The following is a 54,017-nucleotide window of genomic DNA, read 5'->3' as shown; positions in this document are numbered from 1 at the left end:
GGCTAACCACCTGCTACAATACTCTATGCCCTACGGGCAAGGGGAGGGAATTCGGTCAACTACCGCGTAGCGGTTGTAGTATTGTAGGAAATATGTATCGCAAAAAAATGTTATTCCCCGTAGGGGATTAACTTGGTTGATAATTCCTTATAGCCGTATCACCACGACATTTTCCTTCATTCCCAGCTTCGCCGTAAATTGATCCTTGTCAATGACCGCCCCACCCGGGCGATATCTGTTTTCTTCAACCGTAAACTGAATTGGTTCGCCATTGATTGAAATAGCTTTCGGACTATAATTGCCCTCTTGGATGGAATAATTGAACCTGATCCTTCGATCCAGAAAATCGATGGAAGCAGATAATCCATCCATCGAAGTCGGCAAGACGGGATCAATGATCACATTCCCGGATTTTGTCCGCAAACCAAACAATCGCCTGACAATCAAGCTAATATAAATACCTGGTCCACTGGAATACACGCGCCAGCCGCCTCTGAGCGTCAGCTTACCCATCCTGATTTCATCATAGCGTTCATCGGCTTCATAACGATTCCGGAAGGCGACATCGGAACTGCTGTAATAACAATTGGCCTGGCGAATGTCGCCGCAGGGAACAATGTCGCGGTATCCAACAGGAATGGCCTGGCGAAGCGCTTTCACAAATGCTTCCGCCCTCCCAAGCCTAGCCAGGGCCTCTGCGTATCGGATATGTTCGTGGATGTACATCAGCCCGATCTCTCGTCCGAAGTGTGTGGCACTTTCGGCCCGCTGAAATAGTTTCTGGATGCCGCCTATGTAGCGCAGCGGCCGGTCCATCAAACGCGCGCCATCCGGTCCTTTGAGGTGCTCTTCGATCAGGTCCATATGGTGATGGGCCTGCCCAAGGGTAAAAATCTCACTGAGTATGCCACGTTCCAAAGGCAATAGGCTGTAATGAATTCCCGTTTTATCGTCACCGGGATGAAACAGTACACGGATGTGGCCATCAGCATCCACCAGACCGTAGCCGGCAACAATACCGTCCTTCACAAGATGTTTGTTGAAGCCGTCCTTGATCTTTTCACAGATGTCACCCATTTCCCTGGCTTTTGCAGTATTGCCGGTCAGCTCGTACACCTGCTGATATTCTTTAAAAGCCTGGTAATTCATCTCAACCGTCCAGCTTGAGATCATGCTCTGGGCCAGCTCTTTGCTCACCGGCTGTAGTGAATCGTTCCAGTCGCCTCCATCAAAGGGAACAAGCGCAGTGCCCGGAATGAACGATTGGATGATCATCCGGATGAGCCGGTCAAGATGTTCGCTCAGTGGTGTCTTTTCAACAGCATCTGTTCCTGGTTCATTATAATATGGCAAGATCTCCTTCAGAATATCCACATCACCGGTGATCTTGATATAATTCGCCAGGGCAATGATGCACCAGTAAAAAATGTCGCCGTGAGAGCTGTCAGCCCTGATCGTTTGGTAGCTGTCGAACATCCACCACTGTGGCCAGCCTCCGTCGGGGTTCTGATTGGAAAAGATGACCATCAGCACCTGCTTTGCTTCCTGATATTTTCCCACGGTCAGCAGCAGATCAACCGGGCCCTGGGCGACATCCCGCGTCCCCCACGCCGCCCCGCTGAATTGCTCCAGCCCGTAGGGCGTTAAATAATGGGTCAACGCATTCAAACCATACCAGGGCAGGATTTCCCGGATGGCAGCAATGTCTGGCTGCTCACCATCCATTTTCAGGTTCATACCAAGTTCCTGCCAGGCTGATTGCGCCTCCCGGCAATCCTTCACGAACTGCTCTTCTGCATTCTCCATCGTTCCGGCATCGGCGGAAGAACATACTTCACCGATGAAGCTCATATAAAAATCAGAGACTTGATCCACCCTTAAAACGAACAAAGAGCTTCCCCGATGATTCCGGTCCGGATTCAACACTTCATCTCCATATGGCTGAACATCGGAAGGGGCACTATTGATCACTATCCTGAACCGAGCATTTGGAAATTTCTCCATGATCATGCTACCGTACTTTGGTTTTACCACATAATCGCCAGGTGAATGACCAGGTGCAACTTTCCAAGCATTCAACGTATCGAAATCATTTGTAATCAATAGCTTTACTTTATTCCCACGGATCACCCGAAAGTCCGTATGAACCATCGGAAATTGTCCGGATGTCCACGTACGTATCTGAAAACAATGATCACCATGTTTGTAAATCCAGCGGCAATGATTCAGTCCCATCTCAAAAGCAGAAGGAACGCCAAGCAAAAAATACTGTCCTCTGATCTCAACAAAGATCCTCTGCCCTGCTTCCAGTTCGGTATTGAACTGGCTTGTGCAAATGGAAAGCAGCACATTGAAATTGGTGTTCCCCTGCGACAGATGCGAATTGAAGACACCTGAAGCAAAAGAAGTGGTGGAAAGAACGTTTTCATCCGGAAGAAATCCTTTCCTGGCCTGGATAATATGCGCGTGGGGCCGATCGGTACGGATTTCTTTGGCCCGAAGCACCACATGATCATTTTGCCGGCAAAAAAACGACAATAACCGGCCATCTTCTCTTTCGCAATGACGACGCTCCTTGCCAAAAAACTGGATCAACTCCTCTTCATTCAGGTCGTCAACGGGTAAAAAAACGGAGGTATTGAATAAATTCCTGGCAGGGGTCTTCCATTGACCAGTCAGGGGAGCGGTCAGCTCATCTGTAAACTCAGCCAGGATCTCCGGTATCCGGTCCAGATCATCGCAGGAGGTTGCCAGCGGATGATCGGGTAAATAGACGTAAAGAAATATGCTGCTGTAGTGTTCTCCTGGATCCAGCCGAAATGGTCTTTCCTGCAAAGCAACGAAGGAAGATTCTCCGGCATACTCTCCCCCCAGTCTGTCTGCGGTCAGTCCTTCCGGAATGCCTGTGGCACGGCAGGTTTTTCCAAAGAACTGCATGCCATCCGTGCCGGCGGACAGTGCACCGTTCGTGCACGCCACCATCAGCCAGGGATTGCCTGTGGGCTCCCGCATGTTCTGGCGGCAGCAAACGACGGCTCCGAACCGTTGATCCTCAAGGATTCGCCGCTCAAGGTACTGGCTGACATAATATTCATTGATCAACCCGTCCGTCGCCTGCTTCAAACCGACATCCTGCATACTGACCAGATCGAGCTCGACAGGATCAGCGGAACGATTGACAATTTCAGTAAAAAAACGCCAGCTGAGGCTTGCCGGTGAGGGTTGAAGAACAACCCTATAATCAATACCTCCCCAGTTTCCCTGTGCTGCATAAACATTATCCCGAACGATGAACCGGCTGTTGCCGTCCGGACCCAAAAGTGCTTTATATTCAATGTTTTTTGATCGTTTTCTCAGATACAGATTCGCACCGGATCTGGAAAACATTGCCGACGGCTTAAGGCTAATCCGGATGGAATTGGCTTCAATGCTTTTTATGGTGCCATTTTCCAGGAAATTGATGGAAAGGCCTTGGGAATTCTTTATGATCATTTTGATGTTAATGCTAAAATACCTGTAAAATACTACTGATCTAATTAATTTGAACCCTTAGTGATCAAACGTATATAGAACGATGATCCAGCAAATGATACCGAAGCCGAAGGCATCGTACTATTCATTCCATTCAAATAAAAACCGCTCCTCAAGGTGTTTTGTCCGACTCCTTTGGAATCGGTAGTAAAGTATTGATTCATTTATTCTATAAGTGTTCGATGCCTTCGGCATCATTCAAAGAATGCAAAATAAAATTTCATAATACGCTAATTACAAAGGAATTACATCATAATATACATCAGCTTTTTAGCAAGATTCAATTCAATTTAATATTCAAGACAATTACTCTCCTGTGTTTATGGTCATATCTGAATACAATACGTTTACCGACGTGAATCATCTCTACAGCTGTATCACATATTCTCGCAGATTTGATCTTCGTCACGTTTGTACCTTCAAACACGATCTCCCCTGCCAGGTCCCGGTCTCCAAAGAGCGTGATCCTTATCTGACCGTCAGCCATTTCAATTCCAAGGATATCAGAGGTGCTGTGCAGAATGGTGATCCCGTCAGCGACAGTCATACAAAGCGGTGTGAGCACTCCATACAGAGCCGGCCATACGATCTCTCTCCCGTGGTAAGGTATGAAAATACGCTCACCATTTCGGGGATGGGTGTACGTAACGCTGCCTGCTTGTTCCTCATTATAGTAGTTCCCGATGAAAAGGATGCCCGAACCCGAATCGGTAAAGCGCTCTCTGACAGTAATAGAATCGTTGCTGGCCTCAGCCTGCCTTAACTTTGCGCCGGAGCGCCTTAAAATGGCTTCATAGACCGGTTTGTGCCCTTCTGTATCAAATCCCAGCCAGGTACCAAGATGGGTCAGCGATCCGTTGCCAAGCTCTTTGGTGAATCCGCAGCAGGAACCCCGGATGGTCCGGGCAATGATTTCCGCACCGGTGAGGGCGCTATCGGAATAAATGATCTGCGGATTGGCACACTTGACATCTTTGAGGTCAAAAACATCGATCAACGGAGAATCAATGGTCTCCTGTCCGGATGGTTCTATTGAAATGGCGTTTCGAAGGATGGTGCAGGGTTTCTGCGTCATCCCGCGGTCGGGCAAACAGGGAAAAATGACCAGGTTGCCTCCTGCACGGGAATAATCAACCAGGGTCTGCTGATCCACTGCATTCATCTCATCCGTGCTGAATGCCCACACCTGGCGGTAGGGGCTCAGTAATTCAGCTGAAGCTTTGCTCAGGTCGACCATATCATAATCAATGTTCAGTACCTGCAGTGCCTTCAGCAAACCGTCAAAATAAGCGGGCCGTCGAATGGCGGAAGCCACGAAACGAAGCCCGGAAGCTCCCTCTTCGGGTCGTTCAAGCTCCGTTGCATAATAAGGCGGATAAAAGAGGACGCATACCTCCGCTTTGCGTTTGGCTTCAACGATAAGTTCTTGGGCGATCCTGATGATTTCGCTCATACGTTTGACCAGTGGAAAGGCGCTCGTTGGTTCTCCTTCCGGTGTGAGCGGTGTGAACCAGTAGAATGTGGCACCGGAATAGCCTCTGCGTGCCGGATTCCTGCCCTGTGAAAACATGTAATAGTTCCAGCCGGTCAGTCCGTTGGCGATGCTGGCTTTGTAAAAAAGCTCCATTTCGCGGGGATTCGTCACGACGTGATATTCCCGTGAGCCACTTTGGAACTCGGCAGCAAAGAGGGGTTTGTCTCCCTGCATTACGCCGGTAATGTCGTTGATGATCCGGTCATCGTGCATGTTGCGGTGCGATACGAACTCAGGGATATGGTCCACACCGAAAATGATCTCGCTTTTATCCCCGAACAGCTCGTCGTACATGGTGATGTTGACCGGAAATTCATAGCCGCTGCCGTAGATCCAGCCCGGAAGGTTGTGGTAGAAGGGAACCGTAACACCCCTGTCGCGAGCCATTTGGCTCAACATCCGGAGATAATCGCCATAATAGCTTCTCCAGAAGAGGTGCCATTCATGATCGCGTCCCCGGTCGCCCCTGGATGTGTAGGGACGTCTGCCATCAGGAGGAAGCTCAATTTGATCAAAATCTCTGTAACCGGTCCCCCATAATGAATTCACTTCCTGAATGCCTGAAAATTTACCGGCCAGGTAAGCGATAAAACGATCCCTGACAGCGCCGCCGTAATCTGCCTGATGCGCCAGCCAGGAGAAGACGCCGATCTCGTTGCAGATCTGCATCATGATGACAGGCCCGCCGGAGGACATTTCGCGGTCGTGTATCAACGGCATGATGGCATCATACCAGTGAGCGACCATTTCAAGGTAAACGGGGTGAAACAGGCTGACTCCGTCACTTGCGACTATCTCTCCCTTGCTGTTGCGCATCCTGACCTGGTCAGCGTACTTCCGGAGAAACCAGTCGGGCAATCCGGCCCCGCGGGTTTCAGCAAGAATGAAAGGACCTGGCTTTACGATGCAATGCAGTCCATGGGAATGGCAACGATCCAGCCATCCCTTCAAATCGCGCTCAGGACAGCTTGTTCCATCAAAATCAACCACACCTTCCTCTGGTTCATGCCAGGCCCAGGGGATGTAGGTACTGACGGCGGTCAGGCCGGCCTCCCGGGCGGCATCCAGGTGCTTGTGCCATAACGCGCGGCTGATCCTGAAATAATGGATCTCTCCCGAGTTAAGGAATACTTTCCTGCCGTTGAGATAGAAATTATGGTCTTTGATTAGAAATGCCATCCTGATAGATTATTGTCAATGATAAGTATGCCCTCAATGCAAGCCCGGGACATTAATTCCGGGGCACATATTGGGGAATTTGGCCCTGTACCCCACCACCGTCCTCTCCCCTGCTGGCAGGGGTAGGGTACATTAAACAGCTGCTCCATTTTCTTCCTTCAACCGCTCCGAACTTCTTTTATCCAACAGATCCTTGATCTCACGGGATCGATTTTCGGTTAGTGAATAACGAAGAAGGAATATAATGGACAGGATGCTCAGCAGCAGCGGTAACCCGATCTCGACCACCCGCATCATTAAAAGCGTATACGGCGTTTGAATGGTGAGTTGCCTGGTTTCCTCCCGTGCAACATTAAGTTCATTATCCAGGTAATCGAGCGAGACAACCAGGTTCAGGTTTGCAATGCGGTTATTGATCCGGGTCATTTCCTGCATGATTTTGTTATAATGCTCTTTACTGTTTTTGGTTTTGAGGGATTTTGCCTGCAGGTGTGACATCAGATCAAAGGAGATCTTTTGGGCCTTTACCATTTTGGTTTGAAGGGTCAGCGGCATTGTCGTTTTGATGACGGAATGGATCAGGGTATCCGGATCCCCGGGTCGTAATGTTTCAAGCTGCACTTTTACCTTTTCCAGTCCGGCGATGGAAGTTTTTGCCGAATTCAGTGCTTTCGTCAGCATAGCGTTCCGCTGGCGCCGGTATGCCGTGATGCCATCATAGGTCTCGTCAGGTTCCTTGAGGGACTCCTTTTCGAGGTATTTAACAAAATTCCTTGATTCCTCCAGGGCTTCTGCACACTGAACCTTTGCGTTTTCAATCCATTCAGCGTTGGCACCCGGTTTTCCCGGGTATTCTTTCCAAAATTGCACCCTTGTTTGCAGTTCCCGTATGCCTCCCTGCAAACCATCCACTTTGGTGACCTGGATCTCATCGAACATCGTGAGAACGATCAGGGCACCTCCCACAAAGCTTGCCAGTGCGGTGCCCATCTTTATGAACCACCAGAATATGGAATAAAAACTTCCCTCGGACCGGTAACCCCTGTGTAATTCATCTTCGTCGCAGATATCACCCACCATGGAAGATCCCAGCGTGAAGAAAAACAGCATACCTGCCGAGAGCAGGACCGTGGGAATGATGATCAGGTAGGGGTAGTGCGGATTGTAACAGACAATTTTGGAGAGCTGCGCAAGGCACATAAGGATGATCGAAATGGAGAGGGTATTCCGCTTGCCCAGTTTCGGGCTTATGATGTTCAAAGGGAAAACAGCCAGTACGCCTGTAATGGCCCAGACGGTGCCGTTGATCCCCAGCATCGTGGCACCGGCATCCTTATCCCCGCCAAAAACATAAAATATGGGAATGTAGGATCCCAGGAGCTGGACAAAATTAAAGCCCATTGCCAGGGTGAAGATCGTCAGGGTGAGCATTACAAAGTTCCTGTTGGTGACAACGATCTTCATATCGTTCCAGAAGGGAGTCTTTTCGTGTTTGGCTGCCTTTACAAATCCCGGTTCGCGCAATTTAAAGAACCACCAGAAGGACAGCGGGATGAGGAAGGCAGCGATCATCAGGGACACATAGCGCATGCCGTCGGCTTCATTGCCTCCCGGGCCCCTGAAGATCTCCAGCCGGGCGAGTTTGATGAGCCACGGCGTGCTCATGGCAAACAGATTGCCGACGAAACTCTTGGCACTGAAAAGGCGGGTGCGTGCATGGTAATCTGTGGTCAACTCCATGCCAAGGGCTCCGTGAGGGATTTCGAAGATATTGACAGCAGTAAAGAACAGCAGCAGTGCAATGAGAATATAGCCCAGCTGAAACGCCTGGTAGCTGGATTCGGTCGAGAACCAGGTCTGCACCATCTCCCCCTTCGGTATCCACCACATCACAACGAAGAAAACAGCCACCAGGAGCCCGCCGATCAGCAGGTAAGGCCTCCGCCTCCCCCAGCGGGTACGCGTATTGTCGGAGAGATGCCCGATGATCGGATCGGAGATGGCATCCCACAAACGGGGGATGATCAGGATGAGCCCCAGCCAGAAAGCACTGAGGCCCAGGCTTATGTTGCCCATCAGTCCCACCATGATCCCGGCAATGTTGAAAAGAGCGATCGGGATGATGCCTCCGGCGCCATAAGCGGCCAGCTGGGAGAACTTGATCTTATCCGCCGGCCTTGTTGTCTGCGCTGCACTAGTTTCCGTTTCTTTCATCAAAATCAATATTGATATTTTTTCTTATTCTTGGCAATACTCACCAAAAACAGCAAACCCAAAAAATTACCTGATGATTCATAGTCACCTCCTGAAGGAGGTGAGGTCAGTAAATTTTTAAACTCGTAATATCCCTCCATCGTATTTTGAAAATCCATTGAATAGACCAGGTTTGATTTCAAAAGTACGTTATGGAAAGCAAAACTTAATCCTGCACCTGTAACAAAACTCCCCTGAAATGAATTATCCGGGCTAGCTGCATACAAGTAAAATTCCTCCCGTGATTCAGTGTCATCTCTATTATGAAATACAACGGAAAGTTCTTGCTCACCCGGTGGAAAATATCTCACTTTCAAACCAGAAATGAAGTTTGCAAATAGTCTTTTATTTACCTGGATATTTAAACGAATAAGTAATGGAGCAGACATTGACGGCATTGCATATGCTCTGTATTTGTCAGCAAAGTCTACCTCAAACTGATCGTAAATATCCTCTGCCCGAAACGTACACTGAATGTTATATACAGGTTCAAGGGCAACAATAATCCCTGTGATAACGGACCATTTCCTGTCAGGATAGAAATCATATTCAATTCCTGCATTGTAACTCCAGATTGGAAAGTTCTCAAAGGAATAATCACCATACTGGGGATAAATTTTGCCCTTGTTATAGAGAACAGGGCCGGCTATAATCCCCCACTTTCTGAATTTGGAGAGGGCAATGTATTCTTTATTCTTCTGGGCAAAGAGTTCCGTACCAAGAAACAGGATCAGGAAAAGCACTGGCATTAATCCGATTTCAGGCTTTATTCCCCTTTTCATTCTTGATTATTTTCCGTATTTCTTCGTAATTCACCGGAATTTCAACAGTCGAAATATACCAGAGAATTTCATAATCAAGACCAAAATATTCATGGCTAATCTTATTCCTCATTCGGTACATCTCTTCCCAAGGTAATTGGGGATTTTTTTCTTTGAACTCAGCGGGCAGATTTTTAGTGGCTTCACCGATTATTTCGAAATTCCTAATAATTGCATCGATGGTTTTAAAGTCTTTCTTAAAACTGATAAAGTCCATCCCTTCGAGATACTCCTGTATCCTCAGCATTGATAGCTCAATGTCTTCTAAAAAATGAAGATATGTACGGCTCGTTTTCAAATGAATATTACCTGCTTCAAGATGGAATCTTTGAGATGCTTTTTAATTGCAGATGTGGTGACAAGGTCTACCTCCTTACCTAACTGGTCTTCAAGCATTTTTTCCAATTTAAAAAACTTCCATCCACAGGGTTGTGAGAATTCAACAAGGATATCGATATCACTTTGCTCATCCTGCATACCGATTGAATAAGAGCCAAAATAGCCAATTCGACTTACGTTGAATTCGTTCCTGAGGAAAGGAAGAAGTTTCTTAAGTTTTAATTCAATATCAGTTTGCGATAGACTCATGACGCTAAATTAAAAAGAATATTTTTTCATTCAATAATAAATTATGACCTCGGCAGGTACCTCTTTTACTGTAATTTCTTTTTCATTGAAGTCCTTCATCTCCACACCGTTGGCCACCACTTTTACCGGCATTTTTGATCCGTTAAAGTTCCTGATTTTAATTCCATTTTCAGGAAGTTTTACATCACCGAAAATGGAAAATAAATACTTATTATTGTCTTTTATGATAAAATAGGAGACCTCACCGTAATAGGTTGGCAGGTTCTCCACCGACATTCCCTCCGGGGCGTCGATCCAGTCCTGGTACAGGGCCGAAGCCAGGACCAGCGACTGGTCATACTCATTTTCGTAAACAAACATGGCCCGTACGGCATTGAGAAAATCGCTTCCGCACCAGGTATGGGGCATATCACCGATAAAGCCCGGATGCCGGTCATCGTTCCATACCACTTCGGCCCAGTGGTGCCATCCCTGCGGACGCTGGTCATCCAGAAAAAAGTCGATCAGTTCGTGCGCCCGGTCCGGTTGATCCAAAAGGATAAAGGAACCGATCAGGCGATTCTCGTACGGAGTGTAATTGATCCAGTCGATTTTCCCATCCCTCCGGCTCTTGAAATATTCATAGTACCGGTCAAACGTGTTATACACCTGCGGCCTGGGAAGGTTATTCAACTCGTTGCAGGGCGTCAGGGCAATGGTGGTGGAAGTGGCATCAAAATCACCCAGCTCGACACATCCTGGAATGTAATCGATGTTCTTATATTTTATCGCAAGATCCAACGAATTGTACAGGTTTTCACTGAATATGTCGCGGACTTTTTCCAAACGTTCCTGGTTTTCTTTTTCCCCGAGGATTTTCTTAATCTCCACGGCATCTTTTAGTCCTTTCAATGTAAAAAAATTATCCCAGTATGAATGCATTGGCTTAGCGGAATAGCCTTCATGACTGATGGATTCCGGCACCAGTCCGTAAAGGGCACGTACGCTGTCCTTTCCGTATTTATAATGATCCGTCGACCGCTCAGCAACCAGGGACTCGATGTATTCCACCGCCTTCAGGATATTCTTGTTCTTTGAACGGAGAAAAGCAGTATCCTGCGTGAAGTTGAAATACTCACGGATCAGGTAGATGAATTGACCATGGCTGTCGTTTTCGGGAACAGGATCCGGTCCCCTTGTATCAACCACACAGGGAACTTTACCGTTTTCGTACTGGTGATCCGCGTACCAGTCAATGAAATCTTTTACTTCCGGAACGATACCGGATTTGAGAAGTGCTGATGAAGTCAGGGCCCCATCGCGTATCCAGCTGCGCTCATAGGAACGGGAGCCAGGCTGTATCCCCACCCGGTCACGGTTCACTAAAATGTAGGCCAGGTTAGATTTGTATGTATTGACGATCCTGTCGGCAGATGCGGGTAAATTGAACCGGATGTGCCCTGTCTTCTCTTTCCAGAATTCGGTCATCTTTGTGAATTCACCGGCGAAATGGTCTGCATTCCTTTCACCTCCGACAGGTTGCTGGGTATAAAACGGGACGGTGACGAAGAACCGGGTTTGCGCGCCCGCTTCCAGGTGAAGGGAATACCTGATGACTCCATTGGCCAGCCCTTGCTGATCAACAGCAGCATGGCCCTGCGGTAAGACTCCTTTCCGCAGCAGATCAACCACGTTCCCTTCATCAAAACCGGCTGCCCCGAAGTAATCGTATTTCTTCCGGGATGTGATCACTTTATCATCAACAGCAATGCTACCACCGGTCAACTCACGAATGGATCTTATTTTTCCGGCACCCCCGGCAAGATTCAGGAACTGGTAATAAGGATTGACCTGGAACGGCCTGATCAACAGATAGAACTCAAAATCCTTGGGCTGGTCCGATAGATTCTCAAAAGCATACTGGATCAACAGAACGGAATTCCGATTGGCTTCTCCGCTTGCAGCCACACCGGTTGTAAATTTCAGATCCCTGCAGTTCCAGGTGACAGAAGGGACGAAACTGAATTCACCGTTATCATCCGAAAAGCCCATTGCCTGTGTCGTCTGAACATTGCTCCAGTTGTAAAGCGAATCGCCCACCCTGATCATGGGTTCGATGGAAAACAGAGCCTTATCCACCTCAACCATACCATCTTCGTTGATCATCGCTTCTTTCACGTCATTGTTCACCCCGGTGATCGTCCAGTAGGAGGCCTGCTCCAGAAAGTACCGGGGATAATTGCCTGCCGTTGAATTTTTGGCCGCATAGATCAAAAGATCATTCAGCGTCAGTGAGCTTTTGACATCCAGGAATTTTACTTCGCGAATGGCATACCCTTTTTCCGAATTGCCCTTTTTAAGATTAATCTTCAGAAATTTTGCCTCTGCTTCCGGTAGCCGGATAAAGCTGACATCCGTGTGATTGGAAGAGACGGAATAGACCTGATCCCATTTCAGACCGTCCTCTGACAGCAGGATCTCAAAAGCCTCAGCCGAATGGTCCTTCAGCCAGGCGATCTGCAGTCCGCCAAACTCCCGCTTCATTGTGAAATCAATAACAATACTCTGATCATTCCCTCTCTTGCTTTGCCAGAAAGTCTCACCGGAATGATCCAGCATGGAGCAGGATGCATGACGTTTCAGAGAGGAAGAAGCAGTTAGGGATGGCTGGGGATATACCTTTGTCTCGGGCAGAAGGGGCTCAAACTTCAGGTCATCCAGCCAGATGGTGCCTTTGCCACCGACAAACGAGGCGATTGTAAACTCGATCCGGTCGATGCGTCTGAGGTTTTGATCGGCGGCAGGTCCCCAGGCGAACTGGATATGCCTTTTTTTGATCCGGATCTTTTTCCATTCTTCCGGGAAATCATAATTGCGGTTATTCACCCACCAGACATTGTTTCCTGTGCTGTCGATAAATTTGATCTCAAAATTATTGGCAGGCGAATCGGCTCTGAAATAAAAAGAAAATTCATAATTATCGGGAAGGTCTACAGGAAAAAGCTTCTGTATCCCCCCATAACCGGTTCCTTTAGTAAAATCATAATCGAACCGGATCGCATTGCCGTTCATCCCCTCTTCATTAGTGAGGCTGACGGTGACACCGTCGGATTTATTGAAGTTCCAGCCTTCCTTGTTCTCAAAATCATCCAGGGTAGTGACCTGGGCTGTGAGCATGGCAGTTGAAGTGATCAGCAGAACGAAAAAGACAGTTTTCCTGATTATCATAAGCTTCATAATTGCTTTTAATGTTAAAAATCAATGAAATCGAAAAAATGTACCCATTTACCCCTCCCTCTCACTGCAAATATTCGTATCCGAGCCTTGCCAGCCCTTTCTGAATGACCGGATCCTGCATCACATAGTTCCACACCAGACCGGTACGAAAGTTTTCAATCATCATCAGCATCGGTCCCTGGTCAATACCGATAAAGTCATCATCAATCCAGTTGGCCGTCATATTGAATGAGTCATAAAAACCATACCTGCCCCAAAGTCTCCCATCATAAGCCGAGAGCATCCACTCAGCGGTCGGCAGCACGATCTCCGGAGCAAAGGGCAGTGAAGAAAGCGGCCCGTAAGGGGCAATCGTACCATCGTCAAAATAGTTATGATCGGGACCGCTGGTCCCGCGTCCGGCATAACCCAGGAACTTCTTATCATCGAAATCATATTTCTCGGTGGGGCCGTCGGATGCAGTGATTCCCCAGCAAAGTGAATCATAGCCAACCCAGCCTTTGGGATTGTCGATGGCGTACTGCCGCTGAACGTAGGTTGCACGGCGGGAGTTCTCATAGTATTCGATGCCTTTGTCTTTCATGTACAAGTCAACCAGGCCGCGATAATCAATGAAGGCCTGGGAGAACTGGTGGCCGAACAACGGAGGGAAAGCCACATGGGAAAGACCTTCGTAAGGCGTTTGCCATTCATAGGTTGATAACCATGACTGATAGCTTCTTTCCACATTTTCCATCCCTGTGCCGGCAGCCAATACGTATAGGAACAGGCCTTCGTTGTAACCGCTCCAGCCAAAATCGAGCAAACCCTTTTCCGGTGACCAGGCCATGGAGATCGCATGCGGATGTTTCGCGGTTTCAGGCAATTCAAGGAAGTTCCATTCCATCCGGCCAAGCAAATGTGTTGCCAGGGTGCGGATCTTGTTTTCCACATCGTTGTCCAGGCTGTAATAGTTCCGTGCAAAAAGGATCCCCATCATCAGCAGGCCGGTATCGATTGAAGAAAGCTCGCAGTTCCATTCCCGTGTACCGGTTTTCATATCCAGGAAGTGGTAGTAAAATCCCTTGTACCCCGTGACAGCCGTGTCAGCGCTCTGGACAGAGTTGTTAAAGAAATTGAGCATCTTCAGGGTGATTTCTGCTGCATGTTCCCGTGTGATCCAGTTTCGTTCGGCGCCGATGGCAAAACAGGGAATGCCAAATCCGGTGGAGGCGATGCTGGCCGGTGCCCAGGCTGCTGCACGGTCCTTCACAATACCCCAGTCGGGATGATGCTCATTCAAAAAGAAAAGAAACGTCTTTTGCTGGATCGAATCGAGCATGGTTTCCTGATCGGGTGACAGGGGATAATTTACCTTTCCCTGGGATTTGAAGGCCAGCTGCTCCGTCGGGGGAGCACACATTGAAAAGGCAAAAGCAATGAACAGCAATAGAATGCTGACTTTATTCTGATCGTTCATGGGTATCCTTGTTTTTGGGATGCTGGATTGTAAAAATAAAAAAAAATTGCATTGTTGAAGAATAACAGGAACCTCAATGATGATACGAATAAACGTGAATAATCCGGGCAAATCCTTCCGATAAGGACATATTTTTTAACATTTTTTTTCGTCTTGATTTTTTTGATTTCTATGTATATTTACCACCTAAAACAAAAAGGGATATTCTTTCTGATCGTTGACAAATTAACCAAAGCACCAGCAGGCATTTCAAAATCACGATATATTTTTTTCATAATTCATTGATTGCATAACTTGGATTGATTGCAGATGATTAATTCATTACAAACAAAAAACCATGAAAACGAAATTATTCTTTGCACTTCTGTGCCCTGTTCTGATGCTCTCCAGCTGTCAGAAAGATGATGAGCCAACTACGGCTAACCGTGAATGGACAGTCATTGGGTATTTCAACGGCAACAATAACCTCGACCACACCCAGGCAGGCACCAGCTACATCATTGGTGATGTACAGGAGATGGAACATGCAGGTTGTTCGGATCAGGTAACGTCCATTGTCATGCTCAGTTCCCTTAAAACCGGCGGGAATGCCAATTATTACAAAATTGAAATAGGGGAAAACCAGTTGCCCGACCAGGTTAAATCGCCGATGCTGGAGGATCTGGGCTCCAAGGACATGTCGGACCCTCAAACCCTGATTAATTTTATCAAATATGCAGTTGACAACTATCCGGCTAAAAAGTATATGTTGATATTGAACAGTCACGGAGGCGGATGGTATGGGATAAGTCCTGATGAGGCCAATGGCAGTGGCGATATGATGAGCCTTCAAAACCTGCGGACGGCCCTGGCCTCAGGTCCGCATTTTGATGTGATCGTTTTCCATGCCTGTCTGATGAGCATGACAGAGGTGGCATTCGAAATTAAGGATCTTGCGGATTATATGGTATCCAGTGAGATATCCATGCCGGCCCTCAGCGTACTTGGCGGGGATATATGGCTCAAGGAACTGATCGACAATCCCACCATGACTTCATTAGACCTATCCAAGCGAATTGTGCAATGCGTTTATGACAATGGTGCGCTTGCACAGAAAACAACCCATATGGCGGTCACTGATTTGAAGAAGATGGATCTGTTAGGCGCCAAGATCGCTAACCTGGGTAACAAACTCACCACGGAAGTAACCCAGGAAACCTGGGCCGAAGTATTTGAAGCATGGAGTGAAACCCATTACATCAATGAATCATTCCCTTCGTTTACGGACCTGCGGGAGTTCATCAAGAAACTACAGCAAAAACCCGGGCTCAGCCAGGTTAATTTAATCACCCAGGCCTGTTCTGAGGCCTTATCCGCCTTTAATGAAACCGTACCCTTTACCAAGAACTACCTTCAGAACTCCAGCCAGCCCTATGGAGGGTTAACCATTCATTTTCCCAATAAAGTGGAACAATTCGATGAAGCCAAATATACCGATCTTAAATTCAAGGATACCAACTGGTACAATTTCCTGAAAATTTTTATTGAAAACACGCAGGGAGGCGGTGGCCAGGTCGGGGATACGGAAGTGGGTATTTCAGGAGCGGTGACCTTTCCCGGCCACACCCTATCGGGTCACACCTATGTCTACGTGTACACGGTGAGCGGAACGGAGGTCACATTGCTGGGATATATCAACACCCAGGCCGATGGGACTTATGAGGCTCTGATCCAAGGCATAACGCAGGCAACTGATTTTGCTTTTGAAGCGTTCGATGATGCCAACAACGACCAATCTCTTTCTTACGGAGAAGGATATGGTTTTTGGGATCTGAATGGCAACAGTGTCTGGGATGATATTTTAAACGCACAACCGGGCAATGCGTATAATAACATCAACGTTGTCCTGGCTCCTTTCAATGGGAAGGCTGCGCAAAAAGACGGGCCGCTGCTGTCAACCGATGGGAATTACCTGAACAGTGTGCCCACACAACGACAAATCCCGAATATTTCGAACTGATTGCAGATCGATTGTTCACTTGGGGCAATCTCCTGGCTGGATTTTCCGTGTGATTTTGACCGTAAAAATGTGACGGATTTACAACATCATTATTGGTTTGTTTGCCATGGTATGAAGATTTCCCCCCTAATCCGAGCCCAGGTTGCCTTTGAAACAGGTGGCCGGGTTTGGAAGGAGATATTCCTGGTCACCCAACACCACTTACTCAACATACAGCTAATTGTAAGTTATTTTGTTAGTAAATAAAAACGGTTACAGAATTATAAATTCATGTAACCGTTGATAGTTCAGTGAACCCGGAGGGACTCGAACCCCCAACCTTCTGATCCGTAGTCAGATGCTCTATCCAATTAAGCCACGGGTCCCCAAACCAGCTGCAAAGGTAATACAATTCCCCCATCCTGCATTCTTCATACTTCATTTTTCATCATTCATTATCTAAGCTGCAAGCAAAATAACCACCCATGACGCGAGGCGCTCCCGACTTTCGTTGGGACAAACTCCGCGCCGAGCAAATAACCACGAATGACCACGACCGACTTTATCGTACCTTTGTACCAATTTACTCCATGAAGGACCATTCTCGTTATATCACCGACGACTTCGGAAGATCATTCTTTTTATATGAATGGCTCCCGGAGGATCCTCCATCCATTAGGGGTGTTGTGCAGATCGTTCACGGGATGATGGAACACGCAGGCCGGTACGCCCCGCTGGCGGAATATATGACCACCAGGGGATTTGTGGTCGTTGCCGAAGACCATTTCGGGCACGGCAGGACCGCTCCCGATCCGAAAGCGCTGGGTCACCTCGACGGAAAGAAAGGATGGCAGGGAATCCTCAGACAGTTAAAATCCGTGATGCTGGACTTCAAGGAACACTATTCCGGCTTACCCTTCACCCTTATGGGGCACAGCATGGGATCCATACTGGCACGGCACTTTGCAATCCTGCACGGAGAAATGCTGGATGCGCTGATCCTTTCAGGCCCGGATCATACGACACTGCCGCTGATCGGTGCAGGGAGAGTGCTTGCTGGAGGCTCAGGCTTCCTCTATGGCCATCACTACCGGAACAGGATGCTCAACTACCTAACGTATAAAACCTTTAATCATCATTTTAAACCCAATCGTACCGCTTTCGACTGGCTCACGACAGACCAGGAGACCGTTGACAACTACCTGAATGATCCTCTATGCGGCTATCCATCCACCTCCGGATTTTATCGGGGAATGTTTCACGGGCTGCTATCCATCAACCGCTCCCGAAACTTAAGGCACATTCCTGACAACCTGCCTGTGTTGCTTTATTCAGGAAGCGAGGATGCGGTGGGAAAGTTTTCAAGTGGGCCCCGGAGGATTGCGCGTCAGTTGAAAGAAGCGGGGATCAGGGATATCACGATGCGCACCTACCCCGGTGGCCGGCACGAGATGCATAACGAATCAAACCGCCAGGAGGTCTTCGCTGACATTGCAGATTGGATCGTTATGAAAACACACGTCATTGAACGAAGTTCCATTTAACAAGGCCACAATGGCACCTGAAGATCTCATTCGCAAATACTACCCTGAAGGATCCCTCTCCTTTGATTATCTGTTCATTCACAGTCAAAAAGTGACGGAAGCCGCGCTCAGCATTGCTGCGCACAATCCGTCGCTGCACCCCGACACCGAACGCGTCCGATGGTCAGCCATGCTGCACGACATCGGCATCTTCATGACCCAGGCGCCTGAGATCGGATGCACCGGCCCTTTTCCCTACATCGCCCACGGCTACCTGGGCCGGGAGCTGCTGGAAAAAGAAGGGTTGTACGAGATCGCACCGGTATGTGAGCGGCACATCGGGGTTGGTATCTCCCTGAACGACATCGTGGTCAACAATATGCCGCTTCCCCACCGCGAAATGGTCCCGGTGACGATCGAAGAAAAAATTGTATGCTACGCGGATAAATTCTATTCCAAAAGCGATAGGTACCTGACCACGCCAAGACCGATCGAGCACATTCGGAAAAAGATCAAAAAGTACGGAGAGGATAAGATCGGGATCTTTGAGGAATTTGTCGGGTTATTCGGGGTCATCTATCTTTATGAATGACATCAACGGTTTTAATCCGCTCACAAGGATCATATAAACCGCTTGCCGGCTTCGGTGTCAACTGTGAATGCTTTGTAAGGGCTCTTTGCTTAAGTGTTTGAATCCCGGAAAGGATCCGTGGCATTGAAATCCGGCCTGAACGAATGCGTGCTGGAAAGCTCCTGGATCCACCCCCTGTGCATCCCCAGCGATTCCATTCGCTGAACGACCTGCGCATATTCCTTTAAACTCACCGTGCGGCCAAGCTGGGAATGATCCCAAACCCTCGGAGTAGGGTAATACTGCGACATAAGCGAGATGTGGACATTGGGCGAGAGATGCTCTGCGATCTGCTCCAGAACCTCCAGGCTGTTCTGAACGTGGCCGGGCAACACCAGATGACGGATGATCATGCCACGCTCCGCCACACCGGCAATTCCGGGGATCAGCGTGGATCCCACCTGCCGGTACATTTCAACCAGACTTTGCAGTGCAACGGAAGGATAATCTTTCGCACCCGAGTAGGCTTCGGCCAGTTTTGCATCGGCATACTTAAAATCCGGAAGGTATACATCAATGAGTCCTTCCAGCTTACGGAGCTCTTCCACCTTGTCGTAGGAATTGGTGTTGTAAACGAATATGGGATGGTGGTCCCGCGCTTTTAGTTCTGCAATGATGGCTTTGGTATGCGGCAGAAAATGGCTGGGTGAAACAAATCCCACATTGACGATCCCCCGGTCGAGGATCCGGGTAATGTCCCTGATCACCGGCTCGATGTCGTCACCATAACCCGGAATAAAAGCGTGCCTGTCGCTGATCTGGTAGTTCTGGCAGTAGACGCACCGCAGGTTGCAGTGCCCGAAAAAAATGTTACAGATCCCCCTGTCCCCCGAAATCGCCGGTTCTTCGCCCCTGTGAATGCAGATGGAGCTGATCGCGTACGACGCATCTGCGTTGCAGTAACCCAGCTTCAATGAGTAGCGGTCAGCACCGCAGTTGCGCGGGCATATGCGGCATTGTTTCAGTTCGGGGAAAGGTTCCAACGGTTCAGGATTGAACGAATGCCACGAATTTAAACGAATTAACCGAATCACGAAAAACTAATTTAAAAAAGTCTTGGGAGGTTATAAAATAGACATTAATTTTGGCTCCTCTGAAAGATCGTTCTTCAGGAAAGAGGTAGTACTGAATTTGACAGAGGATGATTGTTCGAAAAAAACTCAAATACCTAAAAATAAACATCATAGGATTAACGCTCCTGGTCCTCTCCGGTTGCACCACCCTGCGCCTGGTGGAGATCGAAGAACTGGTGCCGGCTGATATCACGCTGCCATCCTCTGTAAAGGTACTTGGGCTCATTAATCCGAACTTTCCGGATGATGTGGATACTGCCCTGAGCTCCCACGTGGCAGAATACCTCCGGGAATCGAATCTGACCTCCACGGAGATCACAGAATCTGTGCTGAAAGGATTCAGGGATGTGATGGCTTATTCACCCCGCTTCCGCTATGTGGACATCCACAGTGATCTGGAGATACCGTCCGACACCACAGATTATATGGGTTTATCCTTATGGGAGCAGATCAGAAAGGTAAGCCACGACAGCGTGGTGGATGCCCTGGTGACGATCAGGGTGATGGATTTTGTCGACAACGTCTATGTAGCCATCCATGAGGATATTGATCTTGAGCTGGAGGGAACCATTGAAGTGACCAACACGTGCAAAGTGCTGGATCCGGTTGAAATGAAAGTTATTGATAACCATACATATACACTCACAGGCTATGGTTACTCGGAAAGTGATTACCTGGATATATTGTTCAACATGCGCTCCAGCAGAAGGCGGGCAGCCCTGGATGCCTGTTTCTGGAGCGGGCAGGAATATGCTTTCCGGATCACCCCCGTCTGGGAAACCACCACACGGAGATATTATACCTGGCCAGGGGATGTTTCCAAACGCGCGAAGGAATTTGTCAGTAAGGACGATTGGCTCTCCGCCGCACGGATATGGAAATCAGAGACTACCAGTTCCAAACGGTCGGCAGCTGCCATGGCCTGTTTTAACATGGCACTGGCCTGCGAGATAGAGGATAACCTTGAAATGTCGCTCTATTGGGTAAAGCAGTCCGACTCGCTTCAGCCGTACCGGATTGCCACACAGGATTATATCCAGCTGTTGGAGGACAGGTTAAAAGAGAGAGCCACACTTGATCAGCAAATAACGATCGAATGAGGATAGTTCCTGCACTGGTATTTCTTTGCTGCATGCCTTTTGTGCAACTGGCCCAGGATGATCCCATCAGGGGATCTGTCCTGACGGTCATGACCTACAACATCCGCCTCAACACCCCCGATGATGGCACCAATGCCTGGAAATTCCGCAGACCCGCGGTCGTAGCACTCATCAACGACCATCAGCCAGACATCTTTGGCGTACAGGAAGCCTTGCACGATCAGATGAAGGATATGCGAAAAAGCCTGCGGGATTATTCCTGGTTCGGAGTGGCACGGGATGATGGCAAAACCAAAGGGGAATATTCTGCAGTTTTTTATAAGCAAAAAAGATTCAAACGATTGGATGGCAGCACCTTCTGGCTGAGCGAAACGCCTGACAGTCAGGGCTCCAGGAGCTGGGACGCCGCCTGTGTGCGCATTGTCACGTGGGTAACGTTAATGGACCGGTGCACCGGCAAAACCCTGTTCTTTTTCAACACCCATTTTGATCATATGGGGGCAGTTGCCCGGTTGGAAAGTTCAAAGCTGTTATTATCCAGGATCCGGGAAATTGCCGGCGACAGTCAGGTGATTTTAACGGGTGACTTTAACCTGAAAGAGTCTGAAGAACCTTACAGGATCCTGACCGACGAATTCAGGGAGTATCATCTGACCGATACGCGACACAGAACCGCAACTGCGGAAGGTCCGGATCACACGTATATGGGATTTGACTTCGTGGGCGAGCCCGGCGATATCATTGACTATATTTTTATCCGAAATTTCAATGAGGTCCTTTCCCACCGGATCATCATCGACAACACCAGCGGCATCTACCCATCCGATCATTTGCCGGTAATGGCAAAAATACTATTCTATTGAATGCCTGCCGATATGAAATCCCTGCGGGATTCTACCTAATCCCAAATTATTATGCTTCATGCCTCTGTGCCTTTGTGCCTCTGTGCCTCTGTGCCTCTGTGCCTTCCATCCACGTCCCCTCCGGAACCCGATAATCCGGATAAAGTGTCACAAAGATAAAATTGAGGCAAACGCGACCACCTCCGCGGGTCCTGAACTGAAGATGGCAGGAATACCCATCCCCGTTGGAATCGTGGTAATCCTCAATTTCCGGCTTGCCGAAAAGTTTGGTGATGGTGTTGTCGTGACTGAGCGCTGAGTAAACGAATGCCGACACCGGCACATAATCCAGCGTCAGTTCGATCCCTTCCCGCAACCTCCACTTCGACGTCTGGTCCTCCTCCGTGGCCGGCCGTGAGAAACCGTACATCGTGAAGGAAAAGAACAGAATGATGATGAACTTCAGCAGTTTTTTGTACATGAATGGTTCAACTTAGCCTCTTCAAATATACGTGATTTTAGTAACTTAGCCAAAAATACTTCTGAAATGAAAGGAATGAATCCCGGCCTGTACCTGCTGCTTCTTTTTCTTGCCTTCCTGGCCGCCTGTCAACAGCCTCCTCTGCCCGCCGGCGATTACCTACGCATCCAGGCTGAGGCGGATGATCCGCTGTATGCAACCTACACGGCAGCCATGGAACGGTCAAGACTATACGGGGATAAAGGATACAAAATGGATTATTATTCTAACTGTTACCCTTTGAATTACTCATCCGACCAGGCAGGCCGGATGTTTGCACTGTTCAAGGTTGATCAGGTGGTGGTCAGGAACATCGGTGAGTACCACCGGAAACCTGTGGTCCACTATTCCTTTCCGGATATGGTTATCCTTGAATATCAACCCTTTGAAGGCATACAGGTGACGGAAACGTTCATGGTTCACAGTTCACGCTGCGCACTGGCCGACATGCAGATCACGAACCTGTCGGCGGTTCCCCACCAGGTGGCGATCTACCCCATCATCGAACTGGCGAACGACTCGCTGCAAATACTGGAATTCGATGAAGCAGCCAACGGTTATCAACTCTATCACTATGAGAGCCCGAAACGACTGATCAGCAACCTTCGCGTGAGCTATGGTTATCCCACCCACTTGCGCGACCTTTTTGTGGTAAATGATCCCGTTTATTCCTATGGCGGATATTCAGGTTCCGTGGATGATTTTTACAACTCCATTAAAACGGATTTCTATTCAGACGACCGGCCCGATACGCTGAACCGGCTAAGGAATGGTTATACCGATTTTGTTGCCCTGCATGCAAAATTACAGCTTGAACCTGGTGTTACAAGGCAAATTAGGTATGTCAGGGGAATACAGGGCCAGCAGGAAAATACGGCTGACCTGAGAGCGGAGGTGGATTCGCTGAAGCAAATGGATCTTGATCCGTTTTTTCAGAAGAACACTGAACTTTTCGCCCTGATCCCGGGGATCGGTTTTAAGGATGAGGCGGATAAGCTGGTTTATCTCAGTGCATTCAATCTTGCACGGGGATGCATGTACCCGCCGGCCGGGGAAACATCGTACAACTCCTACGCATTTTCACGCGAGCCGCTCTGGGGTTGGGGCCACGGGCACCAGGTGCTGCACGAATCCCTGAGCATGCTGGCCTACGTCTACCTGGATCCGGCCTCGGCGGAAGGATCGCAACGTGTCTATATGGAACAGCAGCGCGAGGACGGCCTCATCGCCTATCGGCACGGTCCGCGCGGTCGGCAGGATTATCCGCATTACAGCACCATCTGGCAGGATACGATGTCAACCACCTCTGCCCCGTTCTTTTCCTGGATCAACTGGGAGGTGTACCAGGTCAGCAAAAACAGGCAATTCCTGGAAGACGCATACGAAAGCGGCGTAAAGTACGTCAACTGGCTGATCCAGAACCGTGATTTCGACCACGACAGCCTTTTTGAATGGGGACCCTACGGGATCATCGAGAACGTGCGCGACTGGTACAACGCCGTATTCCAGGTGTCGGCCGAACGGTACCTGGATGTGGATAAAGAAGATATTTCGGATGAGCTGGAATGCCTGGACCTGAGCTTGATGGTGGTGAAGGAGATGCGGTGTTTGGGCGAGATGGCCTCGGAACTTAATGAGAGGAGAGAGGAGAGAGGAGAATGGAGAGAGGAGAGAGAGGGGAAGGGTGAGGGGGAGGGGAAGGGTGAGGGGGATGAGCAAGGATACACTATCAAAGAGCAAAAAGCAAAGAGCAAAGAGCAAAATGAAGCGGATTGGAGTCTGGAGTCGGAGTTATGGAAATTATATGCAGATAGAATAAGTGCTAAGATAAATGATGTGATGTGGGATGAAGAAAGTCAGTTTTTTTACAGCGTGAATCGCGTGGATCATTCGTTCTTTTTTATGGACCGGAATCTGAGGCGGCAGGAGATCATCGGATTCCTGCCGTTGTGGGCAGAGGCAGTCTCAGAGGAAAGAGCCGCTTTGCTTGTGAAGACCCTGACCGATACCACAAGATTCTGGCGTAAATACGGTGTCCCCACCCTGTCGGCAGCGGATGAATGGTATAGTCCGTACGTGGATTACTGCTGCAAATGGAACGGGCCCGTGTGGCTGTTGTGGGACTATATGGTCTGCGACGGGCTGAAGAATTACGGGTATGACGATCTGGCAAGTGAACTGGCGGAGAAGATGCTCCTGGCGGTCAAGACACAGTTATCCAAAAACCACAACTTCTGGGAATCGTACAGCCCCGATAATGACGTGCTGAACTGCCCGTCGAATTACATCTGGGATGCAATAATAGCGAAGGTGCTCGTTGATGCTTTTCTTGAATAACGATAGCTGATTAGCCAGATAGAAGTAGAGGTGGAAATCGAAGCAGATATTTGAAAGGAAATCTGATAGGATGATATCGCACATATTTCACATTTCGTATTTCCTTTTGCAAATCTATCTCTCCTTCCACCTCTGCTTCTATCTGGGTAATCAGCAATGGTAATTCATTCAGGGTGAATCAACAACACACCGGAAGCCTATTGTAGCGCACCGGTCCAGCGACGGCGCCACCATCAGCAGCACCTCCGGGTGATCCACCGGCAGCGGACCACCGGTGACGTACCAGATGCTGGAAGTGGGATAATAGTGGCTGCCGCCGCGGATCAGGCCGAAATAGTACGCACCGTTGTCGTACACCTGATCGATCAGCTGCCAGACATTCCCGACCATGTCTTCCACGCCGAATGGACTTGCGCCTTGCGGAAACGCGCTGACAGGGGTGGTGTGGTTGGACCTGTAATTGCATAACGTTGAATCCATCTCGTTCCCCCAGGGATATTTGCGCATATCACCCCCCTGGGCTGCATATTGCCACTCCATTTCCGTGGGTAATCGTTTGCCGGCCCAATCAGCATACGCCCATGCGTCTTCCAGGGAAACATAGACCACCGGGTGATCCAGCATGCCGGGTGCAGGCTTCCCATGGTCCCAGTGACGAAGGTAATTACTGGTATCGGCAGGCACATAGCCTGATTGCTGAATGAACTGATAAAACTGTCCGTTGGTGACTGGATACCGGTCCATGCAGAATGGATTCATCCGGATCGTTATCGTATCACTGTAATCCGGATAGACCATGAAAGGTTCGAGCGTCGAGGGATCACGCATGGTGTAGAACCGGAAATCGCCAGCCGGGATTGTGACCATTGCTTCCAGGCAGGCCGTAAAAGGCACTGTTTTCTGAGGATTCGATATCAGCCGCGGGTATCCGAGCTTTGTCGTGACCGATCGTTCATCGATCAGGTGGTCATCTTCGAATAACTTGACGACATAGACCTGCTCGTGCCTCCGAAAAAGCGAATAAAGAGGAATATGATGCTCTCCCACGGGAAGTACGCGGTACTCCGATTCATAAGAAGGATATCCGGCGAAGATGGAAATCTTGTTTCCCCGGTTGGCTGCCACATACAACGTATCGCGGACAACGGATACGCGAAGCAGCTCCGGCAGGACCGCAATGCATTCCACGTTGCCTTCGAGGCGGGAGTTGAGGCTGGAGCGATCGAAGGAGGCGAGGTCAACGGATAGCCATTCATGGTCATTCATCGTCATTTGTTGTGATTCAGTGTGGTTCCAGAGGCTGAAGGCATGATAGCCCTCCGGCACATTATACGGGATCAACGGTCCGGAGTAGCCCTCGGGGATGAGGCTGTAGACCGTGAAGATCGTCTTATCGCCATCCTGCCATCGGTTCACCCAGATACTGTCCTTCAGCGAAGGGATGAGCGGGGTCCAGTTCATATCCAGGAACGCATTGGTGTTTTCCCGGAGGATCTTTGTTGTTTTTCCGAGGTAGCGCATTTCCTCTTCGATCCATTCGGGCCGGCCCGGTCGCATCGTATTGATCTCCACGCCGTATCCGTTGAAGAAGGCAACGGCCGTTTCGCGGTGCAGCGGCCCTTCCGCAAGCTGAAGCACCCGGAAGATGGCGAAATCGGGTTTGATGAACTTGTTCATGTTCAGCGGCGGAGGCATATAGAGGGCGTCGTGGACGCGGCCGGAAACGATCCCCGGCATATCCGCGGGCACTGCCATACCCTCGCTGTACATCACAATGCCGGGTTTCACCTTATCGGCCGTGGCCTGCAGCTCATAGCTGGATGCGCCCCGTGTGTCGAGGCAAACGCCGTCCGCATCGATTTCACCAAGCAGTTCTTCCATTCCCTTGAAATGATCTTCCTTGCGGGTGCTTTCATCCCAGGGATTATATGAAATAAAAAATTTCCTGCCCTTTTCATGGAAAAAGCCTGCCTGTTCTCTCAGCGCTGCAACACCTCCGGGCAGGTCGCGGTACATATCCCACTGATTGCGCTGATCCATCCCCAGCCGGGGCCAGGTAGGCCAGATGGTATAGATGTCAAATCCCCCCACCAGCTGATCATAAGACCAGAACTCACCAAAGGATTGATAACCGCCAAAAAACTGATCGTAGTAATTGTGATCCCACGCAAAATAAAGCAGCATCAGGTAGCTGTGACGCACCCAGGCAAGGTCTTCCCTTTCAAAAAGTGTGTTGTCAAATGCCGGCAGGTCATACAGGAAGCGTTCCCTGAACATTTTCGTCAATCCCCTGTGCCAGTCGCCGGTATGCACATCCAGGTAAATGGTGTATTCCACCGAGCCGCCCGGTTTGAGGTCGGTCCACCACCGGCGGACATCCGCATTCTCCGTATTCGTCCGCCTTGCCAGCGCCACCAGCCACAGGTCATCACTGATCTGCACGTCGCTGAATCCCAGGTGCCAGGCATTGTCGGGAAGCACGATGCCCACCGGACCCTGCCCGGGGATGAAGAGCCTGGACCGGCACAGGTATCCGGGCCAGTCGTAAGAGCCGTCGGCCGTGATGTGAACGTGGTCGCGGGACTGGCCCAGCGGGACAAGGTTCTCGATGCGGATGACCGAATCCGGGGAATTGTCCATTTCAGGATTGTCAATTTTTAATGTATAAAGGGGATTGCCGAAGTGATCTTTTTTCCTTACAAGAGAAGCCTTGAGGATCGTGTTGATGGAAAAGGACAGGCTATCGTCAAAGGACAGGAAGCTTATGTCTGCCGAACTGACCAGTGAATCGTTGATGAGGCAGGTGAAGAAAGGAAGGGGAAATTGTAAGTTAATTATTTGATTATCAGTTAGTTTAATTGAATTGAGTGCTAAAAGATCATTATTCCTGAAGCCAGGTTCAGTGATTTTGGATTCCTGGGCCTGCAGAACGATGGTATGAATGGCTAACAGGATATAAAAGATATGTTTTTTCATAAAAAAATTCTATTGTCAGACATTGCGCCTAAAGATAGAAAATATTTATGAAGATCCGTTTTGAAACGGCGATGATACGTTCATCGTGAATTTTGTCGGCCCGGGTTGACGGGGGCGGGATAAAGTGCAGATACAGGTCCCACGCTTCCTTAGGGATGACGGGTACGGTGAATCAGGTCCTTCGCTTCGCTCAGGGGCTGTCCTTGAGACAGCGGACCGAAAACCCGCTTTCCTTGCTGTAGTTGCTCCGGTTCACGTTGGCGTTGGGATAGTTCAGGTACCTGTACCACGCGTAGTCTGTACTGGTCTGCGAGGAAGACCAGAAGTTACCGCTGTAGCCAAGGCTGTCGAAGCTTCCATTGTTGCTGGTGCGGTAGCCCCCCGGAAGACCTGTGAAACCGCTGGAATTGGTGGCCCCTGTGTTCGGTGAATTCCAATGTGATGTCCCTGATTCCTTTAAATTGCCTCCCGCATCCAGCCCTCTCCACCCTGTGCCATCCCATTCCGGGTCTCCTACCGGATACTGGCTGTCAACTGTGCCTTCCAGAATTTTCCACTCATTGTCAGTCGCAATATGCCAGCCATCCGGACAAATCCCTTGAGCACCTTCTGTCGTAACATACTGCATGGCTTCCGGCCATTCATACATCCCACCATAGATGTTACAATTAGCTTCATCATTATTGTAACAGTACTTCTCAATAGTTCCATTGTCCTGTTGCTGATATCCGTTCTGGGTGCTGTTGATCTTGGTGCCTACATTCAGGTTCTCCGCCATCCAGCACTGGGAACCTATCAATACCGTGGCATACGATTGCCCGTCACGGATATCGTATAACGTTCCTCCGCAAGTGAATGGCAACACCGGTACTATGTAATCTCCGACAGTATCCACCCACCCGGATTCGACACTGTTATAGATCAGAATGCCACCCGAAAAGATCAGCGTCCGGTACTTCAGCTTGTCATTCGTGAAATCAAAAGCGGTCACCTGGTTCAGGGTATCGTTCAGGCCATTATCACCATCAACATTGAATCCCTGATCGGACCGCACCCTGCCGGACACATCCAGTTTCTCAACCGGAGCGTTCTTACCAATCCCAATGTTGCCGCCTGTCTTGATGTAGATCATATTCACCGCGCTGTTCGTCTCAATGGTAAACACATCCATCGCGTTGGCCTGGTCGCGGATCTTGAAGCCTCCGAACGCCGTCGCCTTGAACTTCCAGTTCGCACCGCTCAAATCATCTATCATGGAATAGGTGGCACCTCCACCACCTCCCAGGTTGCGGATGGTGATGGTGGGTTCACCCATGTTCTTAGCAACGTAAAGCAGAGATCCTGGTGCATTGTTCCCGATGCCGACATTACCGATAGGATAGCTGCCTCCGTGACCTGTGACGACATCATTGCCAATCACCTCCCAGTCCAGATCTGCCTCCCGCTCGCCATTTCCCGATTTCTCGGCATACAGGGCATACGGAACGGACAGTAGTTGCGATACACCCATCAGCTCAAAATTGCTTCCCCCTTCCATATCCATCTCCAGTTTCAAAAAATGACTCTCCGAGCCCCAATCGATAGTTGAAAGTGTACCCATGGGATTTTTACCCTTACCAATTTCGATGTTGACCAATCCCAGTTCACTAGTAGTAACGGAATGGATTTCCCGGTAAACCTCCGGCCCATCTACTGCCGACTGCAGGATACTGACCTGCAGGTTGATGTTCTGGTTAGATAAAACCTGACCTGCCTTGTCCCTGATCACTGCCTGATAATTGAAGGCCTGCGGTGCCTGGGCTGTAACAAGGGTCATTACTGACCACATTCCGATGAGTAGGAATAATCGTTTCATGATAGGGTAATTTTAGAAGTTGATCTTATGGATTTTAAACGATTCCGTACGATGCGATTTCAGGTTGACCACCCGAAGGATGAACAGCGAGGAGCTGAACCGGCTCACATCCAGCTGCTCTGTCAAGGTTTGGCTCCGGATGGTCTGCTCATAGATCTGCTGTCCCGTGAAATCGAACAACTCAAGACTGATCTGTGGATCTTTCTCCACTGTGGTGATCTCAATGGTCAGCAGGTCGTTCACAGGATTGGGATAGACCGTAACATCCACCAGGGGATCTTCCGGTGCATCAACTTTCAGCACCTGGAGGTATGATTGGTGGAATCCCTGGGTTAACAGTGATGTCTCTGAAGACACGGTCTCGATGATGGTCTCGCCAAGCGTCCAGCTGACCGAGCCGCTCTTACCGGTAAAAACATCCCCGGCGCTGGCAATGACTTCGGGGAGCAGTGATTGGGCCTGCGAAGACAGGGCAATGCTGATCACCAAAACAAGTGTAATGATTGGATGTTTCATAAGAGAAGGATTTTAAAGGATCAGGCATTAAATATACAAATATTCGATAGGTTGTACAAACAGGGTGATGAAATGCGGAATTATTTCATGAACGGGGCAGATTTCTGCATGAACGGTAGGAATTATTTAATAAGCGTGACGGATGGATCAAGGAATCAGATCCCTCGCTGGCGCTCGGGATGACGGCACGCGGTATTATTTGACAGATCCCGAGCGCCAGCGAGGGATCCGTTTACTCCCTACACCTTCTTCGCCCTCTTCCTCTCCACCAACGCCATGATCAGCATGGCCAGTCCAAAGACCAGCATGAAAAGCCCGACCCAAAGGTTGACATTCACGCCAAAAGATGGCTCATACAGGACCTTATCCGCCCTGGTGATCAATCCGTAGATGGTGAGCAGTACACCAAAGATACTGAACATCAGGCCAATCGGTAATTTAATATCTACGCCCATGGTATGTGTGTTTTTTTATTTTTTTACCAGAAAATGATTGACAGGACCACAAAGATCACCAGCACGAAGATGGCCAGGGTCAACGGACGCTGGTACCATACGACGCCGGTATCCCTTTCCCGCGGTGTAAGCTGATAGACAAGCCCTACCAGTTCCTTGACCGTCTTCTTTTGTTTTGTCAGCAGCGTCAGACCGACCGTGATGATGGTTGCTGATGTGCAGGCGAAGATCGCTGTCCAGAAGTTCTGGGCCATCTCCACCGGATACATATGTACCACGCCGAGCCATCCGCCCTTAAAGACTGTATCAGCCCCGACGGGCATCGTGAGTCCGTGATGCAACAGGGCGATCAGGAAACCACCCAGCAGGCCTGCAAACGCAGCATGGCCCGTAGTCCGTTTCCAGAACATCCCCAGAAAGATCACGGCAAACAGCGGTGCGTTGATCATCGAAAAGATAGTCTGCAGAAAATCCATGATGTTACCGAAAAGGCTGGCAATATAGGCTGCAGCTATGCTTGCCGCAATACCGAAGACGGTGGCGATCCGGCCGACCTTCAGGTAATGCTTTTCATCGTCCTCTTTGTTTCCTGTGGCAGGCCGCATATAACTCTGATAAATATCGTAGGTCCAGACGGTATTGAATGCAGAAACGTTGCCCGCCATTCCCGACATGAACGAAGCAAGCAGCGCCGTGATGCCAAGTCCGAGCACACCGGTGGGCAGATACTGCTTCAACAGCATGATGATCGTATAATCATAGATGGGCTGACCTGCCTCATTGAGCGGGAGTGCGAAATTGCGGTCAGGCGTGTTCATCAGCGCCAGGGCAGCGATACCGGGAACGATGATCAGGAAGGGGATGAACATCTTGGGAATGGCGCCGATCAACGGGGTGCTCCGGGCGGCCAGGCGTGATTTGGCTGCCATGGCCCGTTGTACGATCAGGAAGTTCGTACACCAGTAACCAAACGAAAGCACAAAGCCCAGGCCGGCAAAGATCCCGTACCATTCGATCCCCATGGGATTCAGCCCGGCCTTACCCGTATATTTCCAGGTGGTGGTCCAGGTGTCGGGCGCAAATCCTTTGGACTCAACAATGGGAGCCAGCGTATCTTTCAGCCCTGTCCAGCCTCCGAAATCCTTCAGGCTTAAGAAGACGAGCGGCAACAGACCGATCACGATGATGAAGAACTGCAGAACCTCGTTGTAGATGGCAGACGAAAGCCCCCCAAGATAGGTGTATCCAAGCACAATGGCTGCCGAAAGGATCAGGCTCAGATGAAAATTCCAGCCCAGGATGTTTTCCAGCAGCAGTGCCAGTGCATACATGGAAATACCGGATGCAAGGATGGTCATCACCGCAAACAGGATGGCGTTCAGTCCACGGGTCTTTTCATCATAACGGAGCTTCAGGTATTCAGGGACCGACCGGGCTTTGGATCCGTAATAGAACGGCATCATGAACAGGGCCAGGAAAACCATGGCAGGAATGGCCCCCACCCAGTAAAAATGAGTCGTAAGCATTCCGTACTTGGCTCCGCTTCCGGTCATTCCCATCACCTCCAGCGCACCGAGGTTTGTGGAGATGAACGCCAGGCCGGTGACCCACGCAGGAAGCGACCTGCCTGCTTCCAGAAAGGCAGTGGCCGATTTCATGTAGCGTTTCAACGCCCATCCGATGCCCAACACAAAAACAAAATAAATGAACATGATCGCATAATCGATCCATCCTAATGTAAATGTGCTCATAGGTTACGATTTGTAATTGGTGTGAAGAGATTTTCAGGTGCAAGGTAAAAAAAATGTTACAATCAGAAAAACTTTTTTGATTTATTGAAAATAAGGACGAAATTTGGTTGCAGGTTGCATACTTCATTCTACATATTTCATTTTTCATGCTTCATGGAAAAAGTTCAAAACGTTTTTAAAATGATCAGCATATGCGTGTAAAATTCATGATCACCCTGATCATCCTTTTATCCATTGAGTGGATAGGATGCAGGCAGAAATTATCACAGGAAATAAATCAGAATATTATGGACATAAAAAAGGAACCTTTCGGCCAGTTACAGGATAATACACAGGTCTATCTTTTTACGCTCACCAATGCGAACGGCGTGATCCTGAAGGTGACCAATTACGGCGGTATCATCACATCCCTGGAAGTTCCCGACATCAACGGTCAGCGGGAAGATGTCGTACTGGGGTACGACAACCTGGAAGGGTACCTGAACGAAACGCCCTATTTCGGAGCCATCGTAGGCAGATACGGTAACAGGATCGCAGGAGGTAAATTCATTTTGGACGGCAAGCACTATACGCTTGCGCAGAACGATAACGGGAATACCCTGCACGGAGGCCTGAAAGGATTCGATAAAGTCGTATGGGATGCCGCCGAACTGAGGGATTCCATTTCTGTCGGTCTCCGTTTGCATTACCTGAGCCCCGACGGAGAGGAAGGATTTCCGGGCAACCTGGATGTGAATGTCGAGTACCTGCTGACCAATTATAATGAGCTGGTCATTCATTACCGTGCCAGCACCGATAAGGCCACTCCGGTCAACCTGACCCATCACAGCTATTTCAATCTGAACGGCGCCGGCAACGGCACCATCCTGGATCATCAGATACAGATCCATGCCTCAGCATATACTGTTGTCAATGAATTACTTATCCCGACAGGCGAACTGAGGGACGTCACCGGTACACCTATGGATTTCACCGATCCTGTTGCCATTGGCGCCCGAATCGCCCAGGTGGGTGGTGAACCCCGGGGTTATGATCACAATTATGTATTGAACCGGCCGGGACTGGATCATCCCGTCGCACACGTTACCGATCCGGTCAGTTGTCGCGTGATGGAAGTCTATACCGACCAGCCCGGTCTGCAGTTCTATTCGGGTAATTTTCTGGAGGGCAGCATCACCGGCAAACAGGGTAAAAAATACGAGCAGTATTACGGATTCTGCCTCGAAACGCAGCATTTCCCCGACGCTCCGAACCAGCCTGCGTTTCCCTCCACGATACTGCGACCCGGGGAGGTGTTTGAGTCAACGACGGTTTACAGGTTTGTGGCGGAGTGATAATCGGCAATCAGCGATCGGCAATCAGCGATCGGCAATCAGCGATCTGGAAATTCAGATATGAGTTTGCTGATTACAGATTGCTGATTGCTGATCACAGATTGCTGATTGCCGATAGCCGCTTGCAGATTTTCAGTACACTTCCGGAATGAACGTCTGCTCCTCAATGGGCGACCGTACGTACAGCCGGCTGGTATCCCGGTCGGGTAAACTCTGGACGCGTGTCAAAACAACATCATTGTAGGGGATCTCCGTGAGCAGGTGGGCAATGCAGTTCAGCCGGGCCTTCTTCTTGTCGTCGGCATTGACAACCCACCAGGGCGACTGCTTGGTATCGGTGTAGGTAAACATCTCATCCTTTGCACGCGAATAGTCATCCCATCGCACGCGGGACTGAAGATCCATTTCGCTCAGCTTCCAGTTCTTCGTGGGATCCTTGATCCGCTCATAAAAACGTTTTTCCTGCTCTTCAAAGCTTACTGAGAACCAGTATTTGACGATCTTGATCCCTGACCGTATGAGCATCTGCTCAAAGTTGGGGCACGACCGCAGAAACTCCCAGTATTCCTCTTCCGTGCAAAAGTTCATCACCCGCTCCACCCCTGCCCTGTTGTACCACGACCGGTCAAATAGAAGGATCTCTCCTGCAGCCGGCAGATGGGGTATGTATCGCTGAAAATACCACTGGGTGCGCTCCCGCTCCGTCGGGTTTGCAAGGGCCACTACCCTGCATATCCTGGGATTGAGAGGTTCGGTGATCCGCTTGATGGTTCCCCCTTTCCCTGCCGCATCCCTCCCCTCGAAAATGACCACCAGCCTGAATCCGTGCTGCCGGATCCACTCCTGCATCTTGACAAGCTCGATCTGAAGCTTTGCCAGTTCACTCTCGTAATATTCGGTAGTGATCTTCACAGGCTTTTTTTTCTGCTGCTCACCATTTGAATGATAGGTATTCATACTGATAACTGGATAAATGCAAAGAAACGATGATATGGACGAATGGATTCTATGAAACCTGCCTGGTTTTACGGATATTGTAAAAGACGGTGAGCAAAGATAAGGGAATTACGATGATCAGCAGGACAACCGCTGATAATATTCTGTGAGAAGAAAACTCCAGAGGATGATTGTTGCCAATGTTGATAAATCCTGACCAGAAATGAGGGCTCGAATAGATGCTGTTGCTCGTGCTCAAAAAATCAAGCTTTGATCTTCTCAGCGCCTCGTCTTTTGAGAATCCTTCCTTGATGTATTTATAAAAATTCTTCATGATCAGGGCTGTTGATTCATCTTCCACGCTCCAGAGACTGATCACCAGGCTGGGAACGCCTGAATACATAAATCCACGCGAGAGCGCGATGATCCCTTCCCCTTCTGAATGTTGCCCATAACCCGTATTGCAGGCGCTTAACACCGCCATCTCTGCATTCAGGTCAAGGTTGAACAGGTCATTGTAACGCAGGCAGGCTCCATCCTGTTCCTCCGTGACCGGTGAGAAAACCAGCCGGGAACGCAACGGGTTGATGTTATCCACAATGCTGTGCGTGGCAATGTGAAGGATGCGGTAATCGGATGCAATTTCCCTGAACCTGGCGACCGTGGCGGATTCATTCAGGTAAACATCGCCACCCAGGATCTTTTTAATGGATTTGACCTCCTGAAGAGTCGCCGGCAGATCAATCAGACTTTCTCCGCGGGTCCTGAACAAGCCGACGTTTTGCTGGTCACCGCCCAATCGTTCTTTTTCGAAATACACAGGGGCAAATGCCAGCAGGTTTTCTTTTGTCCTGCCCGGATCCTCGTCCCTGAGCGAGTGCAAATACAGGGTGCTGGAGTAGCCGTAATTGATGGTGTTGGTTCTGAGCAGGTAAGGAAGATTCTTATAGTCGATGGTTGCGGCGGAGGCCTCATCCGTCAGAAGTGATTCAAAGGAAACGTAACCCAGTATCCCGTCAGGGATGATGATCAGGTCCTTCCCGGCAAAGTCTGCCTCAAAGGGTTGCAGAAGCAGGCGGTACAATTGATGGGAGGCTGTGACATACTTGGCGTAGGTTACGCTGGCATTGTTGAGGATTTCATCCAGGGACTGGTTATTCGGCAGGGCGTCGACAAAATGATAAAATGAAGAATCAACCAATTGCTCCGTTATCTGCATCTTATCCTTTGCAACATAGAACGTATAAAGCCTGTCGTCATCGAGGAAATATTCAATCAGGGCATCCTTCTCATCAAGAATGGCCTGGATCTCATCCACCGGTTGGATCCGGTTCGCATATTTATACTGGTAATATTTCGGATACTGGACATTGAAATGCTGGATCAGCTTGCTCTGCCTGTCCTGAAGGTCAAAAAGCATTTCTTCCCAGTGTGCCAGCAATGAATTCTCGCGTTCGGCCACTGGCTTCATAGTTTCATCATCGATCAGGCGCTGGTAGACGGCGATGTCCTCTTTCATCTTGTGCTCTGCCTGGATGAGCGAGTCAGGGATGTGGGCAAAATGTTTGGCATCGTTCTCCCTGATGAAATCATACAACATGGCAGCTTTACCCCGTTCGGCAAACTGGAAGGCAAGGGATTGATAATCCTCACTGCCGGTCTCCCTGTAGGCATCGCAGGCAGTCTGGATGGCATCCCTGAACAACGTCCGCTGATTCTTTGCCAGTTCCAGCTTACTCTCCTGTGTCAGGTGCCCAATGCGGATCTTGTCCATCAAATCGAACGCCACTTCGAATGTCTCCAGGCTCATCCGGAGATCTTTCGGATCCCTGGTGACCGATGTGTAATAATCCCTGAATGCGATGGCCTTTTTGTGAAGCGTGTTCAGCAACTCATTCTTCGAAAGGATACGCTGTCTGACAGTGGGATTTGAGTAGATATTGTATTTCCCATTAAAGTCACTGACTCCCGAAAACAGTGATCGTTGATAATAATCTAAGGCTATAAGAAAATCTCCTTTTTTTGAGTAGACATTTCCAATATTAACTAAACAATTAGCAACACCTGGATGTTTGATTCCATTGTTATTTATAAATATCGAATAAGCTCGCTGATAAAGATCCAATCCTAGTTCTACCTCCCCTATATTACACAAAAATGCTCCAAAATTCTGGTATTCTGTTGCTAATAAATAATGATTTTTTCCAAAGTAGTGCACTAAGTAATCAACTGAAAGTTGATGATATTCTAAAGCTTTTTTGTTTTGTCCCAATTTATTATAGCATAAAGCTATGTTGGAAAATGATCTTGAGCGATAAACCGAGGCATTCTGTTCTCTTATGGAAACACTTTTGGAATAATACACCAATCCCTGATTGTAATCTTTTAGTTGAAAGTAAACATTTCCAATATTATTCCAGGTCGATGCAATATCTTCAGCATTGTTTTCATTGTCTTCATAAATGGCCAGTGCCTGATTGAAGTATTGCAGGGCCTTGTTGTAATCTCCATACCGGGAATAGATAATACCCTGATTTGTAAAGATCTTCCCAACCATCGGGTCGCGGGGTCCGTATTTCGCCTTGAAGATGGTTACTGCTTTTTCGTAATAGACCATGGCCTCTTCGGTTTGCCCCATGACGCGGAGCAGGTTGCCCAGGTTGTTGTAGGTTCGCGCCAGGTTCGGGTCATCCGCCGACAGGAGAGCCTCTTTCAATTGCATCGAGCGATGGTAGAATTCAAATGCTTCGACCAGATCTCCCTGAAGTTTGAGCACGATTCCGAAATTGTTGCATATTTCGGCGATGACCAGGGGATCAACTTCAACACGTTCGGATAGCGACAGTGCTTTCCGGTAAGCATTCAGCGCCTTGTCAAATTCACCGGTCATATAATAGCTGACACCAAGCTTGTTGTAGGTGCTGGCGAGAAGCGGATCATCATCCCCGTTCAGTTCCCTCCGGATGGCAATGGATTCAAGAAAATGTCCGACGGACTGACTCTTCTTACCCTGCCTGATCAGTGCAACGCCCATCTCCTGGTGTGCCTCAGCGTGAAGCAGGTCGGCCGTGCAGAACTTCCCATCAAGGATATCCAGCGCCTCCTGCAAGTGTTCCGTTGCTTTCAGATTGTCAGGCTGTTCAAGGTGACACCTGGCAAGTTGAAGGGCACACTGGGCACACGAACGCCAGTCGTCGCCCAGGCGGTAATGATGGGCCGCTTTTTCAAGGAGCGGTATGGCCCTGTCAAAATGGTTCCGTTCCTGAGCCAGCTGCGATTGAGCGTAATAATCACTGGCAAGGCAGATCTCGGAGAGACTGAAGGCATTTGGGCCCAGATGCCCTGGTAGGGGAGAGTGAGGTCGTTGATTGAAGGATTGTGCGAAGGTGAAGAATCCAGTGCTGTCAACTGTCCCAAATGCAACAGCTTGCCATCCAATCAGGGCAAGAAGCATTATCAGGGTCCGGGTTGCAAATCGCTGGAGCACGGTCAAGGGTTGTTGATTAAATTTTGATCAATGCGTATTACTTTTTTACTTTTTCCCGATTAATCCTTCAACAAGCGCTGTTCATTATTTTACTTAAAAAATTTAGTGCAAAATACCTGTATTCATTTCAGGTCTATTTAAAATGCCTATATTTGTATATTGTGCTTTTTCCTGTCTGACTATTACCAATGGGTTGATTACGCCCAATCGTGAGGCAGAGAAGGATAAAAGCGGATAAACCTTGATCCATCACTTATTTTTGCAAGCAAAAATAAGTGAAATTTTTGACATATTCAAGTGTTGTGAAAAAATTTAATCATAAAACTTCATTTATGAAAACGTCGTTTTTCAATTTGGCAGAGGCTCAGCAGCTCACATCAGGAGAAATGCTGAACATCAGAGGAGGCCGGATGGTTTACGGGCCGGGTGATACCGTAGCTGATGACATTGACATGCCCGACATTACGGCTGCTCCGGGGCCGGGTGATACTGTAGCTGACGACATTGACATGCCCGACATTACCCTTTCTCCGGCCAGGCAATACGGCCGGACCGGCAAAACGATCCGGAACCAGTTCTTTTTCTAAGCCACAGACTTCATTATCAACCTGATGCAGTCAAATGACCATCAAATGACCATTATCTGACCATCAATGACAATCAACAACATAATTTAATAACCTCTGAGCAAAATCCCTTTCTATGAAATCAATGAATCAATTCAGCAGTTCCTTTGAAGTGTTAAATTTCCATCAACTCAGAAACATAATAGGTGGTGACGGTGGCGATAGCTCTTTTGATGAGCAAGACATTGACACTCCAGATATTCAGTACAGCCATTAAATTTTCCTTCCGCTACATCCTGGAAGAGTAGTAAATAATTTCATAGTTTTGCACCCGCAAACGCGTCACAGTTTGGGATGTTTTACCTAATTCATTGATTGTGGATCTATTTGAAAAATATCATTCCAGCATTGGACCGCTGGAGTTGTACCGTGAAAAGGCCCATGGATACTACATGTTCCCAAAGCTGGAAGGGGAGATATCCAATTTCATGTTCTTTCGTGGCAAGAAAAAGCTGGTATGGAGCATCAACAATTACCTTGGGCTGGCGAACCATCCCGAGGTCAGGAAAGCGGATGCCGAAGCCGCAGCTCATTACGGAATGGCCTATCCGATGGGTGCCCGGATGATGTCGGGGCAGACCAGTTACCACGAGCAACTGGAAGGAGAGCTGGCCCGGTTTGCCAGGAAAGAAGCTGCCTACCTGCTGAATTTCGGTTACCAGGGGATGGTTTCGATCATCGAGACCCTGGTCGACAGGCACGACGTAATTGTCTACGATTCCGATGCGCACGCCTGCATCATCGACGGGATGCGGCTTCATTTCGGGAAACGATTCGTATATCCGCACAACGACATGAAAAGCCTGGAGCGTCAGCTGGAACGTGCGACCAAACTCACACAGGTCACCGGGGGCGGGATCCTGGTCATCACCGAGGGCGTTTACGGCATGGTGGGGGATCTCGGCAACCTGAAAGCGATCACCGAACTGAAGAAGAAATTCCAGTTCCGCTTGCTGGTGGACGACGCTCATGGTTTTGGGACCATGGGGAAGACCGGCGGTGGAACGGGCGAAGAATACGGCGTTCAGGACGAAGTGGATGTTTACTTTGCAACGTTTGCCAAAGCCATGGCCGGGATTGGTGCATTTGTGGCTTCCACCAGGCCGGTGATCAACCACCTGATGTACAACATGCGGTCGCAGATCTATGCCAAATCCCTTCCCATGCCCATGGTGCTGGGTGCGCTGAAACGGCTGGAACTGCTGCAAACCAGGTCCGAACTGCGGGAAAACCTGTGGGCCATTGCCCACGCACTGCAGTCAGGCCTGAAATCCAAAGGATTTGACATTGGCAAGACGCAATCGCCTGTTACGCCCGTATTCCTTAAAGGGGGAACAGCCACCGCCACCCAGATCACCCACGATCTGAGGGAAAATTACGACATATTCTGTTCTATCGTCATTTATCCGGTGGTGCCGAAGGATGTCATCATGCTGCGCATCATCCCGACAGCGGTGCATACTCTCGAAAATGTCGAGTATACCATCAATGCGTTCTCCGAGGTCAAAAAGAAGCTGGATGCCGGGGCATATCCGCAGACCTTCGCCACGATATGATACTTCGCCTCCCTGGAGGATCGTTCACTCCACTACCAGCTTTTTGCAGATCCTGCCCAGCTCCCAGCTGATCTCAAGATAATACACGCCTGGGGCCAGGTTTTGGACATCGATCGTCTTTTCAGCGGTCCCGGTCTCCGTTTCCGAGTATAACTTCTTCCCCGTCACAGCGTAAATGCTGTACTGAACCTGTCCGGTGAGGGGCTTTTCAAACCGCAGGTGCACCCGGTCACTCAGTGGATTTGGATAGAGCCGGATCCGGGATCCATCGGAGTAAAGGATCTCTTCGTTGACATTGACGCCACAGCTGAGCATCGCCTCCCATCCGGAAAATGTCATATAACCGTCGGAATGGAAGCTGAATGTCAATGCTCCGACATCGTTGGTGGCGGTTTGCCTGGCAGGAGACGATGAGCCACAGTACTCACCCATCAGGGGAGAAGAGGTGTCAGGACCGTCGTAGATCCGGAGCCAGTCGAAAGCGCAGGAAGGGTCATCCTCCAGGCTGAAGGAGAGAAAGTCAGCGGTGACCTTCTTCCCTGCCTGGTCGGGAAAAAAGGTCGTAGTGATGTTCTGGTTGTTGCCGTAATTGCCTTCCTGGCCGCCCGGATCCACGAACAAACCTTCGCAGGCAATGAACGAACCGCTTTGCATGATGTATTCCGTTGAGGCCACAATATAACCGATGCGGTGAAGTGTGTTGGCATTGGTTCCATCGGATACGGTAAGTGTGACCGGATACTGGCCGGGTTCGTTGTAGATGACCTGGGGGGACTGCCCAGTGGAGGCAGGGGGATATCCGCCTTCAAACGTCCAGGACCACGACTGGACATTCCCGTAACTTTCGTCGAAGAACTGAACAGAGCCGCCCACCGGAATGGTGCGGTCGCTGGCGTGAAAGTCAGCGATCAGATCACCGGGAACCATTTGTACCGTCAGGGTAGTAGCCTGCTGATCAGCAACAGCAACTCCCTTCAGTGTTTTCGGAAAATAGCCGGGCGACTTGAACTCCAGGTCGTAGGTTCCTGCAGAGAGCAGCCGGTTGAAGTTGCCGTTAGGCAGCCATGAATAGGCGTGGGAGCTGTCGGCGTCGTGTCCGTCAATCCATATTTTTGCCCCGATCGGGTTACCGGTGATCGAATCCGTAACCGTTCCATTGATACCGAATGCGCACTGTTTCAGGTAATTGAGCAGCGAACGGTAATTATAGTCCCAAAGTACCGGCAGCTGAGCCGGAGGCAGAATGTAGGCATCAGATAATTCAATGGTGCATTCACGCCCCAGATGGAAATAGGTCATATAATCCTGTCTTCCACCGCTGATGGAATACCAGTCGTATCCGTTGGTCACGCCGTCGCCCTGGCTGTAAAAATAATTATTGGAATATTCGTGCACCGTATCGGCGTACTGATAGGAAACATACTGCCACCAGCTGTCGTCGGGGTGGCGTTTCTGCCAGGTATCCCAGGGGTAATTGATTAGTTCTGCCCCGCCATGCAGGTTGGCCGACATCACAAAGTGATGCTCCGATGCAAAATTCATAAAGGCGATGGTTTCCGGCTGCCAGGAATTTCCGTCCGGGTGGGGCCCGTCTTCCGGATCAGGGTAGTTCCGGTTGAGATCGACCCAGTTGGCATTGTAGCGGGTTGCTCCTGCCACCGTGCCGTTTCCTCCCGCATAGGTACCATCGGGGTTGGCCAGGGGATTGATCCAGATCTCCATATTGTTAACCATCCAGGCGAGGTCGGGATCCGTTCCGTAACCTGACAGAAGCAGATCGATCAGCCGGAGCATCAGGATATACCCGGTGGTTTCATTGCCATGCATCGAGCTGGTGTAGAGAAACTGCGGCTCGCCCTCACTCTGGTCAACCTGGTCGGATATCTTTGCCGCCAGCAGCTTCCTGCCGCCGGGCAACGTTGCGATGTTCACGATCCTGCACAGCGCCGGGTAATCCTCTTCGAAAGCATACATCATCGCCTCGTACGCTTCGTATGTAGGGTATGAATCCCAGTCATTTTTCATTGCAAGCTGATGGTAATCCTTCATGCTAAGGTCTTCCGGGACGCTTGTTTCCACTTTAACGGCAGAATAACCCAACGAGAGGAATTTTTCAAATTCCGGCCGGCTGGCGAAGGCCGTTACCGAATTGCCATCCAGGTGTGCTATGGAGACGACCGTCGACAGAAGAAGAACTTCCCTTGGTGTGCTCACTGAAAAAGAGAAGCAGACCTCCCCCTTCTGGCTGAAAAGAGAGCCGAGATCCGTATGTTGATCCAGGATCTGGCCGGTAAGCATGCCCTGCCATCCAGCCAGAAACAATAAAACACCGAAAGCGTATTTCATCTTCATGATTTCAACTTTTCAAAAAATTCAAAAATGCTCATTTAATCCCGCCTTAGAAAAGCAGGCTGTCTTCCGGGTCTTCAGCCGGTTTGACTTTCACGGTCCCGCTGTTGGGAGGCTGAAGGATGCTCAGGTAATGGTTGATTTCCTTTAACAGGGCATCGATGTCGGTCGGATCTTTCATGTCGATCATCAGATCGAAACAGTCCTTGCTTTTTTCGTGAAACTTACCCACCTTGAAATGCGCGATGGAAAGTCCGGTAATGTATTTCAGCGAGGGGGTATCATTGACATCCAGGTTGATGACCATGTCGAATTCATTCGAGACAAAGTCCCGGACAAAATGACTAACAGGCTTCCTGTACCAGTTTAAATCTTTTAAGGTGAAATAGTCAAACGAAAGCCGCGGATGACAGTAATGAGGGATGAGCGTGCTATTGACAAATCCAAGCGCCTTTACTTTTTTTTGCTGTTCAATCAGGTAGCGGACGAAATTATAGACTACCGAATAGTTTCTTTCTTCGGAGGCATCGTATAGGATGCCGATCGTATCGGCCTCCAGGAGGCTGATGTATTTCCGGTGACGCCTGGTAAGGGCCATTTCTCTATGGAACTGCGTGTTCCAGACAAACTGGCGGATCTTGTTCAACAGGGGTACAGAAGGGGGCATGTTAATGAATGCTTATTTCGACCGGTAAAATTAATAATTTATTTACGCATCATCATAAAATCAACAGGAAATGTGGAGTTCAAATTATTGAATGGTAACGTACTTTAGCGTCAACAGGTTGATCGGGTTGATCCCGATTCCTTCGACATTTTTCTGAACGAACCGGAGAACACGGTCGTAATAAAGGATGATCACCGGGGATTCCCGCATCACGATTTGATTCATTTCCCGGTAGAAAACAAGGCGCAGAGAATCATTTTCCTCCCGCAAAGCCCTTTCATAGAGTGCATCAAACTCATCGCTGGCGAAATGAGTGTAATTTGGGCCTCCCGGGCAGAAATTTTTGCTGTAAAACAGTGACAGGTAATTCTCTTCATCGGGGTAGTCGGCGATCCAGGAAGCCCTGAAGAATGGAAGTTTCGCCTGGGCTTTCAGTTCGCGTATGGTGGCCGGGGGCGTCACGTCGATCCGGATCCTGAAACCGATCTCGGCCAGTTGTGACTGGATGAACTTGCACAGGTCAACATAATCGGCTGTAGTGGTAAGGGTGACATCCGGCAATCCTTCGCCGTTGGGGTAACCGGCTTCTTTCAGCAGCCGGCGGGCTTTCGCGGGATCGTAGCTGTAGCCGGCCATTCCGACAGAATCGAACGATGGCATTCCGGGTGGGATGATTCCGTAGATCCCCGGTGTACCAATGTTGTTGCGCAGGTAACGTATCATTTTGATGCGGTCAAATCCTATGTTCATGGCCTGACGCACCCCGGGGATCTGCAGCGGATCCGCCACGGGTCCTTTTGAGACCGTGTCGAGCAAAAATCCAAGGTACTCGGTGTTCAGGTAAGGCATCGTCAGCATTTTAAACCGGTCAGCATAATCAGGATTCAGCTGGCCCTCCGGTGTGATCAGATGGTCCTTGTAGCCGGGATCCAGTCCTGACAAAAAATCAACGTTGCCTTTGACAAACTCCAGAAAAGCCGACTGCTTGTCGATCAGGAAGGTCACCGCTACGGCATCAATATAAGGAAGTCGTTGATTATCAATAATTTCAAAATAAGCGGGATTTTTGACCAGTACAAGCTTCACACCTTCCTTCCAGTAGCTGAACTTAAACGGACCTGTCCCAACCGGGTTTCTCCGAAAGTCAGGACCAAAATATTCAACAGCTTCCCGGGGGACTACCGAACAGTACTGCATGCAGAGCAGTCCAAGGAACGGAGGGAAGGGCTGTGAGAGAACGATCCGGAAGGTAGAATCATCGATCGTTGCAAAGGAAGGTTCGTCTCCGACCGTCGCCACGTGGTGAAACACCCAGGCGCCCGGGGATGCCACACCCGGGTCGGCAAGTCGCCGGAAACTGTATTCAACATCCGAAGCAGTTACCACGCGTCCCCTCCCCTGCTCAAAAACGAGATGGTCGTGAAAGCGGACGTCATTTCTCAGGTGGAAGGTATAGATCCTTCCATCCCCGGTGATCTCCCAGGAATGGGCGATGCAGGGTTCCACCTGAAGCCGGTCGTTGAGTTGAACCAGGCCGTTGAAGACCTGATTGACGGCCCACAGGTTTGACAGGTCTTTTGCAAAGGCAGGATCCAGCGAAGAGATTCCGGTAGCTTCGTTATACCTGAACACTTTCCTTGTTTCGTTCGCTTGTTGATGCCTGCCACAGGCAAGCGTGAACAGGAAACCCAGTGAAAAAAAGAAGAAATATTTAAACGTCAGATGCATCCTGGTCTCGGAGGGAATTGCAGGAAATCATTTCAGCTGCAATGGATTTTTGACTTTCTCTTTCAGAAGGGTAAAATCAATGGCGTCCATCATATCATCGATGAAATGGAACTCAACTCCCTTGATATAATCGGCTTTGATCTCCTCGATATCGGCCCGGTTTTCCTTTGAAATCACGATATCTTTTATCCTGGAACGTTTTGCGGCGAGTATCTTGTCTTTTATGCCACCCACAGGCAGGACTTTTCCGCGGAGGGTGATCTCTCCGGTCATGGCCACCAGTTGTCTCACTTTACGCTGTGTGAAGGCAGAGGCAAGAGCGGTGAACATAGTGATACCGGCTGAGGGGCCATCTTTGGGTGTGGCCCCTTCCGGGACGTGGATATGCACGTTCCAGTTCTGAAAGATATCCGTATCGATGTCCAGAAGCGCAGCGTGTGCTTTCAGGTATTCGTAAGCAATGGTTGCTGATTCTTTCATGACATCCCCGAGGTTTCCCGTGATCCGCAATTCTCCCTTGCCTTTGCTCAGGCTGACCTCCACAAACAGGATCTCGCCGCCGAAGGCTGTCCATGCCAGGCCGGTCACCACACCTGCCACTTCTCCTGTCAGGCTTCGGTCCCGCTGAAACTGGGGAGGGCCCAGGATCTTTTTCAGATCACCTTCATCCGGTTTGACATGATAATCTCCCCCTGTGACAATGAACCTGGCATTGTGACGGATGATCTTTGCGATCTTCTTTTCCAGCTGCCTGACTCCTGCCTCCCTGGTGTAGTCCTCAATGACATGCCGGAGGATGTTCCTGGTAAATTTGATCTGGCTGTTTTTGATCCCGTGTTCGCGCAATTGTTTTGGCAGCAGGTGTTTTCTGGCGATCTCTATCTTTTCCTCCAGGAGGTAGCCGCTCAGGTCGATCACTTCCATCCTGTCCTGCAGGGCAGGATGCACCGTGCTCAGGGTATTGGCCGTTGCAATGAACATGACACGGGAAAGATCATATTCGATCTCCAGGTAATTATCATAGAAGGCGACATTCTGTTCAGGGTCCAGCACTTCAAGCAGGGCGGCCGAGGGATCTCCGTTGACATTCATTCCCAGGACCTTGTCGATCTCATCCAGTACAAAAACGGGGTTGGATGTCTGTGCTTTTTTGATGTTGTGGATGATTCTTCCCGGCATGGCGCCGATGTAGGTCTTCCGGTGACCGCGGATTTCAGCTTCGTCGCGCAGGCCGCCAAGCGACATGCGGATGTATTTTCTGCCAAGGGCTTTGGCAATGGATTTTCCCAGGGAGGTTTTGCCAACTCCCGGGGGACCGACAAAGCAAAGGATCGGGGATTTCATGTCTCCCTTCAGCTGGACAACGGCAAGGTACTCGATGATGCGCTCCTTGACTTTTTCCAGGCCGTAATGATCATCATCCAGGATCTGCTGGGCCCGGTTCAGGTCAAAATTATCTGAACTATACGCTCTCCATGGGAGTGAAACCAGTAAATCCAGGTAATTGATCTGCAGGCCATACTCCATGGCTGCAGGGTTCATCCGCTGGAGCTTGAGCATTTCTTTGGTGAAGGCTTCCTTGACCTCGGCAGACCATTTTTTAGTTTGTGCCCGCTCTTGCAGTTCTGCTATTTCCTGTTCATGGGGATTGTTTCCAAGTTCTTCCTGGATCGTTTTTAATTGCTGGCTCAGCAGGTAATCACGTTGCTGCTTATCCATGTCTGTCTTGACCTTACGCTGGATCTGGTTCTTAAGTTCCAGCATCTGCAGTTCCCGGGTCAGTGCCTCCAGCACTTTATGGGCCCGTTCGATCAAATCCTGCATTTCCAGCAGTTTTTGCTTTTCCAGCAGGTCAATGTTCAGGTTGGATGAAATGAAATTGATCAGGAACACAGGGCTTTCGATGTTCCGGATCGCGAATACAGCATCGGAAGGCATGTTGGGCGATTGTTTGATGATCTGGATCGCCATATCTTTCAGCGTGGATACCAGCGCTTCGAATTCCTCACCCTTTAGCCGGTGGTCGTGCTTGTCAAAACCGGTCACTTTTGCCTTGAAATAGGGGATTTCCTGTGAGAATTCCAGGATCCTGAACCGTTTCTTACCCTGTATGATGGCCGTCGTATTGCCATCCGGCATCTGGAGGATCCGGATGATGTAGGCCACGGTTCCGATCCGGTTGAGGTCTTCCTGGGAGGGGTCATCGATCTCATGATCCTTCTGGGCAACCACACCGATTATTTTGTTGCCGCGGTAACAATCCCGGATCAGTTTGATGGATTTGTCCCTTCCAACCGTGATGGGGATGACCACGCCAGGAAAAAGCACCGTATTCCTCAGGGGCAGAATGGGCAGGACATCCGGGACCGGCTCCGCGTTGATCTGTTCCTCATCTTCAGCTGATAACAGGGGTATAAGTTCCGTTTCTCCGTTCATGATGCGGGAGAAGTGTATATCATTGTCGTCGTCAAGTTCGTTTATCATGTCAAAATGGCTGATTTAAAGTTATGTATAAGCAAGGAGTCCCCTGTCAAGTTGTATGCCATAAAATGCAACGTGCCACTGATCCGGCATCGTCCTGAAATTGGTCCGATAAGGGTGGGTTCTCTTAATAGACCTTTTTATACCGGTACGACAGGTTAAAGACTGTTTGCAGGATATCCTGATCGATATCCGTGAATTCGAGTCCGCGCCGCTGATGCATGCGCCGGGCAACCGTAATGGCCTCATTGATCTTGTATTCCTTGAAGCCGGAGGTCCCACCCCAGGAAAAGGATGGAATGAAGTTCCTCTGCAATCCGTGTCCGTAAATATTGGTATTGACCCCCACCACGGTACCGGTGTTGAACATGGTTCCTATGCCGGTTTTTGTATAATCACCCATGATCAGGCCACAGAACTGCAACCCGGTTTCGACAAACGACTCCTCCGGATAGGACCAGATCCTTACCTGCTCATAGGTATTTTTCAGATTCGAGTTGTTGGTTGCGGCACCCAGGTTGCACCACTCGCCGATGACTGCATGTCCCAGGTAACCATCGTGGGCCTTGTTGCTATAGGAAAAGATGATCGAATGATCGATTTCACCGCCTGCCTTTGAATAAAAACCCAGCGTTGAAGGACCGTAAACCCGGGTACCCATTTTGAGAACCGAATGTTCGCACATGGCAAAGGGGCCCCTGATCAGGCATCCCTCCATGATCTCCGCCTCTTTTCCAATATAAACAGGACCATCGGAAGCATTCAGTACAGAACAACCGATCCGGGCACCTGCCTCGATGAAAATGTTCTCCTTGTGGATCAGGGTATTGGTCCCGTCCACTTCAATGGATTTTCTTCCACGGGTTATCAGGTCGTAATCGGCCCTGATCGCAGGATCATTCACTGAAAAAAGATCCCAGGTATTCCGGATACTCAGAAAACATTCGTCATAGTCAATCTCCTCACATTCAGCCTCTTGCACATTATCAATTTCTTCACCCGTCAGATGCATCGCAATGATGCAGTCCTGCTGCACCAGTGCCTGGTTGGGCTTAAGGGCCAGAATCCTTTCAACCAGCTTGCGGTCGGGCAGTACAGAACTGTTGATCAGAACATTGTTGTCTTCCCTTACAACAGGGTATTTCTTGCTGAGATACTCCTCGGTGAGGGTGGAGGTTCGCACGCCCAGGAATCTTTCCCACTTTTCCCGGATGGTCAGTATCCCGATCCGGATGTCGGCAATAGGTCTGATAAAGGTCAGAGGTAAGAGACTTTCCCGGCGGCTGTCGTCAAACAGAATATAATTCATTTCAATCGGTTTTGCCTACAAGATACGATTACAAACGACAGAATCATATGAGTAATTATAAAAAGATATGTAAAATTAATAACAATTCTTTGTTAAATGGTGCCATGCTTAGTTATTCGCGGTCATTACCCATAAACAAAAAAGTCCCGTGGAGCCGGGACTTTTCATTGAAACGATCGCTGTTTTATTTCTGGTGATTCTTCAGATCAAGATGCTTCTGGTAACGGCTCTTGAACTTGTCAACACGGCCGGCTGTATCCACCAGCTTCATTTTTCCCGTAAAGAACGGATGTGAAGTATGGGATATTTCCAGTTTGATGAGCGGGTACTCCTTCCCGTCTTCCCAAAGGATGGTTTCTTTCGTTTTGGCGGTTGAATGCGATAAAAAAGAATAACCGTTCGACATATCTTTAAAAACAACTAACCTGTAGTCCTTCGGATGAATATCTTTTTTCATTTGGAACTTTCCTTTAAATCGTTACTGTTTTTCTTGAAAATTTCGGAGTGCAAAGATATGAAAAATCCAAACAGGAGCATAAAACAACTAAATTTTTATTGACTGATTACATTGAAAAAGGAAATCCATTGTATCGATGCGGTCCGCAAAATCAAAGAGTGATGGCTGCTGGGCTTTGCCAAAAGGAATCCGTTGATCGATCGCCTGATCGTTTGATACGATGCTCTGGATCTTATTCCGGCTTTGCAGAAGCAATGAATTGACTTCCGCAACTGATTCATAATCCGTAAAGTGAAGGACCGCAAGCGGAGAGTTGAAGGAGGGATCCTGTTTGATCAGGATCATTCCAGGATCAACATAGGAGAGATGGCTGACAATGAAGACCGACTTATAATAATCATAATTATGCCTGTATTTAGAATGATCCATCACGTAGCTGAAGGATTTCCAGGCTGATGCGAAGGCTTCGAGGGGATGGTTCAAGGGAAGGAACAGTCTGGAAACACTCCGGCAGCCACGGCCGAAATAGCTGAAAACATCGGTACCCAGTGCTTCCAGTTCCGCCGGTGTTTCAGTGCCATTCAGCACCGCCACGCTGTTCCTGTGCCGGCGGATGATATTCGGGTATTTTCCAAAATAAAAATCGAAATACCGTGAAGTGTTATCACTTCCGGTCGCTATGACGGCATCAAAACGAAAAAGCCTTTGATCCGTGAAACTTACCAGGTTTTGCAAATCAGGATGCCAGATGGTCATCAGCCGGGAGAGCGCAGGCAGGAGATGGCAGTCTTCCGAAGAAAGCTTTCCCAGGAACCGGTTGCCCGATAAAACAACGCAAAAAAAATCATGAAACCCTACCAGCGGTAAATTTCCTGCCATAATGACAGCAACGGTGACCGGATGGTCTGATTCTTTGATGCGTGGTCCGTAAATTTGCATGAACGATCCGACCTCTTTTTCATCAAGGCTGTCGGCGATGGCACGAAGTGACTGAAGGATATGGGGAAGGATGAACCAGGGATTGACAGCCATGGCCAACCGAACCGCACTGGTCAGGATCACATCCTCCGGATCTGTTTCCGGCAGACCAGCAGGATCATGACCAGCACGCTGAATATAGGAGCTCAGGTAGTGCCCCAGTCTTATGAAAGCCCGTTCCCGTTCGTGCAGGTTCATTTGAATTTATCCGTTGACCGGTCAAATTATCTTCTTGCAAAAATAAAGAATAATCACACGCGTTATGGCACATATGGTTACCACGGCGATGACACGACTGGCGGCGATTTTTTTTCTGGCAGGGATCAGCAGAATGGCACTTGCAGGTTCCGGATGGAATATAGCTGTTCCGGATGCAGCCTACAGAAACGATTCCGTGTTGTGTTCGCTGGAAAAGGAAATGGTACCTGTGGCGCGCACCATTCTCTACGGAGCGACGGATTCCATCCGGCTGGAGGCCTGCCGGAATTTTTCACAGATGCTCGGATATGCCATTGAGCAAAAGGGTTCATTCAGCTACCGTTTTGATTCCCTGGTGAGCATCAGCAGGCTATTTGCTCCTGACAGCAGTTTCAGGATATTCACCTGGAATTTGCCAAGCGATAACGGAACATTTCTTTATTACGGATTTATCCAGCGCCATGATCCAGAGGGGACGGTGTTTCTTTTGTCTGACCGTTCTGACAGCCTGGATGACCTTGAGCACCGGATCACCGGTAACCTTCAGTGGCCGGGTGCCCACTATTATCAGGTCATCCTCAATGAATCAGCGGGAAAGAAATATTATACCCTTCTGGGATGGGATGGCCACACCCGGTCAACGACACGAAAGCTCATTGAGATCCTTACCTTTGGCACCGACGGCAGGCCTGTTTTCGGCGCTGCTGTTTTTCCGGACTACGGAAAGGGGAAGCAGACGCGGGTGATCTTTGAACATTCCTCCCACGCAACCATGTCGCTCAAATATGACCTTCAGCGCTATAAAATTCAGACAAACAAAAACCCTTACCGGCCCAGGTACCGGTACAGGACTGCCCATATGATCGTCTTTGACCATCTTGAACCCATGGACCCCTCGGTGGCAGGACAGTTCAGTTATTACATCCCGGTCGGGAATGTTTTTGACGCATTCGTATTCGAAGATGGATCCTGGAGGTTTCAGGCGGATGTGGATGCACGGAACCCTGAGATCCAATCAGGTCAGGGCGCTGATAAACCCGTTGAGCATGATCTTTTTCCTCCCGCCGAAAAAAAGTGAATCTCCGGCAGGTGTTATTCTCCCAGAAATTTCTTTTGGGGTTTTTCAATAACCTAATTATTAAAATTTTAACTTTGCAGTCAGGAAAATTTGGACTTCTAAAAAATATAAGTTATTTAATTTCAATGTATTATGAAAAAGCATAATTTTAATGCAGGGCCGTCGATCCTACCGCAATACACGCTGGAGAATACCGCTAAAGCGGTGCTGGATCTGAACGGGATCGGAATGTCGATCATGGAGATTTCACATCGCAGCAAAGAATTTCAGGCAATCATCGACGAAGCAGCCACGCTTTTCAAAGAGTTGCTCGACATACCGGAAGGTTACTCTGTGTTATTTCTCGGAGGAGGTGCCAGTCTGCAATTCGCCATGGTACCCTACAACTTTTTGAATACGAAAGCGGCCTATCTCAATACGGGAGAGTGGGCTTCAAAAGCAATCAAAGAGGCGAAGATATTCGGGGAGGTGGAAGTCGTTGCCTCCTCGCAGGACAAGAACTTCAATTATATTCCCAAAAATTTTGTGATCCCGAAGGATGTGGATTATTTTCATTTCACAACGAACAATACGATCTTCGGCACCGAAATCAGAAAAGATCCCGACTGTCCGGTACCCCTGATCGCTGACATGTCATCCGACATTTTCAGCCGGCCGGTGAATATCAGCAAATATGCGCTGATCTACGGCGGGGCACAGAAGAACCTGGCACCGGCTGGTGTAACGTTCGTCATCATCAATAACGACCTGATCAGCAAAGTACAGCGGCAGATCCCCACCATGCTGAAGTACCAGACGCACATTGACAAAGGCTCGATGTTCAATACGCCACCCTGCGTCAACATCTATGCGGCCCTCCAGACGCTCAAATGGCTCAAGGCCAGCGGCGGCATCAAAGCAATGGAAAAAAAGAACCTCGAAAAGGCCGGATTGCTCTATCAGGAAATTGAACGCAACAAGTATTTCATCCCGACGATCCCCGATCCGCAGGACCGCTCCATCATGAACGTCTGCTTCGTCATGAAGGAAGAATACAAGGAACTGGAGCCTGCATTCCAGCAGCTGGCCAGCTCAAGGGGAATGATTGGCATCAAGGGACACCGGTCGGTTGGCGGATTCCGGGCCTCCCTGTACAATGCATTGCCGATCGAAAGCGTCAGGGCGCTGATCGATGTCATGCAGGAATTCGAAAAAACCAACGGATGATCCGGACCGTTTAAAACAGTAATCCACTAAATTTATTCAGATATGACAAAAGTATTAGTAGCAACGGAAAAACCCTTTGCAGCCATCGCTGTGAAAGGGATCCAAAAGATCGTTGAAGATGCGGGTTTTGAGTTTGCCCTGTTTGAAAAATACACCGAAAAGAGCGATCTGGCAAAAGCGGTCGTGGATGCAGACGCCCTGATCGTACGTAGTGACATCATTGACCGCGGCATCATCGAAGCGGCCGGAAAGCTGAAGATCGTCGTACGTGCAGGTGCCGGGTACGACAACCTCGACCTGAAGGCTGCATCGGAAAAGAAGATCGTTGCCATGAACACACCGGGACAAAATGCCAATGCGGTGGCTGAGCTGGTAATGGGAATGATGATCTATCACGCCAGAGGATGCTTCAGCGGCAAATCAGGCACCGAACTGCTCGGCAAAAGCATCGGCCTGCACGCCTATGGCAATGTCGCAAAACGCGTGGCTGCCATTGCCAGGGGATTCGGTATGAAGGTATATGCTTTTGATCCATTCGTACGTGCGGAAGAAATGGAAAAAGAAGGGGTCATCCCCGTCCAGAAGATGGAAGATCTGTATAAAAACTGCCAGTACATCTCCCTTCATATGCCTGCCAACGAAAAAACCAGGGGGTTGATCAATTACGAACTGTTATCCCTGATGCCGGAAGGCGCCACCCTGGTCAATACGGCAAGAAAAGAGGTGATTGATGAAGCATCTCTGATGAAGATATTCCTGGAAAGGAAAGATTTCAAGTATTTATCCGATATCACTCCCGATTGTGCTGCGGATATCGCAAGCCAGCATGAAGGACGTTACTATTTTACCCCAAAAAAGATGGGAGCCCAGACTGCCGAAGCCAATATCAACGCAGGTCTGGCTGCTGCCAACCAGATCGTAAGATTCTTCAAGACGGGGGATACCACTTTCCAGGTGAATAAATAATCCATTACCGGAAAAAGAAGCTTATTGATCCGTAAGTTGAGGATGCGCAGGGAGAGCAGGAATTCCGCGATGATCCTTGTCAGGCCTGGCCTGAGAGTGAATGATCGTAATTCATAAAAAAACATGTCATGGAAAACGGAAACGATAATCTGAGCACTTTTTTCAGATTCGAAGATCTTCGTGTCTACCACAAAGCACTTGAATATATAAACTGGGTACACTTCACTGTCAGGAGTTTTCCGGACAAAGAAGGAGAAGGAATCACGAACAAATTTACCCACGCCGCAGAATCCATTGCACTCTCCATTGCCGAAGGATCGGCGCGGAACAGGATTCAGTTTGTCTTTTACCTGAAAGCCGCCAAAAGCTCAATCAGGGAATGCGTTGTCTTTACGTCCATTGCCAGGAGCTTGAATTATCTCGATGAAGATGAGGAGCAACAGTCGCGTGAACATCTGATGGAAATGACAAAAATGGTTGGAGCACTCATCGGTTCACTGCAAAGGAACAATGTACCGGCAGA

General features: G+C 49.2%; 37 protein-coding genes and 1 tRNA gene. 13 read left to right on the top strand and 25 right to left on the bottom strand.

Going from position 1 to position 54,017, the window contains the following annotated elements:
* Positions 1-147: 147 nt before the first annotated feature.
* From PKI34_02580 to PKI34_02545, 8 genes are all read right to left on the bottom strand, one after another.
* A complete protein-coding gene (locus tag PKI34_02580; GenBank protein HNS16691.1) occupies positions 148-3,492 on the bottom strand; it encodes an amylo-alpha-1,6-glucosidase in 3,345 nt (1,114 codons plus the stop codon).
* Positions 3,493-3,811: 319 nt separating this feature from the next.
* Complete coding sequence (locus PKI34_02575; GenBank protein ID HNS16690.1) at positions 3,812-6,244, bottom strand: beta-galactosidase; 2,433 nt, start codon at positions 6,242-6,244, stop codon at positions 3,812-3,814.
* 132 nt (positions 6,245-6,376) lie between these two features.
* Positions 6,377-8,458 (bottom strand): MFS transporter, encoded by a 2,082-nt coding sequence (locus PKI34_02570; protein HNS16689.1) that lies wholly within the window; start codon positions 8,456-8,458, stop codon positions 6,377-6,379.
* A 5-nt stretch (positions 8,459-8,463) separates the two neighbouring features.
* On the bottom strand, positions 8,464-9,279 hold the full coding sequence (locus PKI34_02565) for a hypothetical protein (protein HNS16688.1): 816 nt from the start codon (positions 9,277-9,279) through the stop codon (positions 8,464-8,466).
* On the bottom strand, positions 9,257-9,616 hold the full coding sequence (locus PKI34_02560; GenBank protein HNS16687.1) for a DUF86 domain-containing protein: 360 nt from the start codon (positions 9,614-9,616) through the stop codon (positions 9,257-9,259). Before PKI34_02560 ends, PKI34_02565 begins: the two co-directional genes overlap by 23 nt.
* Entirely contained in the window at positions 9,613-9,906 is a 294-nt protein-coding gene (locus tag PKI34_02555) for a nucleotidyltransferase family protein (protein HNS16686.1), read from the bottom strand. Before PKI34_02555 ends, PKI34_02560 begins: the two co-directional genes overlap by 4 nt.
* A gap of 30 nt (positions 9,907-9,936) precedes the next feature.
* Positions 9,937-13,122 (bottom strand): discoidin domain-containing protein, encoded by a 3,186-nt coding sequence (locus PKI34_02550; protein HNS16685.1) that lies wholly within the window; start codon positions 13,120-13,122, stop codon positions 9,937-9,939.
* A 61-nt stretch (positions 13,123-13,183) separates the two neighbouring features.
* Complete coding sequence (locus PKI34_02545; GenBank protein ID HNS16684.1) at positions 13,184-14,581, bottom strand: glucoamylase family protein; 1,398 nt, start codon at positions 14,579-14,581, stop codon at positions 13,184-13,186.
* 337 nt (positions 14,582-14,918) lie between these two features.
* Here PKI34_02545 and PKI34_02540 point away from each other — a divergent pair, with 337 nt between their 5' ends.
* Complete coding sequence (locus tag PKI34_02540; GenBank protein HNS16683.1) at positions 14,919-16,580, top strand: clostripain-related cysteine peptidase; 1,662 nt, start codon at positions 14,919-14,921, stop codon at positions 16,578-16,580.
* A 291-nt stretch (positions 16,581-16,871) separates the two neighbouring features.
* Here PKI34_02540 and PKI34_02535 read toward each other — a convergent pair.
* Positions 16,872-16,945, bottom strand: a tRNA-Arg gene (locus PKI34_02535).
* 99 nt (positions 16,946-17,044) lie between these two features.
* Here PKI34_02535 and PKI34_02530 point away from each other — a divergent pair.
* The gene (locus tag PKI34_02530; protein ID HNS16682.1) at positions 17,045-18,103 is read left to right on the top strand and encodes an alpha/beta hydrolase; all 1,059 of its coding nucleotides are present in this window, start codon (positions 17,045-17,047) and stop codon (positions 18,101-18,103) included.
* Between the two features lie 10 nt (positions 18,104-18,113).
* Positions 18,114-18,674 (top strand): HD domain-containing protein, encoded by a 561-nt coding sequence (locus PKI34_02525; protein ID HNS16681.1) that lies wholly within the window; start codon positions 18,114-18,116, stop codon positions 18,672-18,674.
* An 89-nt stretch (positions 18,675-18,763) separates the two neighbouring features.
* Here the strand turns inward: PKI34_02525 and PKI34_02520 are convergent, their stop codons facing one another.
* Complete coding sequence (locus PKI34_02520) at positions 18,764-19,747, bottom strand: radical SAM protein (protein ID HNS16680.1); 984 nt, start codon at positions 19,745-19,747, stop codon at positions 18,764-18,766.
* A gap of 107 nt (positions 19,748-19,854) precedes the next feature.
* On the opposite strand from PKI34_02520, the gene PKI34_02515 reads away from it, so the two are divergent.
* Together PKI34_02515 and PKI34_02510 are read left to right on the top strand one after the other, a co-directional pair.
* Positions 19,855-20,886 carry a DUF6340 family protein gene (locus PKI34_02515; protein HNS16679.1) on the top strand — a complete coding sequence of 344 codons (1,032 nt, stop codon included), beginning with the start codon at positions 19,855-19,857 and terminating at the stop codon, positions 20,884-20,886.
* Positions 20,883-21,749: an endonuclease/exonuclease/phosphatase family protein gene (locus tag PKI34_02510; GenBank protein ID HNS16678.1), complete on the top strand. Its 867-nt coding sequence runs from the start codon at positions 20,883-20,885 to the stop codon at positions 21,747-21,749. Before PKI34_02515 ends, PKI34_02510 begins: the two co-directional genes overlap by 4 nt.
* Before the next feature lie 49 nt (positions 21,750-21,798).
* Here the strand turns inward: PKI34_02510 and PKI34_02505 are convergent, their stop codons facing one another.
* The gene (locus PKI34_02505; GenBank protein ID HNS16677.1) at positions 21,799-22,209 is read right to left on the bottom strand and encodes a hypothetical protein; all 411 of its coding nucleotides are present in this window, start codon (positions 22,207-22,209) and stop codon (positions 21,799-21,801) included.
* 66 nt (positions 22,210-22,275) lie between these two features.
* Between PKI34_02505 and PKI34_02500 the strand changes: the two genes are divergently transcribed.
* Complete coding sequence (locus tag PKI34_02500) at positions 22,276-24,585, top strand: trehalase family glycosidase (GenBank protein HNS16676.1); 2,310 nt, start codon at positions 22,276-22,278, stop codon at positions 24,583-24,585.
* Between the two features lie 168 nt (positions 24,586-24,753).
* Here PKI34_02500 and PKI34_02495 read toward each other — a convergent pair whose 3' ends face one another.
* The 5 genes from PKI34_02495 to PKI34_02475 all read right to left on the bottom strand — a co-directional run bounded on the left by PKI34_02495 (position 24,754) and on the right by PKI34_02475 (position 32,138).
* The gene (locus PKI34_02495; protein HNS16675.1) at positions 24,754-27,561 is read right to left on the bottom strand and encodes a formylglycine-generating enzyme family protein; all 2,808 of its coding nucleotides are present in this window, start codon (positions 27,559-27,561) and stop codon (positions 24,754-24,756) included.
* A gap of 190 nt (positions 27,562-27,751) precedes the next feature.
* A complete protein-coding gene (locus PKI34_02490; GenBank protein HNS16674.1) occupies positions 27,752-29,416 on the bottom strand; it encodes an FISUMP domain-containing protein in 1,665 nt (554 codons plus the stop codon).
* Positions 29,417-29,428: 12 nt separating this feature from the next.
* Complete coding sequence (locus PKI34_02485) at positions 29,429-29,932, bottom strand: T9SS type A sorting domain-containing protein (GenBank protein HNS16673.1); 504 nt, start codon at positions 29,930-29,932, stop codon at positions 29,429-29,431.
* A 239-nt stretch (positions 29,933-30,171) separates the two neighbouring features.
* Positions 30,172-30,387 carry a hypothetical protein gene (locus tag PKI34_02480; GenBank protein HNS16672.1) on the bottom strand — a complete coding sequence of 72 codons (216 nt, stop codon included), beginning with the start codon at positions 30,385-30,387 and terminating at the stop codon, positions 30,172-30,174.
* 23 nt (positions 30,388-30,410) lie between these two features.
* The gene (locus tag PKI34_02475; GenBank protein HNS16671.1) at positions 30,411-32,138 is read right to left on the bottom strand and encodes a sodium:solute symporter family protein; all 1,728 of its coding nucleotides are present in this window, start codon (positions 32,136-32,138) and stop codon (positions 30,411-30,413) included.
* A 191-nt stretch (positions 32,139-32,329) separates the two neighbouring features.
* On the opposite strand from PKI34_02475, the gene PKI34_02470 reads away from it, so the two are divergent.
* The gene (locus PKI34_02470; protein ID HNS16670.1) at positions 32,330-33,472 is read left to right on the top strand and encodes an aldose epimerase family protein; all 1,143 of its coding nucleotides are present in this window, start codon (positions 32,330-32,332) and stop codon (positions 33,470-33,472) included.
* Between the two features lie 132 nt (positions 33,473-33,604).
* Here PKI34_02470 and ppk2 read toward each other — a convergent pair whose 3' ends face one another.
* Complete coding sequence (ppk2, locus tag PKI34_02465; protein HNS16669.1) at positions 33,605-34,429, bottom strand: polyphosphate kinase 2; 825 nt, start codon at positions 34,427-34,429, stop codon at positions 33,605-33,607.
* 49 nt (positions 34,430-34,478) lie between these two features.
* Positions 34,479-37,895 carry a CHAT domain-containing protein gene (locus PKI34_02460; protein ID HNS16668.1) on the bottom strand — a complete coding sequence of 1,139 codons (3,417 nt, stop codon included), beginning with the start codon at positions 37,893-37,895 and terminating at the stop codon, positions 34,479-34,481.
* Between the two features lie 332 nt (positions 37,896-38,227).
* Here PKI34_02460 and PKI34_02455 point away from each other — a divergent pair, with 332 nt between their 5' ends.
* Positions 38,228-38,482: a hypothetical protein gene (locus PKI34_02455; protein ID HNS16667.1), complete on the top strand. Its 255-nt coding sequence runs from the start codon at positions 38,228-38,230 to the stop codon at positions 38,480-38,482.
* 353 nt (positions 38,483-38,835) lie between these two features.
* Entirely contained in the window at positions 38,836-40,077 is a 1,242-nt protein-coding gene (locus PKI34_02450) for an aminotransferase class I/II-fold pyridoxal phosphate-dependent enzyme (GenBank protein ID HNS16666.1), read from the top strand.
* A 24-nt stretch (positions 40,078-40,101) separates the two neighbouring features.
* On the opposite strand, the gene PKI34_02445 is transcribed toward PKI34_02450, so the two are convergent.
* The 7 genes from PKI34_02445 to PKI34_02415 all read right to left on the bottom strand — a co-directional run bounded on the left by PKI34_02445 (position 40,102) and on the right by PKI34_02415 (position 50,244).
* Positions 40,102-42,429: a M14 family zinc carboxypeptidase gene (locus PKI34_02445; protein HNS16665.1), complete on the bottom strand. Its 2,328-nt coding sequence runs from the start codon at positions 42,427-42,429 to the stop codon at positions 40,102-40,104.
* A 46-nt stretch (positions 42,430-42,475) separates the two neighbouring features.
* Positions 42,476-43,093, bottom strand: coding sequence for a hypothetical protein (locus PKI34_02440; protein HNS16664.1), 618 nt, complete (start codon positions 43,091-43,093; stop codon positions 42,476-42,478).
* 84 nt (positions 43,094-43,177) lie between these two features.
* A complete protein-coding gene (locus PKI34_02435; protein HNS16663.1) occupies positions 43,178-44,821 on the bottom strand; it encodes an ABC transporter substrate-binding protein in 1,644 nt (547 codons plus the stop codon).
* Positions 44,822-44,848: 27 nt separating this feature from the next.
* A complete protein-coding gene (gene lon / locus PKI34_02430) occupies positions 44,849-47,305 on the bottom strand; it encodes an endopeptidase La (protein ID HNS16662.1) in 2,457 nt (818 codons plus the stop codon).
* A 124-nt stretch (positions 47,306-47,429) separates the two neighbouring features.
* Complete coding sequence (locus PKI34_02425) at positions 47,430-48,611, bottom strand: GlmU family protein (GenBank protein HNS16661.1); 1,182 nt, start codon at positions 48,609-48,611, stop codon at positions 47,430-47,432.
* A 184-nt stretch (positions 48,612-48,795) separates the two neighbouring features.
* A complete protein-coding gene (locus PKI34_02420) occupies positions 48,796-49,068 on the bottom strand; it encodes a type B 50S ribosomal protein L31 (GenBank protein HNS16660.1) in 273 nt (90 codons plus the stop codon).
* Between the two features lie 87 nt (positions 49,069-49,155).
* A complete protein-coding gene (locus PKI34_02415) occupies positions 49,156-50,244 on the bottom strand; it encodes a hypothetical protein (GenBank protein HNS16659.1) in 1,089 nt (362 codons plus the stop codon).
* A 64-nt stretch (positions 50,245-50,308) separates the two neighbouring features.
* Here PKI34_02415 and PKI34_02410 point away from each other — a divergent pair, with 64 nt between their 5' ends.
* The 4 genes from PKI34_02410 to PKI34_02395 form a co-directional block, all read left to right on the top strand.
* On the top strand, positions 50,309-51,322 hold the full coding sequence (locus PKI34_02410) for a hypothetical protein (GenBank protein HNS16658.1): 1,014 nt from the start codon (positions 50,309-50,311) through the stop codon (positions 51,320-51,322).
* 132 nt (positions 51,323-51,454) lie between these two features.
* The gene (gene serC / locus PKI34_02405; GenBank protein HNS16657.1) at positions 51,455-52,528 is read left to right on the top strand and encodes a 3-phosphoserine/phosphohydroxythreonine transaminase; all 1,074 of its coding nucleotides are present in this window, start codon (positions 51,455-51,457) and stop codon (positions 52,526-52,528) included.
* A gap of 42 nt (positions 52,529-52,570) precedes the next feature.
* The gene (locus tag PKI34_02400; protein ID HNS16656.1) at positions 52,571-53,494 is read left to right on the top strand and encodes a 3-phosphoglycerate dehydrogenase; all 924 of its coding nucleotides are present in this window, start codon (positions 52,571-52,573) and stop codon (positions 53,492-53,494) included.
* 128 nt (positions 53,495-53,622) lie between these two features.
* Positions 53,623-54,017, top strand: a 395-nt coding sequence (locus tag PKI34_02395; GenBank protein HNS16655.1) for a four helix bundle protein, incomplete at its 3' end; no start/stop codon positions are given.

Source organism: Bacteroidales bacterium (genome assembly GCA_035342335.1).
In the GTDB taxonomy this organism is placed as follows: Bacteria; Bacteroidota; Bacteroidia; order Bacteroidales; family JAGONC01; genus JAGONC01.
The sequence above is the reverse complement of the archived record's forward strand: the minus strand, read 5'-3'. Positions and strand labels throughout refer to the sequence as shown.

Coding starts and splice junctions, on each gene's coding strand:
- serC (HNS16657.1), top strand. CDS start 51,455: ATGAAAAAGCATAATTTTAATGCAGGGCCGTCGATCCTACCGCAATAC.
- PKI34_02485 (HNS16673.1), bottom strand. CDS start 29,932: ATGAAACATCCAATCATTACACTTGTTTTGGTGATCAGCATTGCCCTG.
- PKI34_02555 (HNS16686.1), bottom strand. CDS start 9,906: ATGAGTCTATCGCAAACTGATATTGAATTAAAACTTAAGAAACTTCTT.
- PKI34_02420 (HNS16660.1), bottom strand. CDS start 49,068: ATGAAAAAAGATATTCATCCGAAGGACTACAGGTTAGTTGTTTTTAAA.
- PKI34_02425 (HNS16661.1), bottom strand. CDS start 48,611: ATGAATTATATTCTGTTTGACGACAGCCGCCGGGAAAGTCTCTTACCT.
- PKI34_02455 (HNS16667.1), top strand. CDS start 38,228: ATGAAAACGTCGTTTTTCAATTTGGCAGAGGCTCAGCAGCTCACATCA.
- PKI34_02550 (HNS16685.1), bottom strand. CDS start 13,122: ATGAAGCTTATGATAATCAGGAAAACTGTCTTTTTCGTTCTGCTGATC.
- lon (HNS16662.1), bottom strand. CDS start 47,305: ATGATAAACGAACTTGACGACGACAATGATATACACTTCTCCCGCATC.
- PKI34_02490 (HNS16674.1), bottom strand. CDS start 29,416: ATGAAACGATTATTCCTACTCATCGGAATGTGGTCAGTAATGACCCTT.
- PKI34_02415 (HNS16659.1), bottom strand. CDS start 50,244: ATGAACCTGCACGAACGGGAACGGGCTTTCATAAGACTGGGGCACTAC.
- PKI34_02575 (HNS16690.1), bottom strand. CDS start 6,244: ATGGCATTTCTAATCAAAGACCATAATTTCTATCTCAACGGCAGGAAA.
- PKI34_02565 (HNS16688.1), bottom strand. CDS start 9,279: ATGAAAAGGGGAATAAAGCCTGAAATCGGATTAATGCCAGTGCTTTTC.
- PKI34_02540 (HNS16683.1), top strand. CDS start 14,919: ATGAAAACGAAATTATTCTTTGCACTTCTGTGCCCTGTTCTGATGCTC.
- PKI34_02480 (HNS16672.1), bottom strand. CDS start 30,387: ATGGGCGTAGATATTAAATTACCGATTGGCCTGATGTTCAGTATCTTT.
- PKI34_02515 (HNS16679.1), top strand. CDS start 19,855: ATGATTGTTCGAAAAAAACTCAAATACCTAAAAATAAACATCATAGGA.
- PKI34_02500 (HNS16676.1), top strand. CDS start 22,276: ATGAAAGGAATGAATCCCGGCCTGTACCTGCTGCTTCTTTTTCTTGCC.
- PKI34_02435 (HNS16663.1), bottom strand. CDS start 44,821: ATGCATCTGACGTTTAAATATTTCTTCTTTTTTTCACTGGGTTTCCTG.
- PKI34_02445 (HNS16665.1), bottom strand. CDS start 42,429: ATGAAGATGAAATACGCTTTCGGTGTTTTATTGTTTCTGGCTGGATGG.
- PKI34_02530 (HNS16682.1), top strand. CDS start 17,045: ATGACGCGAGGCGCTCCCGACTTTCGTTGGGACAAACTCCGCGCCGAG.
- PKI34_02545 (HNS16684.1), bottom strand. CDS start 14,581: ATGAACGATCAGAATAAAGTCAGCATTCTATTGCTGTTCATTGCTTTT.
- PKI34_02410 (HNS16658.1), top strand. CDS start 50,309: ATGGCACATATGGTTACCACGGCGATGACACGACTGGCGGCGATTTTT.
- PKI34_02570 (HNS16689.1), bottom strand. CDS start 8,458: ATGAAAGAAACGGAAACTAGTGCAGCGCAGACAACAAGGCCGGCGGAT.
- ppk2 (HNS16669.1), bottom strand. CDS start 34,429: ATGAATACCTATCATTCAAATGGTGAGCAGCAGAAAAAAAAGCCTGTG.
- PKI34_02475 (HNS16671.1), bottom strand. CDS start 32,138: ATGAGCACATTTACATTAGGATGGATCGATTATGCGATCATGTTCATT.
- PKI34_02440 (HNS16664.1), bottom strand. CDS start 43,093: ATGCCCCCTTCTGTACCCCTGTTGAACAAGATCCGCCAGTTTGTCTGG.
- PKI34_02495 (HNS16675.1), bottom strand. CDS start 27,561: ATGAAAAAACATATCTTTTATATCCTGTTAGCCATTCATACCATCGTT.
- PKI34_02400 (HNS16656.1), top strand. CDS start 52,571: ATGACAAAAGTATTAGTAGCAACGGAAAAACCCTTTGCAGCCATCGCT.
- PKI34_02470 (HNS16670.1), top strand. CDS start 32,330: ATGCGTGTAAAATTCATGATCACCCTGATCATCCTTTTATCCATTGAG.
- PKI34_02510 (HNS16678.1), top strand. CDS start 20,883: ATGAGGATAGTTCCTGCACTGGTATTTCTTTGCTGCATGCCTTTTGTG.
- PKI34_02505 (HNS16677.1), bottom strand. CDS start 22,209: ATGTACAAAAAACTGCTGAAGTTCATCATCATTCTGTTCTTTTCCTTC.
- PKI34_02580 (HNS16691.1), bottom strand. CDS start 3,492: ATGATCATAAAGAATTCCCAAGGCCTTTCCATCAATTTCCTGGAAAAT.
- PKI34_02525 (HNS16681.1), top strand. CDS start 18,114: ATGGCACCTGAAGATCTCATTCGCAAATACTACCCTGAAGGATCCCTC.